The following is a 50875-nucleotide window of genomic DNA, read 5'->3' as shown; positions in this document are numbered from 1 at the left end:
AAAATGCGAGGGCCCTACGTCGCATTGGTGGCATACAACGTCCAGAGCGCTGTGGACGCGAAGCACTGTTTGATCGTGCACCACGAAGTCACTCAGGAGGGCTCCGATAACCGCCAACTTGAACCGATGGCCAAGGCTGTTAAAGACGAGCTTGAGCAATCAACACTCTGCGTTGCAGCGGATGCAGGCTATTCAAATGGCGCCCAGTTCCAGGCGTGTGAGGATGCGGCGATCACCGCATTTGTCCCGCCGAACAGATCCGCCAACGCGGCCAGCGGTGGGGAGCAGTATTTTGACCGCAAAGACTTCAGTTACAACAAAGAGACGGATCAGTATCAGTGCCCTGCTGGCAAGTTACTGATCCCGAAATACCTGAATAACAGTGGTCGAGTCTATAAAGCGAGCGTCCGCGACTGCAGGGGCTGCCTACTGAAAAGCCGCTGTACCAAGGGCGAGCATCGCTCGCTGATGCGCCATGCCCATGAAGAGGCGTTTGAGCGAATGGAGCAGCGGATGAAAGCTCATCCCGATATGATGCGCTATCGCCGCTCCATCGTTGAGCACCCCTTCGCAAATCTGAAGCACTGGATCTTCGGCAATGGCCGCTTTTTGCTGCGCCAATTGAAGGGCGCGCGTGCAGAAATGGCACTTGCGACACAGGTCTACAACCTGAAGAGGGCTATTCAGGTGCTGGGAGGTCGAAAGTTGATGGCGCTGATGGGCTGAAAGGCTCTCTTGTTTTTTACAGACCGTAAAAGCCAATGCCCCGACAAGTCGGGGCATTGGCTTTATTCGCTGCGAACTGAGTTTTCACACGGTCTGATCCATGGCCCAGCGGGGCTTAGCCGGCATCCATGCCGGCTATCCCTGCGCAAGCGCGCCTCCACGCGGCCTGCTGGAAGGGGGCCGCGACCCCAAGGCCGACTCGAAAGCAGAACAGTGATATTTGTGGCGTTCTCGAGATTCTAAAAGCGTCAGCGGTTGGCTTTTTGGCTTTTGGCTTTTGGCTTTTGGCTTTTGGCTTTTGGCTTTTTGGGCTTTGAAAACACCGCGATTTCCGCTTGGTCCTGCTTGCGCTCCAGCCTGTGCGGCGCCCTTCCAGCAGGCCGCGTGGAGGCTGCTGAATCGGTGGCTCCCCGGCATGGATGCCGGGGAAGCCGCTCTGAGCCATGGACGGCGATTCGCGGCGTGCCACCGATTCAGCAGCCGGAACGCGGGTACCCTGAGCGTCAGCGAAGGGCCAATGTAGGGCGCCGCACAGGCTGGAGCGCAAGCAGGACCAACACGCCATCCAAAAGCCCCATAGCCAAGACACCGCAGCCCTGAAGCCAGATCCGAACACAGACGACAAGCGCCGCAACCAGGAACCAGCCTCGGCCTAACCATTAACCAGCGCCCACAAAAAAAGCGACCCTAAGGCCGCTTTCTCTGTTTCGCTTCAAGGAGTTCAAGGGCCTCGAAGCTATGTATGGCGCAGCGGACGGGACTCGAACCCGCGACCCCCGGCGTGACAGGCCGGTATTCTAACCGACTGAACTACCGCTGCGTATCGCTCGGACTTGCGTCCGTTTGAACCTGTTTGATTCAGCAGCCTGAAGGCTTTTGAATCGCCAACCGGGCAAACCCGACTGGTACATAAAATGGCGCAGTGGACGGGACTCGAACCCGCGACCCCCGGCGTGACAGGCCGGTATTCTAACCGACTGAACTACCACTGCGCGTCGGTGCTTCTTCTGAAGCGTTACAACCCATATTGCGATGCTGCTTTCTCACGAAGTGGTGGGTGATGACGGGATCGAACCGCCGACCCTCTGCTTGTAAGGCAGATGCTCTCCCGGCTGAGCTAATCACCCTTTGCTTCGCTGAGGCCGCGAAATTTACGCACCTAGCGATGCTAAGTCAATACTCTGATTGAAGTTTTTTTCAAAAAGCCTTTTTTCAGGGCTGATAGATCATCTTGCGGGTCATGCCACCATCGACGACGAATTCCTGCCCGGTAACGAAACCGGCCTGCCGCGACAGCAGCCAAGCAACCATCCCGGCGACGTCCTCGACCGTGCCCACACGCCCGGTCGGATGCTGTGCATGATCACTATCGCTGAGGGGCTCGGCACGTCGTACAGCAGCGTCACGGGTGTCGATCCAGCCAGGGCTGACCGCGTTGACCCGAATCTCCGGGCCGAGGCTGATGGCCAGCGCATGGGTGAGCGCCACCAGGCCGCCCTTGCTCGCCGCGTAGGCCTCGGTATCGGGTTCAGATTGCCGCGCGCGGGTGGACGCCAGGTTGACGATCGCCCCACAGCGCGCACGCAGGTAAGGCGCGCAATGCTTGGCCAGCAACATCGGACCGCCCAGGTTGACCGCCATGATGCGGTTCCAGTGGACGACATCCAGAGATTCAAGGGTGGTGTTATGCGGATCGGCGATGGCCGCGTTGCACACCAGCGCGTCCAGGCGACCGAACTGGCCCAGCACCTGAGCGACGCCGGCAGCGACCTGAGCTTCGTCGGCGACGTCCATGGCGATGAACAAGGCATTCTCGCCCAGCGCCTTGGCAACCTTGGGGCCGCGCACGCGGTCAAGGTCGGTGAGCACCACTTGCCACTGCTCGCTGATCAGCCAGGCAGCGATGCCCAAGCCGATCCCGCGTGCAGCGCCGGTCACCAACGCGACGCGGCCATTGTGACCGCGTTCGGCGGGAGCGAAATCTATCACAGCGCAGCCAGGCCGCGGGCTAGATCGGCTTGCAGATCGGCGACGTCTTCCAGGCCGACGGCGACGCGAATCAGGCTGTCGCGGATGCCCGCAGCTTCACGCTCCTGGGGCGACAAGCGACCGTGGGAAGTGGTAGCCGGGTGGGTGATGGTGGTCTTGCTGTCACCCAGGTTGGCGGTGATGGAAATCAACCGCGTGGCATCGATGAAGCGCCAGGCGCCCTCTTTGCCGCCCTTGACCTCGAAGCTCACCACGCCGCCGAAGCCTTTGGTCTGGCGCTTGGCCAGCTCGTGCTGCGGGTGGCTCGGCAAGCCCGAGTAGTGGACCTTCTCGATGCCGTCCTGACGCTCCAGCCACTCGGCCAGCGCCTGGGCGTTCGAGCAGTGCTGACGCATGCGCAGGCTGAGGGTTTCCAGGCCCTTGAGGAAGATCCAGGCGTTGAACGGGCTCAGCGAAGCGCCCGCGGTGCGGACCACCCCAACCATCTCCTTCATATGCTCGGCACGCCCGGCAACCACACCGCCCATGCAGCGGCCCTGGCCGTCGATGAACTTGGTGGCGGAATGCACGACGATGTCGGCACCGAGCTTGAGCGGCTGCTGCAAGGCTGGAGTACTGAAGCAGTTGTCGACCACCAAAAGCGTGCCCTTGGCATGCGCGATGGCGGCCAGTGCGGCGATATCCACCAACTCGGCCAGCGGATTGGAAGGCGACTCGACGAAGAGGAATTTGGTATTGGGCTTGATCGCCTTGTCCCAGCCATCGAGGTTGACCAGCGGCACGTAATCGATCTCGATGCCGAAGCGCTTGAAATACTTGTCGAACAGGCTGATGGTCGAGCCGAACACGCTTTGCGAGATCAGCACGTGATCGCCAGCGCTGCACAGGCCCATGGCAATGGCGGTGATGGCCGCCATGCCGGTGGAGAAGCCCACGGCCTGCTCGGCGCCTTCGAGTGCCGCCATACGCTCTTCGAACGAGCGCACGGTGGGGTTGGTGTAGCGCGAGTAGACGTTGCCCGGCACTTCACCGGCAAAGCGCGCGGCGGCATCGGCAGCCGTGCGGAAAACGTAGCTGGAAGTGAAGAACAGCGGATCGCTGTGCTCCCCTTCCGGCGTGCGGTGCTGACCGGCGCGCACCGCGAGGGTGTCGAACGAGACGCCCTCCAGATCACTGTCCAGCCGGCCTGCGTCCCATTCCTGTGTCATGCCACGACTCCTTAGTTGTTGTACAGATCGATGATTGCGCTCACGGCTTGCGTCTTGACCTTGGAGGCGTCGTTGCGCGCCTGCTCGATCTTGTGCAGGTAATGCGCGTCGATATCACCGGTCACGTACTTGCCGTCGAATACCGCGCAATCGAAGTTGTCGATCTTGACCTTGCCACCGCCGACCGCGTCGATCAGGTCTGGCAGGTCCTGGTAGATGAGCCAGTCGGCGCCGATCAGGTCAGCGACGTCCTGGGTGCTGCGGTTGTGCGCGATGAGTTCGTGCGCACTCGGCATGTCGATGCCGTAGACGTTCGGGTAGCGCACCGCCGGCGCGGCGGAGCAGAAGTAGACGTTCTTGGCGCCGGCTTCGCGGGCCATCTGGATGATCTGCTTGCACGTGGTGCCGCGCACGATGGAGTCGTCCACCAGCATCACGTTCTTGCCGCGGAATTCCAGTTCGATGGCGTTGAGCTTCTGGCGTACGGATTTTTTCCGCGCGGCCTGGCCAGGCATGATGAACGTGCGGCCGATGTAGCGGTTCTTGACGAAGCCTTCACGGAACTTGACGCCCAGGTGGTTGGCCAGCTCCAGGGCCGCGGTGCGGCTGGTGTCCGGAATCGGGATGACCACGTCGATGTCGTGCTCGGGACGCTCGCGCAGGATCTTCTCGGCGAGCTTCTCGCCCATGCGCAGACGCGCCTTGTACACCGAGATGCCGTCGATGATCGAGTCCGGACGCGCCAGGTAGACGTGTTCGAAGATGCACGGCGCGTACTGCGGGTTGGGTGCGCACTGACGGGTGTGCAGCTTGCCGTCTTCGGTGATGTATACCGCTTCGCCCGGCGCCAGATCGCGGATCAGAGTGAAGCCGAGCACGTCAAGAGAAACGCTCTCGGAGGCGATCATGTACTCGACGCCTTCGTCGGTATGACGCTGGCCGAACACAATCGGGCGGATGGCGTGCGGGTCGCGGAAACCGACGATGCCGTAACCGGTGATCATCGCGACCACGGCGTAACCGCCGGTGCAGCGTTTGTGCACGTCGGTGACGGCGGCGAACACGTCTTCTTCGGTGGGCTGCAACTTGCCGCGCACCGCCAGCTCATGGGCGAAGACGTTGAGCAGCACCTCGGAATCGGAGTTGGTATTGACGTGACGCAGGTCCGACTCGTAGATCTCCTTGGCCAGCTGCTCGACGTTGGTCAAGTTGCCGTTGTGCGCCAGAGTGATGCCGTAGGGCGAGTTGACGTAGAACGGCTGCGCCTCGGCCGAAGTCGAGCTGCCGGCCGTTGGATAGCGCACGTGGCCGATGCCCATGGCGCCGACCAGGCGCTGCATGTGGCGCTGCTGAAACACATCGCGCACCAGGCCGTTGTCCTTGCGCAGAAACAGCTTGCCGTCGTGACTGGTTACAATACCGGCAGCGTCCTGGCCCCGATGCTGGAGAACGGTTAAGGCGTCATACAGCGCCTGATTGACGTTCGACTTGCCGACGATACCGACGATGCCACACATGCGACCCAACCCCTACGTAGTGAATCTGAACTGAACACCCTTCACTGTCCTTTGGTGGCGGACGGCAAGAGGTGATCCTTGAACGGAAGATCAACCGGTGAGCTGATTCCGCTGGCGAGCCACTGGCTGGTCATCCCCAGAATGAGGTTTTTCGACCAGTCAGCGACCAATAAAAACTTGGGCAGCAACTGCGATTGTTGCCACCATGGATCCTGTTGTACCGGGCCCAGGCTCAACAGCCCGGCCGCGACCACGACCAGCAGGCCTCCGCGCGCGGCGCCGAAGACCATGCCCAGAAAACGGTCGGTCCCGGACAGGCCGGTGACGCGAACCAGTTCGCTGATCAGATAGTTGACCATCGCCCCGACAATCAGCGTGGCGACGAAAAGAATGGCGCACCCGGCAATCACACGGGCTGAAGGCGTCTGGATATAGGGCTCGAGGTACTGAGCCAGACCGCCACCGAACATCCACGCCACGGCACCGGCGATAATCCAGGTGACCAGCGACAGGGCTTCCTTGACGAAGCCTCGGCTCAGACTGATCAACGCGGAGATGGCGATTATCGCAATAATCGCCCAATCGACGTAGGTAAATGGCACGGTGCAGTCCGCAGACGGTTAAGGCGGCGCATTTTAGCAGAGCGGCGGCGTTGCGGTAAGCGGGGAATGTTAAGCGCGGCGATTTAGCAGGTCTATCGATTGCCCTCCCCTGTAGCGAGGGGGCTTGCCCCCGAAAAGTGCCCTGCACCAATTACTTGTACCTAGCGGATATCTTTCGGGGGCAAGCCCCCTCGCTACAGGGGATTGTGGCTTAGCCGCGCTCGGGCTCGAAACGCACGACGAAGCCCTTGAGGTTCTGCTGGCGATTGAGGGTGTCGCGCAGACGCTCGGCTTCGGCGCGGTCGACCAACGGCCCGACGTAGACGCGATTCTTGCCGTCGGCCGAACGCACGTAAGCGTTGTAGCCTTGGGTGCGCAGGGTTTTCTGCAGATTGTCGGCGCCATCGCGGGAAGATAGGCTGGCCAACTGCACCGACCAACTGATCGGCAAGCCGTTGGGGTCGATCTTGGTGGGTGGCTGCGCGGTAGCGGCTGCTGGCTTGGCGGCCGTGGCCACTGCGGGCGGCGGCGCGGCCGCGGGCTTGCTCGTTGGCGCGCCGCCGACGGGCATGCTTGGCTTGCTGGCCGTCGCGGGGGCGACGGCACCCGGCTTGGGCACAGCGGCCGGGGCGGGCACATTGGCAGCGGGCGGCAGCGGCGCGCTGGTCTGTTCCTCGGCGATATCCGCGCCCTCCGGCACCGGTTCCTGAGCCACGGGCTGCTGCTGCGGCACCTGCACCGGTTGCACCTGCACCTGCGGCTGCACCGGGGCTTGCGGCGCGGCTGGCGCATCGACACGCACTTCGCGCATTTCGTCCTGACGCGAAAACAGCATCGGCAGGAAGATCACCGCCAGCGCGATCAGCACCAGCGCTCCCACCATCCTTTGCTTGAACGTGTTATCCAGCAGAGCCATGCTCACCTACCTCCAGGGCGTTGTGCTCGAGCCATTGCAAGGCCTCGCCAACACAGAAAAATGATCCGAACAGGAGGATTTCGTCCTCGCAGCTCGCACGCTCGCACTGAGCCTGCAACGCGTGGGCGACACTGCCATAGGACGCTACCGACGCGCCAAGGTTCTGCAAGGCTTCCTGCAATTGCGCGGCAGTGCGGCTGCGCGGGGTCGGCAGCGGCGTGACCGCCCAGTGCTGCACCACACCGGCCAGCGGCGCGAGCACACCGTCGAGGTCCTTGTCGGCGAGCAAGCCGAACACCGCCAGACGCTGACCGGCAGGTACGCGGATGGCCAGGCGGCGAGCCAGATACTCGGCGGCATGGGGGTTGTGGCCGACGTCGAGCAGCACATTGATGCGCTTGCCCTGCCACTCATAGACACGCCGATCCAGACGCCCGGTCACCCGCGTGCGTAGCAAAGCGGCGGCAATCTGCCCGGCATCCCAAGGCAAACCGCTAAGGCTGTAGGCCTGCAAGGCCAGCGCGGCGTTCTCCATCGGCAGGTCGAGCAACGGCAGCTCTGTCAGCTCGATGCGCTGACCTGCCCCGTCTAGCCCGCACCAATCCCAACTGCTGGAGCCGATGCGCAGATCGTATTCACGACCGCGAACGAATGCCGGGCAGCTCAGCTCGGCGATCTTGTCGAGCAAGGGTCGCGGCGGATCGATATCGCCGCACAGCGCCGGGCGGCCCTGACGCAGGATGCCGGCCTTCTCGAAGGCCACCGATTCGCGGCTGTCGCCCAGCCAGTCGCTGTGGTCGATGCCGATGCTGGTGATCAGCGACAGATCGGCATCGATCAGGTTGACCGCGTCCAGCCGCCCGCCCAGCCCCACTTCAAGCACCACGGCGTCCAGATTCGAGCGCGCGAACAGCCAGAATGCAGCCAGGGTGCCCATTTCGAAGTAGGTCAGGGAGATGTCGCCACGGGCCGCCTCGATGGCCGCGAAGGCCTCGCACAGCGCTTGATCGCTGGCTTCGAGGCCGTCGACCTGCACCCGCTCGTTGTAGCGAATCAGGTGCGGCGAGCTATAGACGCCGACCCGCAAGCCCTGGGCGCGCAACAGCGACGCCAGGAAGGCACAGGTCGAGCCCTTGCCGTTGGTGCCCGTGACGGTGATCACCCGCGGGGCCAACGCGCCGAGCTGCAAACGTTCGAGCACTTGCTGCGAACGTTCCAGGCCCATGTCGATGGCCGAAGGGTGCAGCTGCTCGAGATAGGCGAGCCATTCGCCGAGGCCGCGTTGGATCATACGTTGGCAGGCACCGGCGGCACGACGATCGGTTCGATAGGCGCGGCGACGTAGACCGGCGTCGGCAGGCCCATCATCTGTGCCAGCAGGCTGCCCAGGCGTGGGCGCAGTTCCTGACGGTGAACGATCATGTCGATGGCGCCGTGTTCCAGCAGGAACTCGCTGCGCTGGAAGCCTTCGGGCAGTTTTTCCCGCACGGTCTGCTCGATCACGCGGGGGCCGGCAAAGCCGATCAGGGCTTTGGGCTCACCGACGATCACATCGCCGAGCATCGCCAGGCTGGCGGAAACGCCGCCGTAGACCGGGTCGGTCAGCACCGAGATGAACGGAATGCCTTCTTCACGCAGGCGCGCCAGCACGGCCGAAGTCTTGGCCATCTGCATCAGCGAGATCAGTGCTTCCTGCATGCGCGCGCCACCGGACGCCGCGAAGCAGACCATCGGGCAGCGATTTTCCAGCGCGTAGTTGGCGGCGCGCACGAAGCGCTCGCCGACGATGGCGCCCATGGAGCCGCCCATGAACGAGAACTCAAAGGCGCTGCACACCACCGGCATGCCCAGCAGGGTGCCGCTCATGGAGATCAGGGCGTCTTTTTCGCCGGTCTGCTTCTGCGCCGCGGTGAGGCGGTCCTTGTACTTCTTGCCGTCACGAAACTTCAGGCGGTCGACCGGTTCCAGGTCGGCGCCCAGCTCGTTACGGCCGTCGGCGTCGAGGAAGATGTCCAGGCGTGCACGCGCGCCGATGCGCATGTGGTGGTTGCACTTGGGGCAAACGTCCAGGGTCTTTTCCAGTTCCGGGCGATACAGCACCGCTTCGCAGGACGGGCACTTGTGCCACAGGCCTTCAGGCACCGAGCTCTTTTTCACCTCGGACCGCATGATCGAAGGGATCAGTTTGTCTACCAACCAGTTGCTCATGCTTTCTTTTCTCCAGTACCGGGGGACCGAACGTCTGGCGTTTCCAGGTCCCGCGTATGCCCTTGAGCGTATTCATGTGTGTTGCGAATTCAGTGCAGCGGGAATTTCGCCGCGAAACAGGTGGACGGCGGCCGTTGGCCCGCCGTCACATCAACATCACTGTAGCGGGGGGGCTCGCCCCCGAAAAATCTGCCAGGCGAAAACCCAGGTCAAGCCGTTATTTTTCGGGGGCAAGCCCCCCCGCTACGCACGGCTGCCATAAAGGCCGCCATCTTGTCGTGATCCTTGATGCCCTTGCTCGCCTCTACCCCGCCGCTGACGTCTACTGCGTAGGGCCGTACTCGCGCGATCGCCTCACCGACGTTGCTCGCCGACAGGCCTCCGGCGAGGATGATCGGCTTGCTCAGGCGGCTGGGCACCAGCGACCAGTCGAACGCCTCGCCCGTGCCGCCGGGCACGCCGGGCACATAGGTGTCGAGCAGAATGCCGCGTGCGCGGTGATACAGCTTGCACGCGGCCTCCAGATCGTCGCCCGGACGCACCCGCAATGCCTTGATCCAGGGGCGATGATAGCCCTCGCAATCGGCTGGGGTCTCATCGCCATGGAACTGCAGCAGATCGAGCGGCACCACTTCGAGAATTTCACTGAGTCCGCAGCGGCTGGCGTTGACGAACAGGCCCACCGTGGTCACGAAGGGCGGCAGCGCGGCGACGATCTCGCGCGCTTGCGCGGCCGTGACCGCCCGCGGGCTCTTGGCGTAGAACACCAGGCCAATGGCATCGGCCCCGGCCTCGGCAGCGGCCAGTGCATCCTCTATGCGGGTAATACCGCAGATTTTGCTGCGAACGGCGGACATGTACAAACAACCTCGTCGCACGGGTAAAGTCCCGGATGGTAGCAAATGCCGAGGGCAGCGTCAGCCCGGGAGTGTATCGAAGCCGGTGAGGAAATGCGGACCGATGTAGCGCTCCGGCAGCGCGAAGCAGTCGTGGTACTCCACCTGCACCAGATACAGGCCAAAGGGATGTGCCGTAACCCCGCCGGTCCGGCGGATGCGGCTTTCCAGCACCTCGCGCGCCCACTCCACCGGCCGCTCGCCGGCTCCGATGGTCATCAGCACCCCGGCGATGTTGCGCACCATGTGGTGCAGAAAGGCGTTGGCGCGGATGTCGATGACGATCATCTTGCCGTGCTGGGTGACCCGCAGGTGATGGACCTTCTTGATCGGCGACTTGGCCTGACACTGACCCGCGCGAAAGGCGCTGAAATCATGGGTGCCCACCAGCGCTTCAGCGGCCTGGGCCATGCGCGTGACATCCAGCGGGCGGTGGTTCCAGGTGATCTCTTCGGCCAGATGCGCCGGGCGGATCTGGTCGTTGTAGATGACATAGCGATAGCGCCGAGCGATGGCCTTGAAACGCGCATGGAAATCCGCCGGCATGACCCGCGCCCAGGTCACACTGACGTCGTGGGGCAGATTGATATTGGCGCCCATGACCCAGGCCTTGAGGCTGCGTTCGGCCTGGGTGTCGAAATGCACCACCTGGCCACAGGCATGCACGCCGGCATCGGTGCGCCCAGCGCACATCAAGGACACCGGCGAGTCGGCGACCTTGGACAGGGCCTTCTCGAGGGTTTCCTGCACGGTGGTCACGCCCGACGCCTGACGTTGCCAGCCGCGATAGCGCGAGCCTTTGTATTCGACGCCAAGCGCGATTCGGAAAAAGCCGTCAGCCGCCCGTTCGGCGGCTGAGTTGTCGATGAATTCCACGGGGATACAGCCTGTCGATTGCTTGATGGCGGGGATTATACGGATACTCATGTAGCGAGGGGGCTTGCCCCCGAAAAATCAGCCAGACGTAACATGTACAGAGGGCTGATAATTTCGGGGGCAAGCCCCCTCGCTACAAGGTCACGCCAGCCCGGAGAGCATCTTGCGCGCTTCGGTGCGCTGCGCTTCGCTGCCTTCCTTGACCACTTCATCGAGGATGTCCCGGGCGCCGTCGGCGTCCTGCATCTCGATGTAGGCACGGGCCAGGTCGAGCTTGGTGGTGACCTCGTCGGTACCGGCCAGGAAGTCGAACTCATCGTCCAGATCATCGGCCCCGGTGTTGAGCGCAGGCTTGCCCATGGTCTGGGACAGGCGATCGAGCTCAGCGTTGACGTCGTCCAGGTCGGAAGCGAATTTTTTCGATTCGACCTCATCGTCATCCGGCAGCGACAGGTCGAAGTCGGAGGACAGGTCGACCTCCTCCTTGACCGGCGGCACCACCGGCCTGGCCGGCTCGTCCAACGTGCTCAGCGGCTCTGCGGTGTCGAGGTCGTCCACCGCAGAGGGCGCAGGATCGTCGGCGCCGAGGTCGAGGTCGAAATCGGCCAGCTCGTCACCCACCGCTTGTTGCTCGGCGGTACTGCGGGCCAGCAGCGCATCAAAATCGGCATCGGCGCTGTCCAGGTCGTCGTCTTCAGCGGCGGCGAGCGGATCGACGCCATCGAGGCTGAGGTCGAAATCGGTATCGAACACATCACCAATCGGCTCTGGCGCGTCGCTGGCGACGTCTTCACTGAGCAGATCCTTGACGTACTGCGCGTCCAGTTCGGCCGCTACCGCCGCGGCGCTCAAGCCCAAGGCCGCAGCACCGAGCATGGCCGGGTAACGGGCCTTCAGGGCTTCAGCCTCGGCGTGGTTGCGGCCGTTGGCGACCAACTGGCGCTCTTCGCCGACGAAGGCATCGCGGTCGCCTTGCTGGGCGTAGACTTCCATCAATTTGAGGCGCAGGTCACTGCGCTCCGGCTCCCGGGCCACTGCGGCTTCAAGAATGTCCGCCGCGTGATTGAGGCGACCATGGTCGATGGCGCGCTCGGCCTCCAGCAGCACGTCGTCGGCTGCCGGGCCCACCACCAGCGAGGCGACCGACGGCGGCGCATCGGCGTCCAGAGGCGGTGCCGGGCGGTAAACGGCGTTAGTCGAGGGTTCGTGCTGCGCCGCAGCCTGAGCGGCAGCAGCCGAGGCGGCTACCGCAGCAGGCGTCAAGCGCACGTTCGGCGGCGTTTCGAGACCATCGAAGGTGCCCGGCGGCATATCGAAATCTTCTTCGCGATACAGCGGCTCATCGGTCAGCGCTGCCGCCATGCGCTTGTGCTTTTCCGCTTCGGCCAAGGCGTTGCGTCGGCGTGCCAGCAGCAACGCACCCAGCAACAGCAGCAAGACCACACCACCGGCGATCAGGCCCCAGAGGATAGGATTGCTGCGCATCCTGTCGCCCAGGCCAGGCTGGGCCTCGGCGGGCACCACCACAGGGGCTGGCGTCACTGGCTCAGCGGCCGGCGCTGGAGCCGGCGTAGCGGTCTCGGCGCCAGGCGCACCGGGATTCAAGGTGGCATTGATCGGCGGGGTGGGTGTCGCACCCGGCGCTGCGGGGGTCTCGCTGCCCGGCGGGGTCGCCGGTGCACCCGGCGCCGCACTGGCAGGGGCTGGCGCGCCGGCCGCTGCGGCACCGGCTGCGGCACCTGCGGCGCCACCGGCATTGACGTCGATACCGGCCGCCTGCAAGCGTGCCAGTTGATCATTCTTGAGTTGAATCAGTTTCTGCAGCTTGTCGATCTGACCCTGCAGATCGCCGTTGCGGCTTTTCAGCTCATCGTTGTTACGGCGTGTAGCGTCGAGGTCTTCCTGGGTGGTCGCCAGCTTGTCGCTGAGCGCCCGCGCATCCCCTGCGGCGCCCTTGCCGTTGGTGCGCGCGCCCGAGACCAGGCTGAGCTTGTCTTGCTGGGCGTTGGCATTGGGCGCAGCGTTGCCCGAACCACGGCGCGTGGCATCGAGTTGCTGAGCGCGCGGCCCCAGGCGCCGGCCATCGCGCCAGGCCGCATTCTGCCGGGCCACTTCGGCGATGGCATCGTTTTGCGGCAGCGCGGTGGCTTGCTGGCCGTCAGGCAGGCGCAACACCTGACCAGACTTGAGACGGTTGATGTTGGCGTCGATAAAGGCATCCGGATTGAGCGCCTGAATCGCCAGCATGGTCTGCTGCACCGACGCACCGTTGCGATAGCGCGCAGCGATTTCCCACAGGGTATCGCGCGCGGTGGTGGTGTATTGGCTGGTGGCGTTGGCCCCGGTCACCGCAGGCTGCGGCGCGTTTTGCGCGGCGGCGGCTTGCGGCGAGAAGCGCGTCGGATCGACCAGCACGCTGTAGTCACGCATCAGTCGACCGGCGGGATAGACCACTTGCACGAGGAATTTGACCATCGGCGCCGACAACGGCTGGCTCGAGGTCACACGGATGACGCTGCGGCCACTGGCATTGATGACCGGGGTGAACACCAGATCGTTGAGATAGCCCTCACGGCTCACCCCGGCCTTGGCGAACGCATCGGGCGGCGCCAGGGTCGGCACCACCTCGGCGGCCGTCAGGTCGCGCACGTCGCGCAGCTCGATTTCGGCCAGCAGCGGCTGATTGGCCGTCGACTTCAGGGTCAGTTCGCCCAGCACCAGCGCCTGCGCCATACCGGATGACAGCGCCGAAGCGGCGGCTATTGCTAACACCAGTTTGCGAACGTGAACCATGGTCTCAATCCTTGTCTGAACATTCCTCGGCAAGCGAGATACTTTATACAAAGTGTTGCCAAGTATCTTTTACACAAGGTCTTTTATCAACAATTCAGCCAACTGCACAGCGTTGAGTGCGCCGCCTTTGCGGACGTTGTCGACGGTCGCCCACAGATTCAATTCCGCCGGATCGTCGACGCCCGTACGCAAACGGCCGACATAGACCACGTCCTGGCCCACGGCATCGCCCACCGGGGTCGGGTAATCGTCATTTTCGACGCGCTCGATACTGGCCGCCGAATCCAGCGCGGCGCTCACCTGAGCCAGATCGACCGGTTCGGCGCTGCGCAATGAAACGGTAAAGCTGTCGCCAAAGAACACCGGCACCTGAATGCAACTGACTGAAACCTTTAGTAAAGGCATATCCAGCAATTCGCGCAATTCGCTGACCACACGCCGTTCCAGACTCAAATGCCCCTGGGCGTCCGGCTTGCCGACCTGAGGCAGCACGTTGAAGGCCACCTGACGGTCGAAGAAGCGCGGCTCCAGCGGGCGAACGTTGAGCAGCTCGGCGGTCTGGCGGGCCAGTTCGTTGACGGCTTCGCGGCCCAGGGCGGAGATCGCCAGGCAGGCCGTGACCGTGACCTGCTGCAATTGCAGGTGTTCGCGCAGAGGGGCCAGCAGCACCGCCAGGGCGACCGCCGTGGAGCTGGGGCTGGCGACATGCAGTGGCGCGGGCAAACCGACCAGCCGCTGGCCGTTGGCCTCTGGCACCAGATTCGGCACACCGGCGTCGGCGGCCAGATCGATGATCGTGCACCCTGCCGCCCGCGCGCGATCGGTAAAGCTGCGGCTGACTGCGGGGCCTGCGGCGAAGAACACCAGACGCACTTGCGCGAAGTTGAAATCGTCGACCTCGCGCACCCGCACGTTCTTGCCGCGGAACGCCACCGAGGCGCCGGCCGACTCGCTGCTGGCCAGCAAGTGCAAGGCGCCCACCGGGAAGTCGCGCTCTTCGAGGACCTGCACCAGGGTTTCTCCCAGCGTGCCGGTGGCACCGACGATGGCGATATCGAAAGTCTGGGTCATGGGCTAATCCTCGAGCATTACAGGGGGGCGGCACTTTATCGGGAATAAGGAGCGATTGGAAACGCCGACTGACTACAAACCTGTAGCGAGGGGGCTTGCCCCCGAAAGATCGTGTCAGCACCATGTTTATGACTGACACCCTTTTTCGGGGGCAAGCCCCCTCGCTACAGGTGCGGCACGAAAAAGCCCGCAGCTCTTGCGAGGCGCGGGCTTTTCGTCAGGCCACAGCGATCAACGCTCCAGCAGGATCCGCAGCATGCGGCGCAGCGGCTCGGCGGCGCCCCACAGCAGCTGGTCGCCGACGGTGAACGCGCCCAGGTACTGCGAGCCCATCTTCAGCTTGCGCAGGCGCCCTACCGGGATGTTCAGCGTGCCGGTCACCTTGGTCGGCGACAGTTCCTGCATGCTGATTTCACGCTGGTTGGGCACCAGCTTCACCCAAGGGTTGTGCTGGCTGATCATGCCTTCGATGTCGGCGATCGGCACGTCCTTGTTGAGCTTGATGGTCAGTGCCTGGCTATGGCAACGCATGGCGCCGATGCGCACGCAGATGCCGTCGACCGGGATCGGGCTCTTGAAGCGGCCGAGGATCTTGTTGGTCTCGGCCTGGGCCTTCCACTCTTCGCGGCTCTGGCCGTTCGGCAGTTCCTTGTCGATCCAGGGAATCAGGCTGCCGGCCAGCGGCACGCCGAAATTCTCGGTCGGGTAGGCTTCGCTGCGCATGGCTTCAGCCACCTTGCGGTCGATGTCGAGGATGGCGCTGGCCGGGTTGGCCAGTTCATCGGCAACGGCGGCGTGGGTCGCGCCCATCTGCTTGATCAGCTCGCGCATGTTCTGCGCGCCGGCGCCGGAAGCGGCCTGATAGGTCATGGCGCTCATCCACTCCACCAGACCGGCCTCGAACAGACCGCCCAGGCCCATCAGCATCAAGCTGACGGTGCAGTTGCCGCCGATGAAGTTCCGGGTACCGGCATCCAGCTGCTGGTCGATGACCTTGCGGTTGACCGGATCGAGGACGATGACCGCGTCATCCTGCATGCGCAGGCTCGAAGCCGCGTCGATCCAATAACCCTGCCAGCCGGCTTCACGCAGCTTGGGGAAGACTTCACTGGTGTAGTCGCCGCCTTGGCAAGTGAGGATCACGTCCAGGGTTTTCAGTTCGTCAATGCTGTAAGCGTCCTTGAGCGGAGCAATATCCTTGCCCACTGCAGGGCCTTGGCCGCCCACATTGGAAGTGGTGAAAAACACCGGCTCGACCAGGTCGAAATCACCCTCTTCGAGCATCCGCTGCATAAGCACGGAACCAACCATCCCGCGCCAACCGATCAGACCTACACGTTTCATCGCAACTACACCTTCAACAAAAAGTGGGCCGCTGCCTGTTGCAGCGGGCCCAAGAGATTACAGATTCCGCAGCGCGGCGACTACTGCATCGCCCATTTCCTGTGTACCGACCTTGGCACAGCCTTCGCTCCAGATGTCGCCAGTGCGCAGGCCTTGATCGAGAACCAGGCTCACGGCCTTCTCGATGGCGTCGGCGGCAACCTGCTGGTCGAAGCTGTAACGCAGCATCATCGACACCGACAGTATGGTCGCCAGCGGGTTGGCGATGCCTTTGCCGGCGATGTCCGGCGCCGAACCGTGGCACGGCTCGTACATGCCTTTGTTGCTGGAATCCAGCGACGCCGACGGCAGCATGCCGATAGAACCGGTCAGCATGGAAGCCTGATCCGACAGGATGTCGCCGAACATGTTGTCGGTGACGATCACGTCGAATTGCTTGGGCGCGCGCACCAGTTGCATGGCGGCGTTGTCGACGTACATGTGGCTGAGTTCGACGTCAGGGTAATCCTTGGCCACTTCTTCGACCACTTCGCGCCACAACTGGCTGGAGGCCAGCACGTTGGCCTTGTCCACCGAGCAGAGCTTCTTGCCGCGCTTTTGCGCGCTTTCAAAGCCGACCACGGCAATGCGGCGGATTTCGCTTTCGCTGTACGGCAGGGTGTCGTAACCCTGGCGTTCGCCGTTGTCGAGCACGCGGGTGCCACGCGGGGCGCCGAAGTAGATGCCGCCGGTCAGCTCGCGCACGATGAGGATATCCAGGCCCGCGACCACTTCCGGCTTGAGGCTCGAGGCCTCGGCCAGTTGCGGGTAGAGGATGGCCGGACGCAGGTTACCGAACAGGCCCAGCTGCGAACGGATTTTCAGCAGACCGCGTTCCGGACGGATGTCGCGCTCGATCTTGTCCCATTTCGGACCACCCACCGCGCCCAGCAGCACGGCGTCGGCGGCGCGGGCACGCTCCAGGGTCTCGTCGGCCAGCGGCACGCCGTGCTTGTCGATGGCAGCGCCACCGATCACGTCATGCTGCAGGGCGAAGCCCAAGGCGTACTTGTCGTTGGCCAGTTCCAGCACCTTGACCGCTTCGGCCATGATTTCCGGACCGATACCGTCGCCTGGGAGAATCAGAATCTGCTTGCTCATGGGTTCCTCGTTGTTCTGGGTGTCGGGTGTTTCGGTGACGCTGCATTTTCAGCGTCGATCCGTGTGGTGAGGGGGCTTGCTCCCGAGGGGCCGAGCCTGCTGTCGACAGTGGATCAGTGCCGACGTATCGGGAGCAAGCCCCCTCGCCACAGGGTACGGCGCTCGCTCCCGACGCGATGAATGATCAAGCGTCGCGAAACAGCCAGGGCTGGCTTGCGCGGTGTTTGCTCTCGAAGGCGGCGATCGCGTCGCCATCCATCAAGGTCAGGCCGATGTCGTCAAGACCGTTGAGCAGGCAATGCTTGCGGAATTCGTCGATCTCGAACTTGTGCGTCTGGCCATCCGGGCGGGTGACGGTCTGGCTGGCCAGATCGACCTGCAGCTGGTAACCCGGCGTGGCCTCGACCTGCTTGAACAACTCGTCGACTTCGGCGTCGCTGAGAATGATCGGCAACAGACCGTTCTTGAAGCTGTTGTTGAAGAAGATGTCAGCGTAGCTCGGCGCGATCACGCAGCGAAAGCCGTACTCGTCCAGCGCCCAAGGCGCATGCTCGCGGCTCGAACCGCAACCGAAGTTCTCCCGAGCCAACAGCACGCTGGCGCCTTGATAGCGCTCGTGGTTGAGGACGAAATCCTTGTTCAGCGGGCGCTTGGAGTTGTCCTGATAAGGCTGACCTACGTCCAGGTAACGCCATTCGTCGAACAGGTTGGGGCCGAAGCCGGTGCGCTTGATCGATTTCAAGAACTGCTTGGGAATGATCTGGTCGGTGTCGACGTTGGCGCGATCCAATGGCGCGACCAGGCCGGTGACTTGAGTAAAGGCTTTCATGCTGCGCTCCCTTGAGTCAATTCGCGAACATCGATAAAGCGGCCGGTGACGGCAGCGGCGGCGGCCATGGCCGGGCTGACCAGGTGGGTACGGCCACCGGCGCCTTGACGGCCTTCGAAGTTGCGGTTGCTGGTGGACGCACAATGCTCGCCCGACTCCAGGCGGTCCGGGTTCATCGCCAGGCACATGGAGCAGCCGGGCTCACGCCATTCGAAACCGGCGTCGACGAAGATCTTGTCCAGGCCTTCTTTTTCGGCCTGGGCTTTGACGAGCCCCGAGCCCGGTACCACGATGGCTTGCTTGATGGTCGAAGCGACCTTGCGGCCCTTGGCGATCTCGGCCGCAGCGCGCAGGTCTTCGATCCGCGAGTTGGTGCACGAGCCGATGAACACGCGATCGAGCTGGATGTCGGTGATCGCCTGGTTGGCGGTCAGGCCCATGTACTTGAGGGCGCGTTCGATGGAGCCACGCTTGATCAAATCGCTCTCTTTGGCAGGGTCCGGGACGTTCTGATCCACGGCCAGGACCATCTCGGGCGAGGTGCCCCAGCTGACTTGCGGCTTGATCTGGGCGGCGTCAAGCTCGACCACGGTGTCGAACACGGCGTCGGCATCGGTGACCAGTTCTTTCCAGGCTTCTACCGCCTTGACCCAGTCCTCGCCTTTGGGCGCGAACGGACGGCCTTCGACGTAAGCGACGGTTTTTTCATCCGCCGCCACCAGGCCCACGCGGGCACCGGCTTCGATGGACATGTTGCAGATGGTCATGCGGCCTTCGATCGACAGGTCACGGATGGCGCTGCCCGCGAACTCGATTGCATGGCCGTTGCCGCCGGCAGTCCCGATCTTGCCGATCACGGCCAGGACGATGTCTTTGGCGGTCACGCCAGCCGGCAATTGGCCTTCGACCTTGACCAGCATGTTTTTCATCTTCTTGGCGACCAGGCACTGCGTAGCGAGCACGTGCTCGACCTCGGAAGTGCCGATACCGTGAGCCAGAGCACCGAAGGCGCCGTGGGTCGAGGTGTGCGAGTCACCGCAGACCACCGTCATGCCCGGCAGGGTCGCGCCCTGCTCCGGGCTGATGACATGGACGATGCCTTGGCGCACGTCGTTCATCTTGAATTCGGTGATGCCGTATTCGTCGCAGTTGTCGTCGAGGGTCTGCACCTGCAGGCGCGAGACCTGGTCGGCGATGGCTTCGATTCCGCCCTTGCGCTCCGGTGTGGTCGGCACGTTATGGTCCGGCGTGGCGATGTTGGCGTCGATACGCCACGGCTTGCGCCCGGCCAGGCGCAGGCCTTCGAAGGCTTGCGGCGAGGTCACTTCGTGAATGATGTGACGATCGATGTAAATCAGCGCCGAGCCATCGTCGCGCTGTTTGACCAAGTGCGAATCCCAGAGCTTGTCGTAGAGCGTTTTGCCAGCCATCAGACGGTTCCTCATCAGCTTCTTTCTGCGCCAATAACCACTTGGCTTGTGGGGTGGATGGTAAGAGGTTAGATTGGATAACTCAAATTCATAATTTTTATGCTTTGGATAACCAAAAGGAATTCGAGTCGGTGGACTTCGCCAATCTAAATGCCTTCATCGCCATCGCCGAGTACGGCAGCTTCTCCGGCGCCGGGGAACGCCTGCACCTGACCCAACCGGCCATCAGCAAACGCATCGCCAGCCTCGAACAGCAACTCAATGTACGCCTGTTCGACCGGCTCGGGCGTGAAGTCAGCCTCACCGAGGCCGGGCGCGCCCTGCTGCCCCGGGCCTACCAGATTCTCAATGTGCTGGACGATACCCGGCGCGCCCTGACCAACCTGACCGGCGAGGTCAGCGGCCGCTTGACGCTCGCTACCAGCCACCACATCGGCCTGCATCGCCTGCCACCGATCCTGCGGGCCTTTACCCGCAAGTATCCGGCGGTGGCCCTGGACATCCAGTTTCTCGACTCCGAGACCGCCTACGAAGAGATCCTCCATGGCCGCGCCGAGCTGGCGGTCATTACCCTTGCCCCGGACCCTCACCCCCTGGTGCGGGCTATCCCGGTGTGGGACGACCCGCTGGACTTCGTGGTCTCTGCCGAACATCAACTGGGCAGTCAAAAACAGGTCAGCCTCGAGGAAATCGCCCGGCATCCGGCGGTATTTCCCGGCACCAACACCTTCACCCACCATATAGTGCGCCGCCATTTCGAAGCCCAGGGCCTGTCACCCAACATCTCCATGAGCACCAACTACCTTGAAACCATCAAGATGATGGTGTCCATCGGACTGGCCTGGAGCGTGCTGCCGCGCACCATGCTCGACGACCAGGTGGCCGCCGTTTATTTACCCGACATGCAACTGCGCCGCCAGCTAGGCTACATCCTGCACACCGAGCGAACGCTCTCCAATGCGGCCCGGGCGTTCATGGCGCTATTGGATGCCGAAGTGGTGCTTGACGCCACCCCGGCTTGAGTGGGAAAAGCATGACTTGAGGTTTCATGCGCAGGCAACTGGCAACAATAAGGTCCGCGATCGATGCCAACACCTCTCTATCCAATTGTCGATCATGCCGACGCCGACGCGCCCAGCCTGCTGGAGCGCAAAGGGCATAGCGGGCCCGATACCGATGCGACCATCGCCCAGGCGGTCGCGCAACCCTTGCGCTGGCATTGGGATCTGGACAGCGGGCAGATCGTCGACAGCCGCATACGTGAGCGTAGCGTCAGTTATCAGGATGCCGACGGAACCAGCCGACAAGTGGTCGGCAGCCTGAACACCATCAGCCATCAGATCGAACGCGAGCAACGCCTGGTTCATTCCGAAGAGAAGTTCTCGAGCCTGTTCCAGGCCTGCCCGGATCCGATCTGCGTGACCCGCTTGAGCGACGGGATTTTCATCGAGATCAATTCCAAATTCACGCAGACGTTCGGCTGGAGCGCGAAACAGATCATCGGCCGCACCGCACGTGAGGCCGGTTTCTGGGCCAACGACGACTTCCACGAACGGCGCATGGAGCATTTCATGCGCGATCAGTCGCTCGATCAACTGACCATTACCGTGCATAGCCGCTTTGGCCGCGCCCTCACCTGCCTGGTGTCCAGCAGCATGATCCGCGTCAGCGGCTCGTCGTGCCTGGTCACCACCCTGCGCGACGTGACCAAGCAACAACGGGCCGAAGCGGCATTGAAGGCCAGCGAGGAAAAGTTCGCCAAGGCCTTCCACTCCAGCCCGGACGCCATCACCATCATCAACAAGGCCAACGGTCGCTATCTGGAGGTCAACGACGGTTTCTGCCGCCTCACCGGTTATCGCGCCGAGGATGTGCTGGGGCGCCGCGTCGACGACGTGCAGATCTGGGCGGACGAACGGCAGTACGAGCGCCTGATCATCGCCGTCGAAGACACTGGCCGGGTGTTGCACCATGAAATGCTCGGGCGCACGCGCCAGGGCCAGTTGATCACGGTGGAAGTGTCGGTTGAAACCATCATCCTCGATGAAAAACCCTGCCTGCTGACCACCTCTCGCGATGTCAGCCAGCTGCGCAACGCCCAGGCGCAGATTCGCCATCTGGCCTACCACGACTCACTCACCAACCTGCCCAACCGCGCCCTGCTGATGGAGCGCCTGAGCCACCACATCGGCCAGCTCAAACAGCTCAATCAACGGGGCGCGTTGCTGTTCCTCGACCTCGACAACTTCAAGCACATCAACGACTCGCTGGGCCACCCGGTGGGCGACTCGGTGCTGAAGATCGTCACCGCCCGCCTCGAGGCCTCGGTGCGCATGGAAGACACCGTGGCGCGCCTGGGCGGGGACGAGTTCGTGGTGCTGATCACCGGCCTCAAGGGCACACGCCGCGATGTCACCGCCCAGGTACGCAGCACCGCCGACGAATTCCGTCAGTTGCTGGCGCAACCGATGTCGCTGGACAGCCACCGCTTGCAAGTGACCCCGAGCATCGGCATCGCCTTGATCCCCGATCACGGCTCGACCCCGGCCGACCTGCTCAAACGTGCCGACATCGCGCTGTACCGGGCCAAGGACGCCGGGCGCAACACCACGCAGCTGTTCCACAGTTCGATGCAAAAAGCCGCGGTGGAGCGCCTGCGCCTGGAGAACGACCTGCGCATGGCCTTGGCGCGCAACGAACTGCAGCTTAACTTCCAACCGCAGGTGGACGCGCGCAGCGAGCACATCGTTGGCGCCGAGGTGCTGCTGCGCTGGCACCACCCGGAACTGGGCATGCAACCGCCAGTACTGTTCATCCAGGTGCTGGAAGAAAGCGGGATGATTCTGGAGGTGGGCAGCTGGATCCTCGAGGAAGCTTGTCGTGCCGCCGCGCAATTGCTGCGCGAAGGCTTGATCGATCCTGCCACCTTCAGCCTGTGCGTGAATATCAGCCCGCGGCAGTTTCGCCAGAACGATTTCGTCGAGCGTGTGCTGTTGAGTCTGAGCACCCACGCCGTGCCCTGCCGCGTGCTCAAACTGGAGATCACCGAGGGCATCGTGATTCAGGATCTGGACGACACCATCGCCAAGATGCACGTCCTCAAGAAGCTGGGGGTGAGTTTCGCAATGGACGACTTCGGCACCGGCTATTCCTCGCTGACCTATCTCAAGCGTCTGCCGGTGGATGCCTTGAAGATCGATCAGTCATTCGTGCGCGATGCCGCGGATGATCCCAACGACGCGGAAATCGTCCGCGCGATCGTGGCCATGGCCCACAGCCTGGAGCTGACGGTGATCGCCGAGGGGGTTGAGGCGTCGGATCAGCTGGAGTTCCTGCAGGGGCTGGGCTGTCATTTCTATCAGGGCTATCTGCACAGCCAGCCACTGTCGCTGCGGGCGTTTCGGGAGATGTTGCTGGCCGGGAATTAACCTGTAGCGAGGGGGCTTGCCCCGAAAGCTCTATTCGGCGAAAGAGTTTTGTCGGGCGGATAATTTTCGGGGGCAAGCCCCCCCGCTACAGGGTATGGCGGCGCTGCGCTCTACGCCCACCAGGCGATCGATGTGCGTCAATTCGGTTTCGCGGCGCAGCACGTCGAACATCACCACGGCTTCGGGATAGGTGCGGGTCAACATCGCCAGCCACTGCTTGAGCCGCCCTGGCGCCTGGCGCAGGGTGAGATGGGCGACCGCCTGCAGCCAGAAGTCCTGGATCAGTGGCAGCAACTCGGCCCAGGTCATGTCCGGCAGCTCGATGCCCTGGGCTGCGGCGACGATCTGCCGCGCCAGATCAGGGCGCGATACCAGCCCACGGCCCAGCATGAAGTCCTTGGCGCCGCTGACTTCACGGCAGCGGCGCCAATCGTCCACCGTCCAGATATCGCCATTGGCGAACACCGGCACCTTGACCACGTCCTGCACCTTGGCTACCCACTCCCAGTGCGCCGGCGGCTTATAGCCTTCGACCTTGGTCCGCGCGTGCACGACAATCTGCTCGGCGCCGCCTTCGGCCAGGGCGGTGGCGCACACCAGGGCAACATCCGGGCTGTCGAAACCAAGGCGCATCTTGGCCGTCACCGGGATATGCGCCGGGGTCGCGCGCCGCACCTCGCGCACAATTGCGTGCAGCAACTCGGGCTCCTTGAGCAGCACTGCGCCGCCGCGGGACTTGTTCACCGTTTTGGCCGGGCAACCGAAGTTCAGGTCGATGGCCGGCGCCCCCAGCTCGCAGGCCAGCGCGGCGTTCTCGCCCAGCAGCAGCGGATCGGAGCCCAGCAATTGCACGCGCAGCGGCACGCCCGACGCGGTTTTCGCGCCGTGCTGCAGTTCGGGGCCGAACTTGATGAACTGACTGGGCGGCAACAGGCGATCGTTGACGCGAATGAATTCGGTCACGCACCAGTCCAGCCCGCCGACGCGAGTGAGGACGTCGCGCATGATGTCGTCGACCAGGCCTTCCATGGGCGCCAGGGCTATTTGCATGGGGAACGGTGTCTCGAAAATGGGCGCGGCATTGTAGCCTGAATCCCCTGCTGCAGGATAAACCCTGTGGTGAGGGGGGTTGCTCCGATACGGTGTGTCAGCACCTGCAGCGGTGACTGGCAGATTGTATCGGGGGCAAGCCCCCTCGCTACAGGGTTGAACGGGAAATCGGGTAACTCGACGTCACCGGCTCAGGCCGATTGCAACGCCGGGGCGTAGCCTTCGATGAACTGCGCAGGCATGCGCTTGGGCTTGCCCGTGGACAGCTCGATACAGACAAAGGTGGTTTGCGCCCGCAGCAGCGTCACGCCATCGCGGGGGCGGAGCAACTGGAAGCGCCGCTGCATCTTCAGGCGCTGATCCCAATCGACGATCCAGGTCGCCAGCACCAGTTGGTCATCTTCGTAGGCGGCGGCCAGGTAATCGATCTCGTGGCGGACCACGGCCATCGCGCGGTCAAGGCGCCGATAGGCCACCAGGTCCAGCCCCAGGTGTTGGGAATGGCGCCAGGCACCGCGCTCCAGCCAACTGACGTACACGGCATTGTTGGCGTGCCCGAGGCCGTCGATATCGTCGGCGCCGACGCTCAGTTCGATGGTGAAGGGTGTGGGCAGATCCCAATTCATCGCGGCTCTCACTTGGCTGTGGTCGACAAGGGCGCAGTGTACCGAATCAGGAGTGACGGTTTTTCGTCCGCCAGAAAAAACAAAAGGCCCATTCAATAATCGAATGAGCCTTGGTCCCGCAGAGCGGGAAATCGTGGCGTCCCCTAGGGGACTCGAACCCCTGTTACCGCCGTGAAAGGGCGGTGTCCTAGGCCACTAGACGAAGGGGACGCAAAACCTTCATGCAGATCCGCTAGCGCGGATCCTGGCAAATTGGTGGAGCTAAACGGGATCGAACCGTTGACCTCTTGCATGCCATGCAAGCGCTCTCCCAGCTGAGCTATAGCCCCGAATTTATCGCCCTGCGGCGGGATGGAAGCTTTCACGTTCCCATCTCTGTAAAACTGGCGTCCCCTAGGGGACTCGAACCCCTGTTACCGCCGTGAAAGGGCGGTGTCCTAGGCCACTAGACGAAGGGGACATACCTTCTACCAATGATCAGTCTGGAACTGATCGGCGTAAAGTCAAACTTCAACGTTACGCCTGGAAATTGGTGGAGCTAAACGGGATCGAACCGTTGACCTCTTGCATGCCATGCAAGCGCTCTCCCAGCTGAGCTATAGCCCCAAACAGTGTGTTGCTGTGTGGACGGGGCGCATATTAAGTGCGGACCGGTGTGCTGTCAAACTTATTTTTGAAAAAATCTCAAAATAATTTACCGCGATAACAGTGACTTACTGGCAAACCACTGTGGCGAGGGGGGTTGCTCCCGATGCGGTGTGTCTGCACCTGCATCGGTGGCTGGTGTACCGTATCGGGGGCAAGCCCCCTCGCTACAGGGTGGGTTTGGATTCAGGCGAGGGTGCCCAGCAGTTTTTCCCATTCCTTGTTTTCTTTCTTCGACACGCCGCCCAGCAAGTCCAGCGCCTGACGCAGACGGAAACGCGTCAGGTCCGGGCCGAGGATTTCCATGGCGTCGAGCACCGACACGGAGCTGGCCTGACCGGTAATGGCGGCGAACATCAGCGGCATGGCGTCGCGCAACTTGAACTCCAGCGCCTCGACCACCGCTTGAATGGTGCCGGTGATGCGCTCCTTGTCCCACTGGCGCAAGGCTTCGAGCTTCCAGAGGATCAACTGCATCAGCTGACGAACCTGATCACCCGAAAGCTTCTTGCTCTCAAACAGCTTCACGTCCGGGTTCACGCCGCCAGCGAAGAAAAACCCGCCCAAGGGTGCAATCTGGCTGAAGGTCTCTACCCTGCCCTGCACATGGGGGGCGATCTTCATCATGTAATCGCTGTTGAACGCCCATTGCTGCACGCGTGCGGCGAATTCCTGCACCGGCAATTCGCGCAGCCACTGGCCATTGAGCCAGGACAGCTTCTCGATATCGAAGATCGGCCCACCCAGTGACACGCGCGACAGGTCGAAATGCTCGACCATCTCGGCCAGGCTGAATTTCTCCCGCTCGTCGGGCATCGACCAGCCCATGCGCCCCAGGTAGTTGAGCATGGCTTCGGGCATGAAGCCCATGCGCTCGTAGAAGGTCACCGAGGTCGGGTTCTTGCGCTTGGACAGCTTGCTCTTGTCCGGATTGCGCAGCAGCGGCATGTAGCACAGCTGCGGCTGCTCCCAGCCGAAGTACTCGTAGAGTTTCATCAGCTTGGGCGCCGAGGGCAGCCACTCTTCGCCGCGCAGCACGTGGGTGATGCCCATCAAGTGGTCGTCGACCACGTTGGCGAGGAAGTAGGTCGGCAGGCCGTCGGTCTTCATCAGGACTTGCATGTCCATGCGGTCCCACGGGATCTCGACGTTGCCGCGCAGCATGTCAGGGACCACGCAAATGCCTTCGGTCGGCACCTTCATACGGATCACATGGGGCTCACCGGCGGCCAGGCGACGCGCGACTTCTTCCGCCGACAGCAGCAAGGCACGACCGTCGTAGCGTGGGGTTTCGCCGCGGGCCAGTTGCTCGGCGCGCATCTGGTCCAGTTCTTCGCTGGTGCAGAAGCACGGGAAGGCATGGCCCAGATCGACCAGTTGCTGAGCGTACTGCTTGTAGATGTCGCCCCGCTCGCTCTGCCGATACGGGCCGTGCGGGCCGCCGACGTCCGGGCCTTCGCTCCACTCGATGCCCAACCAGCGCAGGGCGCCGAAGATCTGCTGTTCGGACTCGCGGGTCGAGCGCAGCTGATCGGTGTCTTCGATGCGCAGGATGAACTCGCCGCCATGCTGTTTGGCGAAGCAATAGTTGAACAAGGCGATATACGCCGTGCCGACATGGGGGTCGCCGGTGGGCGACGGCGCGATGCGCGTACGAACGGTGGTCATGGAAAGTCCCGCAGCTGAATTGAATCAAGGGGGCGGATGTTAGCAGGGGTGGCAGGGGGGGCACCACAATCCCTGTAGCGAGGGGGCTTGCCCCCGATTGCTGTGGATCAGCAAAAACGGCGTGGCAGACAAACTTTTCGGGGGCAAGCCCCCCCGCTACAGGGTTTGTAAGTTAGACGGTGAGCAGGCGCTCGCGCAGCTTGGCGACCTCGTCGCGGGTCTGCGCCGCAGCCTCGAACTCCAGGTCGCGGGCCAACTGGTACATCTTCTCTTCCAACTGGCGGATGCGCTTGTTGATCTCGCTGGGCGAGCGCAGCTCGGCTTCGTACTTGGCGTTTTCCTCGGCGGCCTTGGCCATGCCCTTGCGCTTCTTGCTGCGCGAGCCGGGCACGGTGGCGCCTTCCATGATGTCGGCGACGTCCTTGACCACCCCCACCGGGACGATGCCATGCAGGGTGTTGAAGGCGATCTGCTTGTCGCGGCGCCGCTCGGTTTCGCCGATCGCCCGCTCCATGGAGCCGGTGATGCGATCGGCGTACAGGATCGCCCGGCCGTTGAGGTTACGCGCCGCCCGCCCGATGGTCTGGATCAACGAGCGCTCGGAGCGCAGGAAGCCCTCCTTGTCGGCATCGAGGATCGCCACCAGCGCCACTTCCGGCATGTCCAGGCCTTCGCGCAGCAGGTTGATGCCCACCAGCACATCGAAGGTACCCAGGCGCAGGTCGCGGATGATCTCGACGCGCTCCACGGTGTCGATGTCCGAATGCAGGTAGCGCACCTTGACGTCGTGATCGGCCAGATAGTCCGCCAGGTCTTCGGCCATGCGCTTGGTCAGGGTGGTAGCCAGCACTCGCTGGTCGAGGGCCACGCGCTTGCGGATCTCCGACAGCAGATCGTCGACCTGAGTGGTGGCCGGGCGAATCTCGATCTGCGGGTCCACCAGACCGGTGGGCCGCACCACCATCTCGATGGTGCGCCCGGCATGGTCCGCTTCATAAGGCCCCGGGGTCGCCGACACGAAGATGGTCTGCGGGCTCACCGACTCCCATTCGTCGAAGCGCATTGGCCGGTTGTCCAGCGCCGACGGCAGGCGGAACCCGTACTCCACCAGGGTCTCCTTGCGCGACCGGTCGCCTTTGTACATGGCGCCCACCTGGGGCACGCTGACGTGGGATTCGTCGATCACCAGCAGCGCGTCGGGCGGCAGGTAGTCATACAGCGTCGGTGGCGGCGCCCCGGCGGGACGGCCCGACAGATAGCGCGAGTAGTTTTCGATGCCGTTGCAGTAGCCCAGCTCCATGATCATTTCCAGATCGAAGCGGGTGCGCTGCTCGAGCCGTTGCGCTTCCACCAGCTTGTTGGCGTTGCGCAGGAATTCAAGGCGCACCTGCAACTCTTCCTTGATGCCTTCGACGGCGTCGAGCAGGGTTTCGCGCGGCGTCACGTAGTGGCTCTTGGGGTAGAAGGTGAAGCGCGGCAGACGGCGGATGACCTCGCCGGTCAGCGGGTCGAAGGCCGAGATGTTTTCCACCTCGTCGTCGAACAGCTCGATGCGGATGGCCTCGAGGTCCGATTCGGCCGGGAAGATGTCGATCACATCGCCGCGCACACGGAAGGTGGCGCGGGCGAAATCCATCTCGTTGCGGGTGTATTGCAAGTCGGTGAGGCGGCGCAGCAGTGCGCGCTGATCGAGCTTGTCGCCGCGGTCCACGTGCAGGACCATTTTCAGGTACGTTTCAGGGCTGCCGAGGCCGTAGATGCACGACACCGTGGTGACGATGATGGCGTCCTTGCGCTCCAGCAGGGCCTTGGTGGCGGACAGGCGCATCTGCTCGATGTGGTCGTTGATCGAGGCGTCCTTCTCGATGAAGGTGTCGGACGACGGCACATAGGCTTCAGGCTGGTAGTAGTCGTAGTAGGAAACAAAGTATTCGACGGCATTGTTCGGGAAAAACGCCTTGAACTCGCCGTACAGCTGGGCTGCCAGGGTCTTGTTCGGCGCCAGCACCATGGTCGGGCGTTGCACCTGAGCGATGACGTTGGCGATGCTGAACGTCTTGCCCGACCCGGTCACCCCGAGCAGCGTCTGGTGCGCGAGGCCGGCTTCGATACCCTCGACCATCTGACGGATGGCTTCGGGCTGATCGCCGGCGGGTTCGAAACGGGTGACCAACTGGAATTCGGACATGAGGACCTCTGAGTGGCAACCCTCGCCCGAGCGACAAGGGACAGATCGGCGCACAACGGACGACCTGTATTTATAGACAGTAGTTGTAACAAAATGGTGCCGTTAAAGCACGCTTTCAAGGCTCGACGGCGCAGATTTTCCCGGCGCCTCGAAGGCGGGTGAAATAAATGAAATATTTAGCGGTAAAACTCGGTGCAACCTGTCGCCGTGTTTCGCAAGGATCACTATACTGACTCCCCGTTCGTGCACCGCTCCAGTGCATTTCTTCGAGCGCGTGTCCTTTATCCATCCTAAATCAGAGCCACGGTCAAAATGAGCCTGTTTTCCGCTGTCCCATTGGCACCCCGCGATCCTATCCTGGGCCTCAACGAAGCATTCAACGCCGATACCCGTACCGACAAGGTCAATCTGGGTGTGGGCGTTTACTGCAACGAAGAGGGGCGAATTCCCCTGCTGCGCGCCGTGATCGAAGCGGAAGCCCAGCGTGTGGCCTCTCATGCTGCCCGTGGCTACCTGCCGATCGACGGTATCGCCGCGTATGACCAGGCCGTACAGACCTTGCTGTTCGGCGCCGACTCGGCACTGATCGGCAGCGCCCGAGTCATCACTGCCCAGGCGGTAGGTGGCACTGGCGCGCTGAAGCTGGGCGCCGACTTCCTCAAGCAACTCAAGCCCGATGCCATCGTCGCCATCAGCGATCCGAGCTGGGAGAACCACCGCGCGCTGTTCGAGACCGCCGGCTTCGCGGTGCAGAACTACCGCTACTATGATGCGACCAGCAATGACGTCAACCGTTCCGGCATGCTCGAAGACCTTCAGGCCCTGCCGTCCGGCTCGATCGTCGTGTTGCACGCCTGCTGCCACAACCCCACCGGCGTCGACTTGAGCCAGGCCGACTGGCAGAACGTCCTTGATGTGGTCAAGGCCAAGGGCCATGTACCCTTCCTCGACATGGCCTATCAGGGCTTCGGCGATGGCATCTACGAAGACGCTGCCGCCGTGCGCCTGTTCGCCGACTCGGGCCTGAGCTTCTTCGTTTCCAGCTCGTTCTCCAAATCCTTCTCGCTGTACGGCGAACGCGTGGGCGCGCTGTCGATCGTGACGGACTCCAAGGACGAAAGCAGCCGCGTGCTGTCGCAGATCAAACGCGTGATCCGCACCAACTACTCCAACCCGCCGACCCACGGCGCCAGCATCGTGGCCGCGGTGCTCGCCAGCCCCGAACTGCGCGCGCAATGGGAAGCCGAGCTGGGTGAAATGCGCCAGCGCATCAAGGCCATGCGCACCGCCATGGTCGACGCCCTGGCCGGCAACAGCGCCGGTCGCGACTTCAGCTTCGTCGGCCGCCAGCGCGGGATGTTCTCCTACTCCGGTCTGAGCGCCGAGCAGGTCGGGCGCCTGCGCAACGAGTTCGGTATCTATGCGCTGGACACTGGCCGTATCTGCGTCGCGGCCCTGAACCGCGGCAACATCGACAAGGTCACTCAGGCGATTCTGGCGGTCTTGTGATCGAATGCGTGGGAGAAGTCCGGTGAAAGCTTGACTTCTCCTTAGCAATCAGTAACATGCGATGCAAATTCCGTGATAGCTCAGTCGGTAGAGCAAATGACTGTTAATCATTGGGTCCCAGGTTCGAGTCCTGGTCACGGAGCCAATTGACGAAAAAGCCCATCCTTCTGGATGGGCTTTTTCGTTACAGGCGGCTCACCACATCAGCCACCTTGCAAGGCACGCAACGCCGCCGCGGCCAGAAAGCCTGATCGGCTTTTCTGATCAGGATGGTTCCTGACGTAGGCATCGATGCGATTCAACAGGAAACCAGGCAAACGTGATATTCAGCTTTTCCGCCTTGCCCATATAGCGCGTCACATCGATGTCCACCAATGCCCAGGTACAACCGGCGAATGCCGGGTCATTCGCGTGATGGGTTACACGCTTCGCCACAGGTATCGCCAGGCCTTCCTCGGCCAAGAGCTCAAGGTGGCCTTCTATGGCTTCTCGGGCCATCGCCATGGCGTGGTCAAGATCGTCTCCCGCCGAGAAACATCCCGGAATATCAGGCACCTCGACCCCCCAGGCATGGTCCCCGTCATCGGGCAAAATCGTGATGGGATAAAGCATTTCGAGTTTCCTCATGAATCTCTCCCCGTCTGGATACCTGCTTGTTTCAAGAATTTGACTGTCAACACTATAACCACCGTAGATTTGCCAGATTCGCAAGTGTGATCAGTCGTTCCGAAAACTCCCATAGGGAACCTCTTCCGCTCAAGAATCCTCCTCCCCTCCCGATACAAGGTGTAACCCTTTCCCACTCCACGCCCGGAGCCTTCATGCGTCTTTTGCACTACTTGGCCCTGTTGTCCCTGTGCAGCCTCAGCGCCTGTGTCTCGGCTCCGGCGACGTCGGCGCAGACCGACAAGGGCGCAGTGCTGGTGGACAGCAAGGGCATGGCGCTCTACACCTTCGAGCGCGACAGGGACGGCCAGTCACTGTGCAATGGCAACTGCCTGCAGAAATGGCCCGCCCTGCTGGCCCCCGTCGGTGCGCAAGCGCATGGCGACTGGACGCTGATTACCCGCCGTGACGGCGCCTTGCAATGGGCCTACAAGGGCCAGCCGCTGTACACCTGGTATCAGGACAGCAAGCCCGGCGATACCACCGGTGACAATGAAGCGGATGTCTGGCATCTGGCGCGCCCCTGACGCGACTTCCTAGCCCGCCCGCCGCCGAGTGACCAAAGTTGCACACAGCAATCGACAAGCAGCCCGCGCCGCCGATAGAATGAGATCAATTCTTAGTTACATTCACTGGCAGGGATCGCCAGATCGCCTGCGTGATCAACATGTCGTCAGCCGAATCCAACGTCAGCGCCCAAACCTTCACCACCCTCTACAGTGACCATCACGGTTGGCTGAACGGCTGGCTGCAGCGGCGCCTGGGCAACGCCTGGGATGCCGCCGACATCGCGCAGGACACCTTCGTGCGGGTACTGGGCCGGCAAGTGACGGGTAATGAGCCCCGAGCCCTGCTGACCCACATCGCCAAGGGCCTGGTAATCGATCGCTGGCGCCGTCAAGAAGTGGAAAAGGCCTATCTGCAAGCCTTGGCGCAGGTCCCCGAAGCACTGGCGCCTTCGCCGGAATCACGCTTGTTGATCCTCGAAACCCTGTGCCGTCTGGAGGCCATGCTGCAGAGCTTGCCGGCCCTGACGCGCCAGGCCTTCCTGCTGTCGCAGCTCGATGGCCTGACCTACAACGCGATCGCCGAGCGCCTGGGCATCTCGCTGATCACCGTCAAGCGTCATATGCGCACCGCCTTCATCGCCTGCCTGAGCCTGGATTGATGTCGGCCCCCATCGATCCGCAAATCCTCGGTGAGGCGGCCGACTGGCTGGTACAGCTGCATTGCGGCGAAGTCAGCGGCGCCGATCATCAGGCCATCGCCCAATGGCGCAGCCGCAGCGATCAACACGCTCAGGCATGGCAACGGGCCGAGGCGCTGCTGGGGGATTTTCGCAGCGTGCCGGCCGGGATCGCGATGCAGACGCTGCGCAATGTCGACCGGCGCAAGGGCCTGCAGCGCCGCCAACTGCTCAACCGCCTGGGCCTGCTGTTGCTCTGTGGCCCGGTGGCGTGGCTGGCCTGGCAGCAGCGGCCCTGGGAAGTGTGGGCGTCCGACCTGCACACGGCCACCGGCGAGCAGAAACAACTGCGCCTGCCCGATGGCAGTCAACTGCTGCTCAATACGGCGACGGCGGTCGATATCGCCTTCAACGACCAGCAGCGTCTGGTGCGGCTGCTGCGCGGGGAAATCCTCGTCAGCGTGGCCATGCCGCCCTCGCGGGCGGAGCTCGCTCCCACAGATGTTCCCATTCGACTTGAGCCACGGCCGTTCATCGTCCAGACCCAACACGGCCGCGTCCACGCGGCGAGTACGCGCTTCAGCGCGCGTGTGTTCGATGATCATAGCCAGGTGGCCGTCAGCGCGGGCACCGTGACCTTGACGCCGGTGAATCACACCGGCGACACGCTGATCAAGGCGGGGCAAGTCGCCTCGTTCGACCGCGATCAGGTCAGCACGCCGCGGACCCTGACGGCAGGGGCATTGAGCTGGGAAAACGGCATGCTGCTGGCCCAGGACATGCGCCTCGCAGAGGTGCTGGAAGAACTGGCCCGCTATCGCTCGGGCATCTTGCGCTGCCACGGCGCGGTAGCGGACCTGCGGGTATCCGGGGCATTCAGCCTGCGCGACAGCGATACCAGCCTGCGCTTGTTGCAGGACACGCTGCCGATCAGCGTGAGCCGCATGACGCCCTATTGGGTGACGGTCGAAGCGCGCTCGTAATCATTTATCCCTCAGGCTGATACCTTTTTCGTACTCGTCCGGTGAAAGGAATAACCCCTCTCATTGCCTTTCATCCGACAGGATCGCCGAATGATCTCCACCCTGCCTCGCCGCCCTTCCCCGCGCTTTCGCTTCAAGGCCCTGAGCCTGGCCATCGGTCTCGGCCTGGCAGGGACGCTGGCCAACATGCCCACCACCCTGGCGGCCGACAGCCAGGCCGCCAAGGCCAAGGACTACGCCATCGGCCCAGGCTCGCTGGCCAACGTGCTGGCGCAATTCGCCGCCCAGGCCGGGGTGCCACTGTCATTCGCCCCGCACCTGATCGACAACCGTCAAAGCAACGGCCTGCATGGCCACTACGGGGTCGACGAAGGCTTCGCCCAACTGCTCGCCGGCAGCGGCTACAGCCTGATCGCCACCGGTAACGGCGGCTACACCCTGGCGCCCACAGCACGCCAAAGCGACGCCCTGCAACTGGGCGCCACCACAGTCACCGACGTGCAGAGCGCCTATACCGATACCTACGCCGGCGGCCAGGTCGCCCGCGGCGCGCAACTGGGCGTGCTGGGCAATCAGGCGATCAGCGACGTGCCCTTCAGCGTCACCAGCTATACCGCCCAGACCATGCGCGACCAGCAGGCGCAGACCATCGGCGACGTGTTGCTCAACGATGCCTCGGTGCGCCAGTCCAACGGCTTTGGCAACTTCTCGCAGATGTTCATCATTCGCGGCCTGCCGCTCAACAGTGATGACATTGCCTTCAACGGCCTGTACGGCGTGCTGCCACGGCAGATCATCGGCACCGAATCGCTGGAACGCGTCGAGCTGTTCAAAGGCTCCAACGCCTTTCTCAACGGCGTGTCGCCCGGGGGCAGTGGTATCGGCGGCAGCGTCAACCTGCAGCCCAAGCGCGCTGAAGATACCCCGACCCGCAGCGTGACGCTGGACTACACCGACGACAGCCGCGTGGGCGGGCACCTGGATCTGGGCAAGCGTTTCGGCGAAAACAACGAATGGGGCGCACGCGTCAACCTGGCTCAACGCGAAGGCGATACGGCCATCGACCGTGAATACCGGCGCACGGTATTGGCCAGCGCGGCCTTGGATTATCGTGGCGATCGGCTGCGGGTGGTGACGGATTTCGGCTACCAGAAACAACGCATCAATGCCGGCCGCTCGGTGGTGTATGCCACTGGCACGGGTATCCCGGATGCGCCCTCGGCACGCCACAACTGGGCTCAGAACTGGAGCTGGTCACAGCTGGAGGACACCTACGGCATGCTGCGCGCCGAGTACGACCTCAACGACAACTGGACCGCCTACGCGGCGATTGGCGCCAAGCACACCCGGGAGAACGGGGTTTACTCGTCAGTATACGTGGCCGATAAACAGGGCACGGCCAAAGGCGGGATGCTGTATTCCCCCCATGACGAGGACAACAAAAGCGCCATGGCTGGGCTCAACGGGCATTTCGACACCGGCGCGGTGAGCCATAAGGTCAACTTCGGCCTGGCCGGGATCTGGGCGGAGCAGCGCTCGGCCTTCCAGCAACTCACCACGGCCAGCCGTTTCCCGGTCGACTTCTACCACACCCAGCAGGTCCCGCAGCCGACCTCGGTGATCACCACCGGCGGCGATCTGCATGACCCGGCCATGACCGGCCGCAACCGCAACCGCAGCGTGGCACTGGCCGACACCCTAGGGCTGCTCGATGAGCGTGTGCTGCTGACCGTCGGTGTGCGCCGCCAGGAAGTGGTCACCAACACCTGGTCGAGCACCACCGGCATCGCCAACCCCAGCTACGCCGACTCCATCACCACGCCGGTCTATGGCCTGGTGATCAAACCGTGGGAGCATGTTTCGTTCTATGCCAACCGCATCGAGGGCCTCGCCCAGGGCGCCACGGCCCCCGGTACCGCCGCTAATCCGGGGGCACAAAACCCTCCGGCGCGCAGCAAACAGATCGAAGCCGGCATGAAAGTCGACATGGGCAGCTACGGCGGCAGTCTTGGGGTCTATCGCATCGAACAACCGGCCAGCGCGACCAGCACGGCCAACATCTTTGGCGTCGATGGCAAGCAACGTAACCGTGGAGTGGAATTGAACCTGTTCGGCGAACCGCTGGAAGGCTTGCGCTTGCTGAGCGGCGCGACCTGGATGAATGCCGAGCTGGAAAAGACCGCCAGCGGTACCAACGATGGCAACCGCGCGGCCGGTGTACCGCGCTTCCAGTACAACGTCAGCGCCGACTGGGACGTACCCGGCATCGAAGGCGCAGCGCTGAATGCCCGCTTGCTGCGTACCGGTGGCCAGTACGTGAATGCGCAGAACACCCTGTCGATCCCGGCCTGGACGCGCGTCGACCTGGGTGCGCGTTATCGCTTCAAGATGGATGACAAGGACATCACCCTGCGCGCCAACCTCGAAAACGTGGCGAACAAGGCCTATTGGGCAGCAGCATCGACTTCAAGCAACTACCTGACCCAAGGCGAACCACGCACGTTGAAGGTGTCGGCAACGCTGGATTTCTGATCAGGAGGCGCACTGCTCGGGGTAGCTGTACTCGAATACCCGGACCACTTCGGAGGCATGCCAGGAGGCGGCGGCGACGCCATCGGAAGGTCCGGAAAAGCGCCCGAGACGTTCCACGCATTCAAAAAAGCCAGGGCGCGGCAAACGACTTGCACCCTGGCTGATGACCAATGAACTACGGATCGGTTGCTCGGCCTTGGCATCCAGCGAGGCCAGGTGTTCGAGGGCGGCGGTCAAGGTTTGCATGGCGGGGCTGGGGAACTGCAAGCGTTCGAGCAGCGCGCGGTAGGTGAGCAGATGGCGCTGGCGACGGGCGTGATCCAGTTCGCCCAACAGGCCGTCCCATTGCTGCCGACTGATACGCACGCTCATGATGCATCCCTCCAGCCCGGCACCCCCAACTCCCATGCCAGGCTGCGCTTGATCGCGGCATCGGGGTCGCGTTCGCCGCTCTCGATCATCGCCAGATACGCCGGGCTGATGCCGACGGCACGGGCCAGGGTATTGGCCTCCAGGCCCTTGGCTTCACGCAGGCTGGCCAGTTCGGTAAAGGCCGGATGCCCGGCCTGGCTGGCGGCGTCGACCTGCGCTGTCGGCTCCGGCACTGACGCTACCTGGCCCGCGGCGGCCAACAGGGCCTGATATTCAGCCCATGGCACCACGGCATATTCCGGTTGGCCATCGCGACTGATCACCTGAATACCCATCACATTCCCCTTTACGCCCGAAGCGATTGCTCGGTAGGCATATTCCTCAATGCGATTATCTTAACAGCGGAATCTCAGGGAGGGGATATTTGTCCTGGAATTGTCGCCTGTAGCGAGGGGGCTCGCCCCCGAAAATCGCCAGGAGCGGGCAGGACATAGCTGTATGGGGGGTGAGCCCCCTCGCTACTAGATTTTGCGCGGATCCAGCTCCAACGGCTCCGAGACATCGGGCACGCGCTCGAGCACACGCAGTTTTTCCGGCGACTGACGGGCGCGCCAGGCGCGGAAATCTTCGAGTTCGTTAGCCACCACTTTCATCACCCAGCTCAGCACGGCGATGTCGTCGAGCATGCCTACGCCCACCAGCCAGTCCGGGATGGCATCGAAGGGGCTGACGAAATACAACAAGCCAGCGACGATCGACAGCATCGATTTGCCGCTGATGGCCCGATATTCCCCACGCCAGTAGGCCAGGCACAGGGCCTGCAGCAAGCCGACATCCTTTTTCAACTTGCCGAGGTTGTTACCTTTGATCTTGCGCGTCACCGCGAACGCCAGTGCGGGTAAACGACCGCGACTCAAGAGCCGCTCGGCCAACGGCAGGAAACGGCTGAAACTCCAGGGTGCTTTCATGAACCCTCCCGAAAACATAGGGGAAAGGTTATCCACAGATATTGTGGATAACCTTGTGAACAGAGGCAAATTAAGGCCTGTCGGCCCCCGAGATACAAGGGCCGAGCACAGATCGCGCGTTTTTTACTCACATAAAAAACGAAGATTTTCGTTGACTGGACAGCCTCTTACGGCTAACGCCATGAGGGCGTAGAGCTGTGACTACAGGCATTTGCAGCAGTTCGAAAAAAATCGGCATCCATCGGCATAATCAATTCGCAGAAACGCAAACGCCCCGTCGAGACGGGGCGTTTGCAGGACAATCCAGCAGACTTACTTCTTGGCTGGAGCAGCTGGAGCTGCCGGTGCGTCGTCTGGCGCGCCTTCGTCTTCTTCCGGCGACTGCTCAGGTGCACCGGCATCGGCCTTGGACGGATCCTTGATGGCGATCAGCTCCAGGTCGAACACCAGAACCGAGTTGGCAGGGATCGCCGGGCTCGGGCTCTGGGCACCGTAGGCCAGGTTGGCCGGGATGAACAGTTTGACCTTCTCGCCAACGTGCATCAGTTGCAGACCTTCGACCCAACCCGGGATCACGCCGCTGACTGGCAGGTCGATCGGGCTACCACGCTCGATGGAGCTGTCGAAGACCTTGCCGTCGATCAGCTTGCCTTCGTAATGAACGGTGACCACGTCAGTCGGCTTGGGCTGCGGGCCATCGGCTTTCTTGATGATCTGGTACTGCAGGCCGGAAGCGGTGGTGACCACGCCTTCCTTCTTGCCGTTTTCTTCGAGGAATTTCTTGCCGGCGGATTCAGCTTCGGCGCTCATCTTGGCCATGCGCTCTTCAGCGCGCTTCTGCAGATCGGCAAAAGCGGCGACCAATTCGTCGTCCTTGAGTTTCTGAGGCTTTTTGCCCACGGCATCTTCGATACCTTGAGCCACGGCCTTGGAATCCAGGTCGTCCATGCCTTCTTGCGCCAGGCTCTTGCCCATGTTCAGGCCGATACCATAAGAAGCTTTCTGCGCCGGTGTTTTCAGCTCGACACTGGCGTGCTGATCGCAGCCTGCGAGTACCAAACCAACCAGGGCGATCGCCGCTGCCAACCGATGCTGTTTCATGCTATTTCCTTGTTCATGCGCCAATAGGGCATTCGAGTAAAGCCGCGAGCTTATCAGGCGGCCACGACCAATGGCTACCGGCATGAGAGGCACTAAAGGGGGATAAGTTCAGGTATTACAAGGATTTCATCTTGCCGGGAGTCGCGACCGGGGGAAAACCGCAGTCAGCCCGCTTCGCTCGCCTGGCGGTACTCCACGGCCACCTCGCGAACCACCTCACATAACCATTGCGCCGGCAATGGCAAGGCCCGCGCAGCGTTGCTGCAGATGCCCACCGAACCACCCGGCTCGCTGACACCCAATTGCAACTCGTGCAACTCGCCCTGGCTGACGTCCAGGCGTACCGCATCCCGAGGCGCGACCCAGATCGCATCGCTGGTTTGCACGTAGCGGCGGCTGAGGGTCGGGGAAAGTGTTTCGACTCTTTGCGAAGACGGGCTGACGGCGCATTGCACGAACAGACTATCGGCGTGTTTGCGAATGGTCGTGCCGGCCAGCGGCAGCACCAGCGGATAACGGCTGATCTGGCTGCGCTCCAGCGGTTGCGCGGCCAGCAACGGATGGCCGGTGCGCACCACCAGAGCCATGGCTTCGCTGTACAGGTGTTCGAAGATCAGGCCCTGAATCTGCGGGCTATCGGTCATGCGGCCGATCACTAGATCAAGGTCGCCGACATGCAGTTGCCCCAACAGATAAGCGCCGGGCCCGGTGGACACACTGACCACCAGGGCGTCATGACGCTCGTGCAGGCGCTTGAGGACCTCGGGCATGAGCTGGCTTTCGACCGTCGACAGGATGCCGACACGCACCTGTGGCGGCTCGTGCTCCTCGCTGCGCAGGGTGCTGACACCGTCGCGCAGGGCCTGCACGCAGGGCGCCGCATAGCGCATGAAACGGATGCCGGCCGGGGTCAGTTCGACGCCGTTCTTGTCCCGCTCGAACAGCCGGGTTTCGAGCAGCTCTTCGAGCTCCTTGAGGGTCTTCGAGATCGCCGGCTGGCTGATCGCCACGGCATCGGCGGCCTTGGCGAAGCTGCCCTGGCGCGCGATTTCGAGGAAACACAGCAAATGGCGGAATTTGATCCGGGTATCGAGGTTCATGGCGCGCATCGTAGCAGGAACAAAGCGCATTCACCCTGTGGCGAGGGGGCTTGCCCCCGAAAGATATCGGCCCGCTACAAAGGTGCCGCCGGACAAATCTTCGGGGGCAAGCCCCCTCGCTACAGGGTAACTTCCACGGCGTCACCCGCCAACCGCACTGCCCAAGTCGCCAGCGCCTGCTTCGGGTCTTCGACGCAGCACCCACTGACCAGGCTGAAATGCTGCTTGTACAACGGCGCCGCCACCACCAACTCGCCCTTGAGCAAGCCGACGATGCCGCGGCCGATCACGTTGGCCCCCGACTGCGGATCACGATTGGCCACCGCATAGATCGGCGGGCTTCGCTCCGGCAGATAGAACAGCGCCACCTGCTCGCCATTCAGCCAAGCCACCACCCCCGACTGCGCCACCAGATCACTCACGGCGCATATCCGCTGCCAACGTTGTTGCACCTGTACCTGAGCCATCACAGCACCTCCTCGGTCACGGCAATCAGCTGCACCATTGGCGCGGGCCGACGTTGCTCGCGCTCTTTGATGAATTGAATGTCCGGATCGCTGCGCTTGTCGTTGACGAAGGTGCGGAAGCGCTTGAGTTTCTCCGGGTCTTTCAAGGCATTCGCCCATTCGCATTCATAGCGATCCACCACCAGTTGCATCTGTGCTTCCAGTTCGGCACCCAACCCCAGGCTGTCGTCGATGACTACCTGTTTGAGAAACGCCAGGCCGCCCTCCAGGCTCTCGCGCCACACCGAAGTGCGTTGCAACTTGTCGGCGGTACGGATGTAGAACATCAAAAAGCGATCGATGTAGCGAATCAGCGTCGCGTCGTCCAGATCGGTGGCGAACAGCTCGGCATGCCGCGGACGCATGCCGCCGTTGCCGGCGATGTACAGATTCCAGCCCTTCTCGGTGGCGATCACGCCGACGTCCTTGCTCTGCGCTTCGGCGCATTCGCGGGTGCAGCCCGATACCGCGAACTTGAGCTTGTGCGGCGAACGCAGGCCCTTGTAGCGATCCTCGATCAGCAGCGCCATCTGCACGCTGTCCTGCACGCCATAGCGGCACCAGGTGCTACCCACGCAGGACTTCACCGTGCGCGTCGACTTGCCGTAGGCGTGGCCGGTCTCGAAGCCAGCGGCGATCAGTTCGCTCCAGATATCCGGCAGTTCGTGCAACTGCGCGCCGAACAGGTCGATGCGCTGGCCGCCGGTGATCTTGGTATAGAGGTCGTATTTTTTCGCCACCGCGCCGATGGCGATGAGCTTGTCCGGGGTGATTTCGCCACCCGGGATGCGCGGCACCACCGAGTAAGTGCCGTTCTTCTGCATGTTGGCCATGAAGGTGTCGTTGGTGTCCTGCAGCGGCACCAGCGACGGGTCCATGATCGGCCGGTTCCAGCACGAGGCCAGCACGTTGGCTACCGTGGGTTTGCAGATATCGCAGCCGACGTGGCCACGTCCATGCCTGGCGAGCATTTCATCGAAGCTGTGAATGCCCTCGACGCGAGCGAGGGCATAGAGCTCCTGGCGGGTGTAGGCGAAGTGTTCGCACAGGCTCTTGTCTACCGCCACGCCGCGGGCGATCAGCTCGTGCTCGAAGACCTGCTTGAGCAACGCCGCGCAGCCACCACAGCCGGTACAGGCCTTGGTCTGCGCCTTGAGCTGGGGCAACTCGGCGCAGCCGCTGTCGATGGCCGTGCAGATCGCGCCCTTGGTGACGTTGTGGCACGAGCAAATAGTGGCGGTATCCGGCAACGCATCGGCGCCCAGGCTCGGCGTGCCTTCGGACTGCGGCAGAATCAGACTGGCAGGATCTGCCGGCAGCTTGATGCCGTTCTGTACATACTGCAGCAAGGTGTCGTAGTAGCTGTTGTCGCCGACCAGCACGGCGCCGATGACCCGCTTGCCCTCGGCATCCACCACCAAGCGCCGGTAGCTGGCGTTGGCCTCGTCGATGAAGCGATAGCTCCTGGCCCCCGGCGTGGCGGCGTGGGCATCGCCGATGGAGCCGACGTCGACCCCCAGCAGCTTGAGCTTGGTGGACATGTCGGCACCGCCGAAGGTCGCCGCCGCCTCACCCGCCAAGGCACTGGCGACATTGCGCGCCATGCTGTAGCCCGGCGCGACCAGGCCGAAGACGCTGCCGTTCCAGGAGGCGCACTCACCGATGGCGAAGATCCGCGCATCGCTGCTGCGACAGTGCTCGTCGATCACCACGCCACCGCGCGCGGCGATCTCCAGGCCACTGTCGCGCCCCAGCGCATCCTGCGGGCGAATGCCGGCCGAGAAGACGATCAGGTCGGTCTCGAGAAACTCGCCACCGTCGAAATTCATCCGATAGCGATAGTCCTCACCCGCCGCCACCGACTGAGTGGCGCGGGAGGTGTGCACGCCGACGCCCAACGCCTCGATCTGCGCGCGCAAGGCAGCGCCGCCGTCGCTGTCGAGTTGCACCGGCATCAAGCGCGGCGCGAATTCCACCACATGAGCCTCCAGGCCCAGGGACTTCAAGGCATTCGCGGCCTCCAGACCGAGCAGGCCGCCCCCCACCACCACGCCACGGCGAGCGTTGGCCGCCGCCGCGCGAATGCTGTCCAGATCGTCCAAGGTGCGGTAGACCAGCCGGGCATTGCCCTCGGAGCCGCTGATCGGCGGCACGAAGGGATAGGAGCCGGTGGCCAGCACCAGCCGATCGTAGCCGTAGCGGCCGTGCGCGGTGACCACTTCACAGCGTTCGCGATCGATCTCGAGCACCGCTTCACTCAAATGCAGATGCACGCCGTGACGACCGTATAGATCGGCCTCGCCCAGCGCCAGCGCCTCGGCATCGGAGCCGCTGAAGTATTCGGACAGGTGCACGCGGTCGTAGGCGCGCTGACGCTCCTCGCCGAAGACCCGCACCTCGAAGCGATTCAGCGCCCCGCGCTCGATCAGTTGTTCGACGCAGTGGTGGCCGACCATGCCGTTACCGATGACGATCAGTCTTTCCCGCGGCTCGATGCTCATTGGCGCATTCATGGCGATTCCTCGGTAAAAAAAGGCAAAAAAAAAGACGCCTGGAGCCGTTAAGCTCCAGGCGCCTTTGCCTGGTATTCGATCTGGGTTGTGCACTCGCCGAAGGTGGTCGGCGGGTCAGTGAAGGATTAAAAGCAGCATCTGTGCCAGGTTTGCGATTGTTCATGTGCCGGGTGGGCTAAACCCCTCACAAACCGTGTTTATGTCCTGTGGTGAGGGGGTTGCTCCCGAAGGGCCGGGGGTGTTACACCGCGCGGGGTCAGTACTGGCCTCTCGGGGGCAAGCCCCCTCACTACAGGGTTGGCTTATGGTGATGTGGGCCCCTCATTACAGGGTGGATGTGGGCCAACGCGGTGCGTTGAGGTGCGCGATGCATCGTTTCAGTACACATCTCGCACGTAACGCCGGGTGCTGCTCAAATTCTGCACATATTGCTGCGCCTGCTCGGCGCTCATGCCGCCATGCTGGGCCACCACCTGCCGCAGCGCGGCGTCGACATCCCTGGCCATGGCGCTCGCATCTCCGCACACATAAAAGTGCCCACCCTCCTCCAGCCATTGCCACAACTGCGCGCCCTGTTCGAGCAGGCGTTGTTGCACATAGACCTTGGCTTCCTGATCGCGGGAAAACGCCGTGTCCAGGCGCTGCAGGTGACCATCGCGCTGCCATGCCAGCAGCTCGTCGCGGTAATAGAAGTCGCTGGCCTGACGCTGCTCGCCGAACAGCAGCCAATTCTTGCCCGGCGCGCCGATGGCCTGGCGTTCCTGCAAAAAGGCGCGGAACGGCGCCACGCCGGTGCCCGGGCCGACCATGACCATCGGTGCATGGGGGTCGGCAGGTACGCGAAAGTGCGCCGAGCGCTGGGTGAAGATCGGCACCAGCGCCTGCTGCGCGCGATCAGCCAGAAAACCCGAACACACGCCGCTGCGGGCGCGCTCGTTGCAGCGATAGCGCACGGTCGAAACGGTCAGGTGCACCTCGTGCGGGGTGACCTTGGGGCTCGAACTGATGGAGTACAGCCGCGGTTGCAGGGGCTTGAGCAAGCCGAGCAGTTGGGCGACGTCGAGCTCGACCGGGAACTCGTGGAGCAGATCCACCAGTTGCCGCCCCCAGAGCCACTCCTTGCGCCGGGTCTGGTGCTGGGGCGCCAGCAGTTCGGTGAGCAAGGCGCTGTTGCTTTGCTCGGCAACGGTGTGCAACCAGTCCGGGGTGATGCGGCAGATATCCAGATGCTTTTGCAAAGCCACAGCCAAGGGCATATCGCCCTGGTCCTTGAGGGTCACGGACTGGCCGCTGTCCAGGCGCAGGGTAGCGAGGAGGTCTTCGACCAGCGTCAGGCAGTTGCTGGGCCATACCCCCAGGGCGTCGCCGGCCTGGTAATCGAAGCCACTGTCGGTGAGGTCGAAGGCGACATGGCGGGTTTCCTTCTGCGTGCCGGGGCTGTTGAGCAGGTGGTTGTGCAGCAGACGGGCCTTGTAGGGGCGTCGTTTGCTGTAGAGGGGGGCTGGGGATGGTGGCGGCAGGGGGATTGTTCGGGGGCGAGCCCCCTCGCTACGGGTTAGATCAGTGGGTGCCACTGCGTCCGTGTGGCGAGCGAGCTTGCCCCCGAAATTGTCCGCCGTAGTGGCCAGCGCGGCTTGCACCGAGGCAAGCCAGGCGTTCGCCGATTCGTCGTAGTCAGGCTCGCATTCCACCCGCGCCAGCAGACGCTGGGCACCGAGGCTGTGCAGGCGTTCATCGAGCTTGCGACCGAAGCCACAGAACTGCTCGTAGCTGGAATCGCCCAGCGCCAGCACCGCGTAACGCCAATGGGAGCAATCGCCGGCCCCCTCGCCTTGCAGCGCCGTCCACCAGGCCGCGCCATTGTCCGGGGCGTCGCCGTCGCCAAACGTGCTGGCGATCAGCAACAGGCTGGCCGCATCGGCAAGCTCGCTCGGCGCCACTTCACCCATGGCGCCGCTGCGTACTCCATGGCCGGCGTCGCGCAATTGGCTGACGACCCGCTCGGCCAGCGCCTCGGCATTGCCCGTCTGCGACGCCCACAGCACCCAATGCGCGGCGGGCTCTGCAGGCAGCGCCGCAGCGGATTGCAGCGCCAGTGAGCCGGTACGCGAATACACCCCGGCCAGCAACCCGTTGAGCAGCAGCCGCCGCTGCGGCGCCAGCGGTGCAGTCTCGGGCAGGGTCGGCACTCCGGGCTGGCGTTGCCCAGCGTCGCTGTGCAGACCGAGCAGAAAGCCCTGCACATAGAGTTGCTCCTGATCATTCAACACGGGTGGCGCTAGCGCTTGCAGACCGAGCAGGCGCGCCAGGCTGTCTTCGACCATGGGTATCTCCTGGGGGCGGGCGGGGTGGTCCTGGCGAGCGGACGTCGTGATCAACGGCGAGCCGACGCGCTGCAGGGCTACCGCGGCGTATTTGAATTCCGGCTGCAACGACAGCGGGTCGACGGCATCGCTAGTGACTGCGTTGATCGCCCACTGCTCGCCGAACACATCGTTCCAATGGAACGGCGCGAAACAGTTGCCCGGGCGCACCCGCTCGGTGATACGCGCCGGCAGCCGCGCCAGGCCCCGGCGCGAACGCACCTCGACCTGATCGCCCTCGCCGATCGCCAGGGCCCGGGCATCGTCCGGATGCACCTCGACGAAAGGCCCGGGGTTGAGTTTGTTGAGGGTGGCGATCTTGCCGGTCTTGGTCAGGGTGTGCCATTGGTGCTGCACCCGCCCGGTGTTGAGCACCAGCGGGTAGGCGTCGTCCGGCAGCTCGGCGGGCGGCATGTGCGGGCGGGCGAAGAACTGCGCGCGGCCGGTGGCGGTGGCGAAACGCAGATCTGGAGAACCTTCCCTGTGGCGAAGGGGCTTGCTCCCGATGCGGTGTGTCAGCCCCACATATGACACTGACGGACCGCATCGGGGGCAAGCCCCCTCACCACAGAGATGATCATCGAGATAGCGAATCGGCGCCCGTGTGCCGCTACTGCCGGGAGCACAGGGCCATTGCTGCGGCGCCTCGCGCAAACGCGCATAGCTCGCCCCGCGCAGGTCGTAACCGGTCTGCGGATTCCACGCGCCCTTGATCTCTTCGAACACCTGCTCGGCGCTGCTGTAGCTGAAGGCCTCGGCATAGCCCATGGCGCAGGCGATGCGGGCGATGATCTGCCAGTCGGCCATGGCCTCGCCGGGGGCGTCGACGGCCTTGGGCATCAAGGTCAGGTTGCGCTCGGAATTGATCATCACGCCTTCGGCCTCGGCCCACAGTGCGCCGGGCAGCAGCACGTCGGCGTAGCGATTGGTCTCGGTGTCGAGGTAAGCATCCTGGGTGATCACCAGCTCGGCCTTGCGCAATGCATCGATGACCTGCTGACGATTGGCGACGCTGGCCACCGGGTTGGTGCAGATGATCCAGCAGGCCTTGATGCTGCCCGCGGCCATGGCCTCGAACATGGCCACGGTGCCGGCCCCCGCCTCACTGCGCAGATGGCCGGCGGGCAGGTGCCAGAGTTGCTCGACAAAGGCCCGATCGGCCGCCACCTGATTGGAGCGCTGGCCCGGCAGGCCCGGGCCCATGTAGCCCATCTCGCGGCCGCCCATGGCGTTGGGCTGGCCAGTAAGGGAAAACGGTCCGCTGCCCGGGCGGCAGATGGCACCGGTGGCCAGGTGCAGGTTGCACAGCGCGTTGGTGTTCCAGGTGCCGTGGGTGCTCTGGTTGAGGCCCATGGTCCAGCAGCTCATCCACTCACCGGCCTCGCCGATCCACTGCGCGGCGGTGCGGATATCGGCCTCGGCCAGCCCCGTGAGCGCGGCCACATGGGCGGGTGTGTAAGGCTGCACAAAGGCCGGCATGGCCTCCCAGCCATCGGTATGGCGCGCGATGAACTCGGCGTCGATGTGGCCATTCTCGATCAGCAGATGCAGCAGTCCGTTGAGCAACGCCAGGTCGCTGCCGGGCGCGATCTGCAGGAACAGGTCGGCCTTGTCGGCGGTGGCGCTGCGCCGCGGGTCGACGACGATCAGACGTGCCCCGGCCTTGCGCCGATCGAGCAGACGCATGAACAGAATCGGATGACAGTCGGCCATGTTGGCGCCGATGACGAAAAACAGTTCGGCATGATCGAAGTCATCGTACGAACCCGGCGGGCCATCGGCACCCAGCGACAGTTTGTAGCCGCTGCCGGCGCTGGCCATGCACAGCCGCGAGTTGGATTCGATATGACGGGTGCGCACAAAGCCCTTGGCGAGCTTGTTGGCCAGGTACTGGGCCTCCAGCGACATCTGCCCCGACACATACAGCGCCAGCGCGTCCGGGCCGTGCTCATCGACGATCGCCCGCAGGCGGCGCGCGGTGCCGGCGATGGCCTCATCGATGGCCACCTGCGCCGGCTCGCGCTGACGGTCGTGACGCACGAACGCCGACTCCATGCGCCCCGGCGCCGTGATGGCCTGGGCGCAGGTGCTGCCTTTGGTGCACAGGCGGCCGGCGTTGGTGGGGTGCAACTTGTCGCCGGCGACCTTGATCACGCGGTTGTCGGCCACGCTCATGACGATGCCGCAGCCGACACCGCAATAGGGACACACGCTGCGAACGCTGGTGCTGTTCATGGGTTCTCGCTCATCTGTGAAGCTGTGCGCAAAACAAAAAAGGCGCCGGTTGCCTACGCTCTATGAGCGGGGCAACACGGCGCCTTTGTCGTGTTCGGTTCGGGTTGTGGTGGTGATATGGATGACGATGATGCAAAGGTCGCGCCATGACTGGGCGGCGGGTGCCAGTACTGGGGCAGCAAGGCAACCACCGGATGCTCATCGCGATTCATGCCCCTCGACCCTGCACCCTGCCGGAGCACTGTAGCGAGGGGGCTTGCCCCCGAAAGATGCATCAGCCCACACACCTGTGCCTGATGCACCATTTTCGGGGGCAAGCCCCCTCGCTACAGGGGAGCGGTGCATGGGGGAGTCATACCGACGAGCTGCTGTTTGATCGATTCACGGATTCCGAGTCGCAAACATGCGGGCTAGAGCGGTTGCACTATTCATTGAGGAAAAAACGCCAAAAACAGCCCGTTTCTTCCCCCTATGTGCCGCGTTGACAGCCCTCAGACCCCGTCATAGGATGTCATACAGGTCCATTCATGCTGTTGCTTCTCGATGAAATGGATGCCGGGTTTGACACGGTCAATAACAATAAAAAGGAAGCCGCAATAATGACAATACAGGTCCCTCCCCAGCTGCAGCCCCACGTTGTGGTTCCGCAATCACGCCTTACCCGTTATCGATGGGTCATCTGCGCCCTGCTGTTCATCGCCATCGGCATCAACTACATCGATCGGCAGATGATCGGCATCCTCAAGCCCACCCTCGCCGCTGAACTCAAGTGGTCGGAAACCGACTACGCCAATATCGTTTTCTGGTTTCAGTGCGCCTACGCCATCGGCTTCCTGACGTTCGGGCGGATCATCGACAAGGTCGGCGTGCGCATCGGCTACGCCATGGCCTTCACCATCTGGACCGTCGCCAGCATCGGTCACGGCCTGGTGACTACCGTGACGCAGTTCGCCATGGCGCGTTTCGCCCTCGGGCTGGGCGAGTCGGGCAGCTTCCCATCCAGCCTCAAGGCCGTGTCGGAATGGTTTCCGCAGCGCGAACGGGCACTGGCCACCGGCGTGTTCAACGCCGGTACGGCCTTCGGTCCGATCGTCACCCCACTGCTGGTACCGGCCATCACCCTGGCCTGGGGCTGGCGCGCGGCGTTCATCTCCATCGGTATCGTCACCGCGTTCTGGTTGGTCGCCTGGCTGATCATGTACCGTCGCCCGGCGGAACACTCGAAAGTCAGCCCTGCGGAACTGGCCCACATCCAGTCCGACGACAGCGTCATTTCGGCAGGCGCGCCACCGGTCAAGATCTCCTGGTTCAAGCTGCTGGGCTTTCGTGAAACCTGGGCCTACGCGGCCGGCAAGTTCCTCACCGACCCGATCTGGTGGCTGTACCTGTTCTGGCTGCCGGACTTCCTCGGCAAGACCTACGGCCTGGACCTCAAGTCCTTCGGCCCGCCGCTGATCGCCGTGTACATCCTCGCCGACGTCGGCTCGGTGCTGGGCGGTTGGGGCTCGTCGAAGCAGATGAAGCTGGGCCGCTCGGCCAACCTGTCGCGCAAGACCACCATGCTCCTGTGCGCGCTGGCGGTTACCCCGATCGTGACCGCGCAATTCGTTTCCAGCCTGTGGCTGGTTGTCGGCATCATCGGCCTCGCCGCGGCGGCGCATCAGGCCTGGTCGGCCAACCTGATGACCTTGCCTTCCGATCTGTTCCCCAAAGAGGCAGTGGCTTCAGTGATCGGTATCGGCGGCATGGCCGGCGCCATGGGCGGTATGCTGATGACCACTTACAACGGCTACATCCTTGAAGTGTTCAAGTCGTACCAGCCGATCTTCATCGTCGCCGGCAGCATGTATCTGGTGGCGATCCTGGTGATTCACTTCCTCACCCCGCGGCTCACCCCGGTGGCGGTAGAGCGGATCAAAGCCAACGGATAACACCGCAACTCCTGTAGCGAGGGGGCTCGCCCCCGAAAAATGTATCAGCCCACGCACCTGTGCCTGATGCACCATTTTCGGGGGCAAGCCCCCTCGCTAGAGTTGATCTCCCTCATTCAGCCTCGTATCATCCCGCGTCAGGCGTGCTCTGCGCCTCCATCCGCGGAAAGGGCTGTGCCCAGGACCTGCTTCACCCTCATTCTCGCTACGACTCCCGACCTTAAAGCGGACAAGGTTCACTCAAGGAGCTCGTATGTCCGTACCGCGCATTTCTTCGCCCCACCATGGCCGCCTCAACCTCGAGCAGCTCAAGAAGCAAGCCCGGGAACTGCTGCGAGAACTTCACGCCGGCACCGCCACCGAGCATCAGGCCCAGCTCAAGCGCGCACCCGCGACCCTGACCGACGCCCAGTGGCTGATCGCCCGCGGCTGCGGTTTCGCCACCTGGCCCAAGCTCAAGGCCCATATCGACGCCATCGACTTTGCCGCCCGCCAGCCGGATTTCACCGCCAGTGACGAGGCCAACAGCTGCCACTGGCGCTGCGGCAACGATATCGAACACAGCCTGCGCCTGGCCGGCTTCAAGGGCCGCTTCCAGATGATGGCCGACCCGCTGTGCATGGGCCCGGTGCAGGCATTGCCGTTGGCGGCCTACCGTGCGCAACGCAGCCAGTACATCAGTCGGGTCTTCAAGCTGCCGCTGGCCGATGTGCAGCGGCGCACCGATGAGGAATACGACCGGCTGGCGCAATTGGGCGATGCGCCTGGGGTGCTGTGGTGCGAAGCCGATGCCTATGACCAGCTGTTTCTGGTGCGCGCCCTCGCCGGCCTCGAACGCTTGCCAGCGCGTCTGGAATTGGTGCAGACCAACGCCGTGCCCGGGGTGCAACGCTTCATCGGCATCGGCCAGCTGGCGCCCGACCTGTTGGCCTGGCTCTGGCCACAACGCCAGCCCGTCACCGATGAGGCCCTGGCGTTGGCGCGGCGCACCTGGGCCGCCTACTGCGCGGACTCACCGCTGACGCTGGCGGATATCGCCGCAGTCGAGCACCCCAGCCTGCGGTTGCTGGCACCGGCATTGCGCCGCCAGTTGCAAGAGCTGCCCAGCGTGCGCGATGGCCTGTCGCTGACCGAGCGCCTGGCCTTGCAGACCTTGCTCGAGGGCGGCGAAATGCCCTGCGGCCGCGTGTTCGCCGAGTTGATGGAAATACGTGAACCGCTGCCGTATCTGGGGGACATGATGTTCGATGTCATGATGCGACCACTGATCGAGGGCCCCGCGCCATTGATTAGCGAAAGTCAGCCCGAACTCCACTGGACGCGCCGGCCGTTGCGGTTGACCGCCCTGGGGCGACAGGTGCTGGCGGGTGAAGCCTACTGGCCGGATCATGCCGATACAGCGCGTTGGATCGGCGGCGTGTGCATCCAGCCTCGAAAGCCGCATTGGGCCATGGCGGACGATGGCCGGCCCGTCTGGCGGATTTGATATTCGCTGTATTCAAAGGCCTCTTCGCGGGCAAGCCCTGCTCCCACAGATGTACAGTGGGAGCAAGGCTTGCCCGCGAAAAGGGCCGGCAGGATCACCAACGCCTGGCGCGGTTGAATCCCCACCTGTAGCGAGGGGGCTTGCCCCCGACTGCCAAGTATCAGCCATGGAGATGTCAGGGGGGCGAGATTTTCGGGGGCAAGCCCCCTCGCTACAGGTACCATCCGGCGCAAGATTCGGATAGCGCAGCCGCTTACCTATCACCTAGGCTACA

36 protein-coding genes, 8 tRNA genes and 2 pseudogenes are annotated in these 50875 nt (G+C 63.2%); 11 read left to right on the top strand and 35 right to left on the bottom strand.

The window, feature by feature from the left end; genetic code table 11:
* A partial coding sequence (locus AC3WJP_RS18180) for a transposase (RefSeq protein WP_493721954.1) occupies nt 1-726 on the top strand: 726 nt, incomplete at its 5' end.
* A gap of 743 nt (nt 727-1469) precedes the next feature.
* Here AC3WJP_RS18180 and AC3WJP_RS18175 read toward each other — a convergent pair.
* The 18 genes from AC3WJP_RS18175 to leuC form a co-directional block, all read right to left on the bottom strand.
* Nucleotides 1470-1546: transfer RNA gene (locus AC3WJP_RS18175), tRNA-Asp, on the bottom strand.
* Between the two features lie 95 nt (nt 1547-1641).
* Nucleotides 1642-1718: transfer RNA gene (locus AC3WJP_RS18170), tRNA-Asp, on the bottom strand.
* 59 nt (nt 1719-1777) lie between these two features.
* Nucleotides 1778-1853, bottom strand: a tRNA-Val gene (locus AC3WJP_RS18165).
* Between the two features lie 85 nt (nt 1854-1938).
* The gene (locus AC3WJP_RS18160; protein WP_493724035.1) at nt 1939-2712 is read right to left on the bottom strand and encodes an SDR family oxidoreductase; all 774 of its coding nucleotides are present in this window, start codon (nt 2710-2712) and stop codon (nt 1939-1941) included.
* Complete coding sequence (locus AC3WJP_RS18155; protein ID WP_493724034.1) at nt 2712-3923, bottom strand: O-succinylhomoserine sulfhydrylase; 1212 nt, start codon at nt 3921-3923, stop codon at nt 2712-2714. The genes AC3WJP_RS18160 and AC3WJP_RS18155 overlap by 1 nt, the downstream gene beginning before the upstream one ends.
* Before the next feature lie 11 nt (nt 3924-3934).
* Complete coding sequence (gene purF, locus AC3WJP_RS18150) at nt 3935-5440, bottom strand: amidophosphoribosyltransferase (protein WP_493724033.1); 1506 nt, start codon at nt 5438-5440, stop codon at nt 3935-3937.
* 41 nt (nt 5441-5481) lie between these two features.
* Nucleotides 5482-6042, bottom strand: a complete 561-nt coding sequence (locus AC3WJP_RS18145) for a CvpA family protein (protein WP_493724032.1) — start codon at nt 6040-6042, stop codon at nt 5482-5484.
* Nucleotides 6043-6253: 211 nt separating this feature from the next.
* The gene (locus tag AC3WJP_RS18140) at nt 6254-6958 is read right to left on the bottom strand and encodes an SPOR domain-containing protein (RefSeq protein ID WP_493724031.1); all 705 of its coding nucleotides are present in this window, start codon (nt 6956-6958) and stop codon (nt 6254-6256) included.
* Nucleotides 6942-8249 (bottom strand): bifunctional tetrahydrofolate synthase/dihydrofolate synthase, encoded by a 1308-nt coding sequence (folC, locus tag AC3WJP_RS18135; RefSeq protein ID WP_493724030.1) that lies wholly within the window; start codon nt 8247-8249, stop codon nt 6942-6944. The genes AC3WJP_RS18140 and folC overlap by 17 nt, the downstream gene beginning before the upstream one ends.
* Nucleotides 8246-9166 carry an acetyl-CoA carboxylase, carboxyltransferase subunit beta gene (gene accD / locus AC3WJP_RS18130; protein ID WP_493724029.1) on the bottom strand — a complete coding sequence of 307 codons (921 nt, stop codon included), beginning with the start codon at nt 9164-9166 and terminating at the stop codon, nt 8246-8248. Before accD ends, folC begins: the two co-directional genes overlap by 4 nt.
* A 209-nt stretch (nt 9167-9375) precedes the next feature.
* Entirely contained in the window at nt 9376-10023 is a 648-nt protein-coding gene (locus AC3WJP_RS18125; protein ID WP_493735684.1) for a phosphoribosylanthranilate isomerase, read from the bottom strand.
* Between the two features lie 60 nt (nt 10024-10083).
* On the bottom strand, nt 10084-10938 hold the full coding sequence (gene truA / locus AC3WJP_RS18120) for a tRNA pseudouridine(38-40) synthase TruA (RefSeq protein ID WP_493724027.1): 855 nt from the start codon (nt 10936-10938) through the stop codon (nt 10084-10086).
* A 141-nt stretch (nt 10939-11079) separates the two neighbouring features.
* Entirely contained in the window at nt 11080-13731 is a 2652-nt protein-coding gene (locus AC3WJP_RS18115; protein ID WP_493724026.1) for a FimV/HubP family polar landmark protein, read from the bottom strand.
* Nucleotides 13732-13800: 69 nt separating this feature from the next.
* Nucleotides 13801-14802, bottom strand: a complete 1002-nt coding sequence (locus AC3WJP_RS18110) for an aspartate-semialdehyde dehydrogenase (protein ID WP_493724025.1) — start codon at nt 14800-14802, stop codon at nt 13801-13803.
* 231 nt (nt 14803-15033) lie between these two features.
* Entirely contained in the window at nt 15034-16146 is a 1113-nt protein-coding gene (asd, locus tag AC3WJP_RS18105; protein WP_493724024.1) for an aspartate-semialdehyde dehydrogenase, read from the bottom strand.
* Between the two features lie 57 nt (nt 16147-16203).
* Nucleotides 16204-17286: a 3-isopropylmalate dehydrogenase gene (gene leuB / locus AC3WJP_RS18100; RefSeq protein WP_493724023.1), complete on the bottom strand. Its 1083-nt coding sequence runs from the start codon at nt 17284-17286 to the stop codon at nt 16204-16206.
* Nucleotides 17287-17470: 184 nt separating this feature from the next.
* Nucleotides 17471-18115: a 3-isopropylmalate dehydratase small subunit gene (leuD, locus tag AC3WJP_RS18095; RefSeq protein WP_493724022.1), complete on the bottom strand. Its 645-nt coding sequence runs from the start codon at nt 18113-18115 to the stop codon at nt 17471-17473.
* Entirely contained in the window at nt 18112-19545 is a 1434-nt protein-coding gene (gene leuC / locus AC3WJP_RS18090; RefSeq protein ID WP_493724021.1) for a 3-isopropylmalate dehydratase large subunit, read from the bottom strand. Before leuC ends, leuD begins: the two co-directional genes overlap by 4 nt.
* Nucleotides 19546-19676: 131 nt before the next feature.
* Between leuC and AC3WJP_RS18085 the strand changes: the two genes are divergently transcribed.
* Both AC3WJP_RS18085 and AC3WJP_RS18080 read left to right on the top strand, forming a co-directional pair.
* Entirely contained in the window at nt 19677-20567 is an 891-nt protein-coding gene (locus tag AC3WJP_RS18085; RefSeq protein WP_493724020.1) for a LysR family transcriptional regulator, read from the top strand.
* 234 nt (nt 20568-20801) lie between these two features.
* Nucleotides 20802-22973 (top strand): annotated as a pseudogene (locus tag AC3WJP_RS18080) (sensor domain-containing protein); the annotation flags it as partial.
* A gap of 30 nt (nt 22974-23003) precedes the next feature.
* Here AC3WJP_RS18080 and AC3WJP_RS18075 read toward each other — a convergent pair.
* The 8 genes from AC3WJP_RS18075 to uvrB all read right to left on the bottom strand — a co-directional run bounded on the left by AC3WJP_RS18075 (nt 23004) and on the right by uvrB (nt 29150).
* Nucleotides 23004-24023, bottom strand: coding sequence for a tRNA dihydrouridine synthase (locus AC3WJP_RS18075; RefSeq protein ID WP_493724019.1), 1020 nt, complete (start codon nt 24021-24023; stop codon nt 23004-23006).
* Nucleotides 24024-24214: 191 nt separating this feature from the next.
* Nucleotides 24215-24649 (bottom strand): acyl-CoA thioesterase, encoded by a 435-nt coding sequence (locus tag AC3WJP_RS18070; protein WP_493724018.1) that lies wholly within the window; start codon nt 24647-24649, stop codon nt 24215-24217.
* Nucleotides 24650-24783: 134 nt separating this feature from the next.
* Nucleotides 24784-24859: transfer RNA gene (locus AC3WJP_RS18065), tRNA-Glu, on the bottom strand.
* 43 nt (nt 24860-24902) lie between these two features.
* Nucleotides 24903-24978, bottom strand: a tRNA-Ala gene (locus AC3WJP_RS18060).
* A 55-nt stretch (nt 24979-25033) separates the two neighbouring features.
* Nucleotides 25034-25109 (bottom strand) — tRNA-Glu (locus AC3WJP_RS18055).
* Between the two features lie 70 nt (nt 25110-25179).
* A tRNA-Ala gene (locus AC3WJP_RS18050) sits at nt 25180-25255 on the bottom strand.
* 225 nt (nt 25256-25480) lie between these two features.
* Nucleotides 25481-26962 (bottom strand): glutamate--tRNA ligase, encoded by a 1482-nt coding sequence (gltX, locus tag AC3WJP_RS18045; protein ID WP_493724017.1) that lies wholly within the window; start codon nt 26960-26962, stop codon nt 25481-25483.
* Nucleotides 26963-27134: 172 nt separating this feature from the next.
* On the bottom strand, nt 27135-29150 hold the full coding sequence (uvrB, locus tag AC3WJP_RS18040) for an excinuclease ABC subunit UvrB (RefSeq protein WP_493724016.1): 2016 nt from the start codon (nt 29148-29150) through the stop codon (nt 27135-27137).
* Nucleotides 29151-29462: 312 nt separating this feature from the next.
* Here uvrB and AC3WJP_RS18035 point away from each other — a divergent pair, with 312 nt between their 5' ends.
* Both AC3WJP_RS18035 and AC3WJP_RS18030 read left to right on the top strand, forming a co-directional pair.
* On the top strand, nt 29463-30659 hold the full coding sequence (locus tag AC3WJP_RS18035; protein WP_493724015.1) for an amino acid aminotransferase: 1197 nt from the start codon (nt 29463-29465) through the stop codon (nt 30657-30659).
* A gap of 69 nt (nt 30660-30728) precedes the next feature.
* Nucleotides 30729-30804 (top strand) — tRNA-Asn (locus AC3WJP_RS18030).
* A 58-nt stretch (nt 30805-30862) separates the two neighbouring features.
* Here the strand turns inward: AC3WJP_RS18030 and AC3WJP_RS18025 are convergent.
* Nucleotides 30863-31271: pseudogene (locus AC3WJP_RS18025) on the bottom strand (type II toxin-antitoxin system HicB family antitoxin).
* Nucleotides 31272-31480: 209 nt separating this feature from the next.
* Between AC3WJP_RS18025 and AC3WJP_RS18020 the strand changes: the two are divergent.
* The 4 genes from AC3WJP_RS18020 (at nt 31481) to AC3WJP_RS18005 (ending at nt 36026) form a co-directional block, all read left to right on the top strand.
* Nucleotides 31481-31852, top strand: coding sequence for a COG4315 family predicted lipoprotein (locus AC3WJP_RS18020; RefSeq protein WP_493724014.1), 372 nt, complete (start codon nt 31481-31483; stop codon nt 31850-31852).
* Nucleotides 31853-31992: 140 nt separating this feature from the next.
* Complete coding sequence (locus AC3WJP_RS18015) at nt 31993-32493, top strand: sigma-70 family RNA polymerase sigma factor (protein ID WP_493724013.1); 501 nt, start codon at nt 31993-31995, stop codon at nt 32491-32493.
* Nucleotides 32493-33494: a FecR domain-containing protein gene (locus AC3WJP_RS18010; RefSeq protein WP_493724012.1), complete on the top strand. Its 1002-nt coding sequence runs from the start codon at nt 32493-32495 to the stop codon at nt 33492-33494. The genes AC3WJP_RS18015 and AC3WJP_RS18010 overlap by 1 nt, the downstream gene beginning before the upstream one ends.
* A 90-nt stretch (nt 33495-33584) precedes the next feature.
* On the top strand, nt 33585-36026 hold the full coding sequence (locus AC3WJP_RS18005; protein WP_493724011.1) for a TonB-dependent siderophore receptor: 2442 nt from the start codon (nt 33585-33587) through the stop codon (nt 36024-36026).
* Here AC3WJP_RS18005 and AC3WJP_RS18000 read toward each other — a convergent pair whose 3' ends face one another.
* The 8 genes from AC3WJP_RS18000 to AC3WJP_RS17965 all read right to left on the bottom strand — a co-directional run bounded on the left by AC3WJP_RS18000 (nt 36027) and on the right by AC3WJP_RS17965 (nt 47184).
* A complete protein-coding gene (locus AC3WJP_RS18000; RefSeq protein ID WP_493724010.1) occupies nt 36027-36398 on the bottom strand; it encodes a hypothetical protein in 372 nt (123 codons plus the stop codon).
* Nucleotides 36395-36733: a helix-turn-helix domain-containing protein gene (locus AC3WJP_RS17995; protein WP_493724009.1), complete on the bottom strand. Its 339-nt coding sequence runs from the start codon at nt 36731-36733 to the stop codon at nt 36395-36397. Before AC3WJP_RS17995 ends, AC3WJP_RS18000 begins: the two co-directional genes overlap by 4 nt.
* Before the next feature lie 186 nt (nt 36734-36919).
* Nucleotides 36920-37366, bottom strand: a complete 447-nt coding sequence (locus tag AC3WJP_RS17990; RefSeq protein WP_493724008.1) for a YkvA family protein — start codon at nt 37364-37366, stop codon at nt 36920-36922.
* Nucleotides 37367-37678: 312 nt separating this feature from the next.
* Nucleotides 37679-38467: a BamJ family beta-barrel-assembly machinery protein gene (gene bamJ, locus AC3WJP_RS17985; RefSeq protein ID WP_493724007.1), complete on the bottom strand. Its 789-nt coding sequence runs from the start codon at nt 38465-38467 to the stop codon at nt 37679-37681.
* Nucleotides 38468-38631: 164 nt separating this feature from the next.
* Entirely contained in the window at nt 38632-39567 is a 936-nt protein-coding gene (gene pcaQ, locus AC3WJP_RS17980; RefSeq protein ID WP_493724006.1) for a pca operon transcription factor PcaQ, read from the bottom strand.
* Nucleotides 39568-39686: 119 nt separating this feature from the next.
* Entirely contained in the window at nt 39687-40034 is a 348-nt protein-coding gene (gene nirD / locus AC3WJP_RS17975; RefSeq protein ID WP_493724005.1) for a nitrite reductase small subunit NirD, read from the bottom strand.
* Nucleotides 40034-42586, bottom strand: coding sequence for a nitrite reductase large subunit NirB (gene nirB, locus AC3WJP_RS17970; protein ID WP_493724004.1), 2553 nt, complete (start codon nt 42584-42586; stop codon nt 40034-40036). The genes nirD and nirB overlap by 1 nt, the downstream gene beginning before the upstream one ends.
* A 377-nt stretch (nt 42587-42963) precedes the next feature.
* Nucleotides 42964-47184 (bottom strand): bifunctional nitrate reductase/sulfite reductase flavoprotein subunit alpha, encoded by a 4221-nt coding sequence (locus AC3WJP_RS17965; protein WP_493724003.1) that lies wholly within the window; start codon nt 47182-47184, stop codon nt 42964-42966.
* Nucleotides 47185-47783: 599 nt separating this feature from the next.
* Here AC3WJP_RS17965 and AC3WJP_RS17960 point away from each other — a divergent pair.
* Both AC3WJP_RS17960 and AC3WJP_RS17955 read left to right on the top strand, forming a co-directional pair.
* Nucleotides 47784-49115 (top strand): MFS transporter, encoded by a 1332-nt coding sequence (locus AC3WJP_RS17960; RefSeq protein ID WP_493724002.1) that lies wholly within the window; start codon nt 47784-47786, stop codon nt 49113-49115.
* A gap of 253 nt (nt 49116-49368) precedes the next feature.
* A complete protein-coding gene (locus AC3WJP_RS17955; protein ID WP_493735683.1) occupies nt 49369-50601 on the top strand; it encodes a DUF1835 domain-containing protein in 1233 nt (410 codons plus the stop codon).
* Nucleotides 50602-50875: the final 274 nt, after the last annotated feature.

It is taken from the genome of Pseudomonas sp. GW821-FHT01A09 (genome assembly GCF_058986725.1).
This window is presented reverse-complemented; position numbering and strand designations above follow the sequence as displayed.

What these genes read in the sequence shown, in the direction of transcription:
- leuB (WP_493724023.1), bottom strand. Translation starts at nt 17,286, where the DNA reads ATGAGCAAGCAGATTCTGATTCTCCCAGGCGACGGTATCGGTCCGGAA.
- leuC (WP_493724021.1), bottom strand. Translation starts at nt 19,545, where the DNA reads ATGGCTGGCAAAACGCTCTACGACAAGCTCTGGGATTCGCACTTGGTC.
- AC3WJP_RS18035 (WP_493724015.1), top strand. Translation starts at nt 29,463, where the DNA reads ATGAGCCTGTTTTCCGCTGTCCCATTGGCACCCCGCGATCCTATCCTG.
- AC3WJP_RS18005 (WP_493724011.1), top strand. Translation starts at nt 33,585, where the DNA reads ATGATCTCCACCCTGCCTCGCCGCCCTTCCCCGCGCTTTCGCTTCAAG.
- AC3WJP_RS18070 (WP_493724018.1), bottom strand. Translation starts at nt 24,649, where the DNA reads ATGAATTGGGATCTGCCCACACCCTTCACCATCGAACTGAGCGTCGGC.
- AC3WJP_RS18110 (WP_493724025.1), bottom strand. Translation starts at nt 14,802, where the DNA reads ATGACCCAGACTTTCGATATCGCCATCGTCGGTGCCACCGGCACGCTG.
- nirB (WP_493724004.1), bottom strand. Translation starts at nt 42,586, where the DNA reads ATGAATGCGCCAATGAGCATCGAGCCGCGGGAAAGACTGATCGTCATC.
- AC3WJP_RS17990 (WP_493724008.1), bottom strand. Translation starts at nt 37,366, where the DNA reads ATGAAAGCACCCTGGAGTTTCAGCCGTTTCCTGCCGTTGGCCGAGCGG.
- AC3WJP_RS18125 (WP_493735684.1), bottom strand. Translation starts at nt 10,023, where the DNA reads ATGTCCGCCGTTCGCAGCAAAATCTGCGGTATTACCCGCATAGAGGAT.
- leuD (WP_493724022.1), bottom strand. Translation starts at nt 18,115, where the DNA reads ATGAAAGCCTTTACTCAAGTCACCGGCCTGGTCGCGCCATTGGATCGC.
- folC (WP_493724030.1), bottom strand. Translation starts at nt 8,249, where the DNA reads ATGATCCAACGCGGCCTCGGCGAATGGCTCGCCTATCTCGAGCAGCTG.
- AC3WJP_RS17955 (WP_493735683.1), top strand. Translation starts at nt 49,369, where the DNA reads ATGTCCGTACCGCGCATTTCTTCGCCCCACCATGGCCGCCTCAACCTC.
- purF (WP_493724033.1), bottom strand. Translation starts at nt 5,440, where the DNA reads ATGTGTGGCATCGTCGGTATCGTCGGCAAGTCGAACGTCAATCAGGCG.
- AC3WJP_RS18010 (WP_493724012.1), top strand. Translation starts at nt 32,493, where the DNA reads ATGTCGGCCCCCATCGATCCGCAAATCCTCGGTGAGGCGGCCGACTGG.
- AC3WJP_RS18075 (WP_493724019.1), bottom strand. Translation starts at nt 24,023, where the DNA reads ATGCAAATAGCCCTGGCGCCCATGGAAGGCCTGGTCGACGACATCATG.
- gltX (WP_493724017.1), bottom strand. Translation starts at nt 26,962, where the DNA reads ATGACCACCGTTCGTACGCGCATCGCGCCGTCGCCCACCGGCGACCCC.
- asd (WP_493724024.1), bottom strand. Translation starts at nt 16,146, where the DNA reads ATGAAACGTGTAGGTCTGATCGGTTGGCGCGGGATGGTTGGTTCCGTG.
- AC3WJP_RS17995 (WP_493724009.1), bottom strand. Translation starts at nt 36,733, where the DNA reads ATGGGTATTCAGGTGATCAGTCGCGATGGCCAACCGGAATATGCCGTG.
- accD (WP_493724029.1), bottom strand. Translation starts at nt 9,166, where the DNA reads ATGAGCAACTGGTTGGTAGACAAACTGATCCCTTCGATCATGCGGTCC.
- AC3WJP_RS17965 (WP_493724003.1), bottom strand. Translation starts at nt 47,184, where the DNA reads ATGAACAGCACCAGCGTTCGCAGCGTGTGTCCCTATTGCGGTGTCGGC.
- AC3WJP_RS18155 (WP_493724034.1), bottom strand. Translation starts at nt 3,923, where the DNA reads ATGACACAGGAATGGGACGCAGGCCGGCTGGACAGTGATCTGGAGGGC.
- bamJ (WP_493724007.1), bottom strand. Translation starts at nt 38,467, where the DNA reads ATGAAACAGCATCGGTTGGCAGCGGCGATCGCCCTGGTTGGTTTGGTA.
- AC3WJP_RS18020 (WP_493724014.1), top strand. Translation starts at nt 31,481, where the DNA reads ATGCGTCTTTTGCACTACTTGGCCCTGTTGTCCCTGTGCAGCCTCAGC.
- pcaQ (WP_493724006.1), bottom strand. Translation starts at nt 39,567, where the DNA reads ATGAACCTCGATACCCGGATCAAATTCCGCCATTTGCTGTGTTTCCTC.
- AC3WJP_RS18000 (WP_493724010.1), bottom strand. Translation starts at nt 36,398, where the DNA reads ATGAGCGTGCGTATCAGTCGGCAGCAATGGGACGGCCTGTTGGGCGAA.
- AC3WJP_RS18115 (WP_493724026.1), bottom strand. Translation starts at nt 13,731, where the DNA reads ATGGTTCACGTTCGCAAACTGGTGTTAGCAATAGCCGCCGCTTCGGCG.
- AC3WJP_RS17960 (WP_493724002.1), top strand. Translation starts at nt 47,784, where the DNA reads ATGACAATACAGGTCCCTCCCCAGCTGCAGCCCCACGTTGTGGTTCCG.
- AC3WJP_RS18140 (WP_493724031.1), bottom strand. Translation starts at nt 6,958, where the DNA reads ATGGCTCTGCTGGATAACACGTTCAAGCAAAGGATGGTGGGAGCGCTG.
- uvrB (WP_493724016.1), bottom strand. Translation starts at nt 29,150, where the DNA reads ATGTCCGAATTCCAGTTGGTCACCCGTTTCGAACCCGCCGGCGATCAG.
- nirD (WP_493724005.1), bottom strand. Translation starts at nt 40,034, where the DNA reads ATGGCTCAGGTACAGGTGCAACAACGTTGGCAGCGGATATGCGCCGTG.
- AC3WJP_RS18015 (WP_493724013.1), top strand. Translation starts at nt 31,993, where the DNA reads ATGTCGTCAGCCGAATCCAACGTCAGCGCCCAAACCTTCACCACCCTC.